Raw genomic sequence first — 53924 nt, forward strand, 5'->3', positions numbered from 1 at the left:
CGAGCTACATGCTGGCGATCCTCGACGAGTTCAAGCGTCAGAAGCTCGATCCGCGTCAATGCTCGCTCAAGGTCGGCATCTTTGGCGCCGAGCCCTGGACCAACGCGATGCGCGGCGAGATCGAGGACGCCTTCGACATGGACGCGACCGACATCTACGGTCTCTCCGAGGTGATCGGCCCCGGCGTTGCGCAGGAATGTATCGAGACCAAGGACGGCCTGCACATCTGGGAGGATCATTTCTATCCTGAAGTGATCGATCCGGAAACTGGTGCGGTGCTGCCCGACGGGGAGAAGGGCGAACTGGTCTTCACCTCGCTCACCAAGGAAGCATTTCCGGTGATCCGCTATCGAACCCGCGACCTGACGCGGCTGCTGCCGGGCACGGCTCGGCCGGGCATGCGGCGGATGGAGAAGGTCACGGGCCGTTCCGACGACATGATCATCCTGCGGGGCGTCAATCTGTTCCCGACCCAGATCGAGGAGGTTCTGCTCGCCACCGACTGGTGCGGCGGGCATTTCATTCTGGAGCTGACTCGCGAAGGCCGCATGGACGAGTTGACCATCATTGCCGAGGCGCGGCCGGAGAGTTGGGACGGCCGGGGTCTTCTCGACCATGCGAGCCGGATCTCGACCCAAATCAAAAACACGATCGGCATCAGCTCCAGGGTGAGCGTGGTTGCGCCGGCCACGCTGGAGCGCTCGCTCGGCAAGGCCAAGCGCCTCTACGACAAGAGGCCGAAGGATTGACTTGACCGCCCCCAAAGGCGACAAGGCCCGCGAGAAGTCCCGTGGGTCTTTCGATGTCCATAGCCGATGCCAAAGCCGTCGAAGCGCGCTGCGTGCGCCTCAATGCCAAGGCCGAGAACGCCGCCACGCTTGCCCTTGGCGTCGAACGTCATACGCTCACGCGCGGTCCGAATGATCTCCTGATTGAGGTCAAGGCCGCCGCCGTCAATCCGTCCGACGTCAAGGCCGCGACCGGGCTGATGCCTTATGCTGTGTTCCCGCGCACGCCCGGCCGCGACTACGCCGGCGTGGTGATCGACGGGCCGTCCGGTACGATCGGCCGCGAGGTGTTCGGCTCCTCCGGCGATCTCGGCATCCGCCGCGACGGCACCCACGCCAGCCATCTCGTCGTTGAATCTGACGCAGTGGTCGACAAGCCGAAGACCGTGTCCTGGGAGGAGGCCGCCAGCATCGGCGTGCCCTTCGTCACCGCCATGGAGGGCTTTCGCCGCGCCGGCATTCCAAAGCCCGGCGAAACGGTGCTGGTGTTCGGCGTCAACGGCAAGGTCGGTCAAGCGGCGGTGCAGATCGCGACCTGGCAGGGCGCGCGCGTCGTCGGCGTGGTGCGCAAGGCGGAAGCTTATGAGGGCCATGCCAACGCGGCGATCGAGGTGATCGACGCTTCCGCCACCGATGTCGCCACGCGCGTGCGTGAGTTGAAAGATGGCAAAGGCGCCGACATCGTCTTCAACACGGTCGGCGATCCCTATTTCCAGGCGGCACATAAGTCGCTCGCACTTCGCGGCCGCCAGATCCTGATCGCCGCCATCGACCGCATCGTGCAGTTCAACATCCTCGAATTTTACCGCGGGCAGCACACCTATGTCGGCATCGACACGCTCGGCCTGCCGTCGGCCGCGACAGGCGCTGTGCTGCGTGACCTCGGCCCGGGCTTTGCGAGCGGGCACCTGAAGCCGTTCCCGATCAAGGCGAACGCCGTCTATCCGCTCGAACGCGCAAAGGAGGCCTATGTCGCCGTTGCCGGCTCGTCGCGTGATCGCGTGATCCTGAAGCCTTGATCATGGAGTCATCCACCCAACTTGTCATCCTCGCCGGCCTCGTCATTGGCCTCGTTTACGGCGCCGTTGGACTGCTCAGCGGCTTCTGCCTGATGAGCAGCATGCGCGGCTGGCTGGCGGAAGGGGACGGGCGGCTGGTGCGGACCTATGCGCTGGCGATCGCGATTGCGACCGCCGCGAGCCAATTCTTCGCCGGCAACGGCATGGTCGATCTCAGCAAATCGATCTATCTGCAACAATCCTTTTCGGTGCCGGTGCTGTTCCTCGGCGGTCTGCTGTTCGGCTACGGCATGCTGCTGTCGAACGGTTGCGGCTCGCGGGCGCTGGTGCTGCTCGGCCGCGGCAATCTCCGCTCCTTCGTCGTGGTGGTCGTGCTGGCCATTGCCGCGCAGATGACGCTCAAGGGTCTGATCGCGCCGGCGCGCATCGCGCTGGTGCAGGCCTCGCAAACCACGGTCCACTTGAATTCGCTGCCGTCACTGTTGGCGACGTTCGGTCCGGCAGAAGCGGCTTCGCGCACGATTGCTGCTGCTGTCATCGTCGTTGTGCTTATCCTGTTTGCTTTCGCACACCCACCGTTCCGGCGTTCGCCCGGCCAGATCGCAGCCGGTGGCATCGTCGGTCTCCTCGTCGCCGGCGGCTGGTTCGTCACCGGCTATCTCGGCGCGGATGACTTCAACCCGGTGCCGGTGACCTCGCTCACCTTCATCGCGCCGATCGCGGATGCGCTGCAATACGCCATGCTCTCGACCGGCCTGACGCTCAATTTCGGCATTGCGACAGTTGCCGGCGTCCTCGCTGGCAGTCTCGCCACCGCGCTTGTTACAGGCCGATTCCATCTCGAAGGCTATTCCTCGCCACGCCACATGCTGCGATCGGCGGGCGGCGCCGCCCTAATGGGCATCGGCGGCGTGATGGCCTTCGGCTGTTCGATCGGGCAAGGGCTCACTGGTGTGTCGACGCTCGCGCTGGGCTCGTTCGTCGCTGTCGCCGGCATCCTGCTCGGCACCGCGGCGGGCCTGCGCGGAGTCCTGCGCGTTCAGCCTCTCGCGGTGGCCTGACCGCGCAGCAGGCGATCGCCGAGCGTCGCGAGAGCGATGCCGGTGACGATCAGCGCGGCCGCGAACACAAGACTCATGTCGATCGGCTCACCCAGCAGGATCGCGGCGCCGGCGATGCCGACGAGCGGCGTTGCGGTGGTACCGAGCGAAGTCGTCAGGGCCGAGATGCTCTTGTTCACCATCGACATCGCCCAGTAGGCCAGCACCGTTCCGATCAGCCCCGAATACAGGAACAGCAACACGAGCCTCCACGACCACTCCACATGCGGCAGGCCATCCGCGATTGTCGCGCTCACTGACAGCACGATTGTCGCCACGAGCACCTGCCAGATCAGGAGCTGGAGCGGGGACGCAATCCAGCGATGCGCGCGGATATAGATGATGTTCGCGGCCCAGGAGATCGCGGCCAGGATCACCATGCCGGCGCCGAGCACGACGTTTGCATTGGTCCAGTCGATCGAGGCCGGGTTCAGGATGACGACAAGGCCGATCAGCCCGAGCAGCGCGCCGGCGAGCTTTGGCGCCGTCAGGGTGTCCTTTCCTAGCAGGGGTGCAGCGAGCGCGACCCAGAGCGGCGTGGTGTAGCCGAGCACGACGCCCTTGCTTGCGGGCAGGAAGCGCAGACCCGACGCAACCAGAACCGAAAACAACGTCATGTGTAGCAGTGCAACGCTGAGCACGACCGGAATGTCACGCCGGTCCGGGATCACCAGGTTGTTGCTCAGCCCGAGGATCGCGGCGAGGCCGATCAGCGCGATCCAGCTCCGGATCGCCGCGCTCCACAGCGGCGGGACGAACTGCACCAGTTGCTTGGTCACCGACCAGTTTATGCCCCAGGCCAGCACGACGATGAGGAACAGGCCAACGGCCACGCGGGGTGACAGGGAGTTCATTTTGGAGGTCCTTGAAGCAGTCCGGTTCAGCGGATAGCATCCCAATTGGAGCCTGAAAAAGTGCCAGATTGTAGAGGAATAAGGTGCCAGTTTCGGAAGGCATGATCTCCGCCCTGCTCGACCTTAAGCGGGCTGACGAGGAGGGGCTGGTGGCTCAACTGACGAGCCAGCTCCGAAGCTTGATCGCGACCGGCCGTCTCGGCAAAGGCCGCACGCTGCCGTCGAGCCGCCGGCTTGCGAACGATCTCGGCGTCTCGCGCAACACCGTCACCTATGCCTTCGAGCAGCTTGCCGCCGAGGGATATCTCGAGGCCTCGCATGGGCGCCGTCCGATGGTCACGGTCGACGGCGAGCGCATCGAGAAAACGGACGCCGTTGCAGCTCGCGTGCGCGCCAGCAAGCCGCGGCTTTCACCTTGGGCTTCGAGCCTCACGCAGACCGACTGGCCGATGTCGTATCAGGCGCAACCAAGACCCTTGCGTCCCGGACACGGCGATTTCAGGGAGTTTCCGAACGAGGTCTGGGCGCGCTGCCTGCGCCGCAGCGCCGTGCGCGCGGCCAAGCGCGAGCTCGGGCCGGTCAACCGGACGCGCCTGCGCGAGGCGCTGGCGCATTATCTCGCGACCAGCAGGGGCGTTCGCGCCAAGGCGGATCAAATCCTGATTCTGCCGAGCGCGCAGGCTGCGCTGACCTTGATTGCGGCTGCCGTCATCACGCCCGGCGACGACGTCTGGGTGGAGGACCCCGGCTATCCCGGCGCCACGGCGGCCTTCCGCGCATCCGGCGCGCGCGTGTTCGGGATGAGGTTGGACGAACAGGGCATGCAGCGGATTCCGGGACTGGCGGCCCCGAAATTGATCTTCATGACGCCGTCGCACCAGCACCCGACCTGCCGCCTGATGTCACTCCCGCGCCGCACCGAATTTCTTGGCCTGAGCAGGCCCGGCAAGACCTGGATTGTGGAGGACGACTACGACGGCGAATTCCACTATGACAGCCGGCCGGTGCCGGCCTTGCAGGGGCTCGATGCCCATGGCCGCGTGTTCTATGTCGGCACGTTCTCGAAGGCGATGACCTCGGATATCCGGCTCGGCTATCTCGTCGTTCCCCCGGCACTGGTCAACACCCTGGAAATCGCGCAGCGGCACATCGGGCTGATCGCCGCGAGCCACATCCAGGAAGCGCTGGCCGAATTCGTTGCCGACGGGCATTTCCTGGCGCATCTGCGCCGGATGCGCCGGCTCTATCACGTCCGCCGCGATCACCTCGTCGAGGGACTGGAGCGTCATCTCGGCGAGGTTCTCTCGGTCGAAGTGCCCCCGGGCGGCATCCAGCTCGTCGCGCGCCTCAAGCGCGGTCGGGCCGATCAGGCGGCGGTAAAGCGGCTGGTCGCTGCAGGGGTTGAAACGCGGGCTTTGTCCAGCCTTGCGCTCGACCGTCCCTGCGATCACGGCCTGCTGCTTGGCTTCGCGGCCTGGCGCGAAAGCGAGATCACCGCGGCGCTGCGGACGATGGTGTCGTGCTTCTAGCGCGCTAGTCCACAGCCTTCGTCACGATGCGGACTTCCGAGGTCAGGGTCCGGTGCACCGGGCACTTGTCGGCGATTTCCATCAACTTCTTGCGCTGCTCGGGATCGAGTGTGCCGTCCATCGCGATGTCGCGCTCGATCTGGTCGAGCATGCCATCGCGTGTCTCGCACTCGGCACAGTCTTTTGCGTAGATCTTGGAATGTTTCAGCGTGACGGTGACACGATCGAGCGGCAGCGACTTGCGGTCGGCATAAAGGCGCATGGTCATGGAGGTGCAGGCGCCGAGACCGGCAAGCAGGAAATCATAGGGACCAGGACCGGCATCATCGCCGCCGGCGGCGACCGGTTCGTCCGCGATCAGGCGATGCGGACCGACGGAGATGGTCTGGTTGAATTTGCTCTTGCGGGTCTCCTGCACCACGACCTGGCGCGGTGCCTCAGGGAGGTCCATCGCCTTCGCGGGGTTGGCTGTGTCGATGTACCGGCTCGCCCAAGCCGCGATCAGGTCGGCCGCGTAGAGGGCGTCGGATGGCTTGGTCAGGAGATGATCGGCATGGTCGAGCGAGACGAAGCTCTTGGGATGCCTGGCCGAGACAAAGAGCCTCGTCGCATTGTCGATGCCGACGGTATCGTCAACCGGAGAATGCATGACCAGCAGGGCCTTGTGCAGGCCGGTGACGTCCTTCATCAGCTCGTGCTCGGCGATGTCGTCGAGGAATTCGCGCTTGATCCGGAACGGGCGTCCCGCCAGCGAGACTTCGACCTCACCCTGCGCACGGATGGTGTCGATATGCTCTTTGAACAGACCGGTGACGTGGGCGGGATCGGATGGTGCCGCGATGGTCGCAACCGCCTTGGCTTCCGGAATGTGTCCGGCTGCCGCGAGGATCGCGGCGCCGCCGAGGCTGTGACCGATCAGGATGGACGGTGCCTTTCGGACGCGACGCAGATGATCCGCCGCGCGCACGAGATCGGCGACGTTGGAGGAGAACGTTGAATTGGCGAAATCCCCTTCACTGGAGCCGAGCCCGGTGAAGTCGAAGCGCAGCACGGCGATGTCTTTGGCGGCGAGCGCGACCGAGATGCGCTTGGCGGCCAGCGTGTCCTTGCCGCAGGTGAAGCAATGCGCGAACAGTGCGAAGGCCGCGGGCTCGCCGTCGGGTAGCTCCAGTGCGGCCGAAAGTTGATGGCCGCCTTCGCCGGTGAATTGAAAGCGCTCTGTCGGCATGGGCTTTCCTCGTTCTTGCTTGAACCTAATCGCCTGAATAGCGCTGTTCGGCCCAGGGATCGCCGCGGTTATGATAGCCGCGGACTTCCCAAAAGCCCGGCGCATCCGCGGTCAGGAATTCGATGGCCTGGAGCCATTTGGCGCTCTTCCAGAAATACAGATGCGGCACGACCAGCCGCACCGGGCCGCCATGCTCGTCCGACAATGGCTGGCCGGACCAGCTATGAGCGAGGAGTGCATCCTCGGCGGCAAAGTCGTCCAGCGCGAGATTGGTGGTGTAGCCGTCAGAAGAATGCAGCACCACGAAGCGCGCGTCGTCGCGCGGCTGGCAGGCAGCGAGCAGCTCGCGGGTCGCGAGCCCTTCCCATTCATTGTCGTACCGCGACCATGTCGTCACGCAATGGATGTCGGAAGTGAACTGCGCTTGCTTCTGGGCGACGAAATCGGCGAAGGTCCAGAACACCGGGTTCTCGATTGCGCCGTAGACGTCGAGCCGCCAGCGCTCGCGCGAAACCGGCGGCACGACCCCGAGATCGAGCACCGGCCAGTCCTTTGTCAGATGCTGGCCGGGCGGCAGGCGCTGCTCTTCCGGGCGCGTGATCTTGCCGGTCAAAAAGCGGCCTTCGCGCGCCCATTTTTCTTTGGTGCGCGTCAGCTTGCTGTCGGGCGGCTCGTTGTCCTCGGCCATGAGCTACTCGTGGCGATGCATCGCGGAGGCGTGCTTGGTGTCGCGCATGGTGGAATAGATGATCAGCGACAGGCAGATGACGCTGGCGAGATAGTAGTAGAACCACTCCTCGCGCCCGATGCTCTTGAAATAGAGTGCGATCGCCGGCGCCGTGCCGCCGAAGAGCGAGACCGTGATCGCATAGGGCAGGCCGACGCCGAGGGCGCGGACATTGGTCGGGAACAGCTCGGCCTTTACCACCGCGTTGATCGAGGTGTAACCGGCGACGAACAGCCAGGCCGCGCAGATCAGTATGAACGCGATGAACGGCGACTTGGTCTCCTTCAGCGTCATCAGCAGCGGCACGGTTGCGAGCGTGCCTGCGACACCGAAGAAGATCAGCAACGGCTTGCGGCCGATCTTGTCGGAGATCGCACCATAGATTGGCTGCAGGATGGTCGCGAAAATCAGCGTGCCGAAGATCACGAAGGTGGTCTGGTCCTCGGTCAGCCCGACCGAAAGCTTCACGAACGTCTGCATGTAGGTGGTGAAGGTGTAGAACGCCGCGGTGCCGCCTGCGGTCAGGCCGACCACCAGCAGCAGTTCGCGGGGATAGCGCAGCAGGTTGGTAAGCGAGCCGGTCGGCTTCACAACCTTCCTGGCTTCCTCGAAGGCTTCGGTCTCATGCAGGCCGCGCCGCATCACTGCGGCAAAGATCGCGAGCGCCGCACCGATCGCAAACGGGATACGCCAGCCCCAGGCTCTCAGTTCCTCCGGCGTGAGGAAGACTTTTTGCAGAAGCAGCAGCACGATGATCGCCGTGAGCTGGCCGCCGATCAGTGTGACATACTGAAAGCTCGAATAGAAACCGCGACGTTTGGGATCAGCGACCTCGCTGAGATAGGTCGCGCTGGCGCCGTACTCGCCGCCGAGGCTCAGGCCCTCGATGATGCGGGCCAGCGCCAGGATCACCGGTGCGGCAAAGCCGATCGAGGCATAGGTCGGCGTCAACGCGATGATCAGCGAGCCGAAGCACATGAAGACGACCGACAGCGTCAGCGAGATGCGCCGCCCGTAATGATCGGCGATATAGCCGAACAACCAGCCGCCCAACGGGCGCATCAGGAACGTCGCCGCGAATACCACGGCGACATTCAATTGCTGCACGACTGGATCGCTGCCGGGAAAGAAGGCGGGAGCGAAATAGAGCGCGAACGCGGTATAGGCGTAGAAGTCGTACCACTCGACGAGATTGCCGATCGAACCGATGAAGATTGCCTTGATCCGGCGCTTGGCGTCAGAGATGTCAATGCGGTCGGAGGCCGGTTTGATTGCTTGCTCTGTCACGCCCGGCCTCTCCGTATCGCTGTTTGGAAAGGTCTACATCGCCTTTCCAAGCAAAAATGGCAACTGGCGGGGGCCTCTGACGGTTCCCTGTGACCAGGTCACCGTGCCTGCCGGATCGAGGGCGAAGTCCGGAATTCGCTTCAGCCATTCCTCCAGCGCGACCTGCATCTCCATGCGCGCAAGGTTCGAGCCGACGCAGCGGTGGATGCCGAGGCCGAAAGCGGCGTGGCGGTTCTCGCGGCGGTCAATCACAACCTTGTCAGCATCCGGAAAAATCTTTGGGTCGCGGTTCGCGGCCGGGAAGGACAGCAGCACCATGTTGCCTGGCTTGACCGGGCAGCCCGAGATCGTGGTCTCCTTGACCACTTCGCGCGCCATCGTCACCGGCGAATAGGCGCGCAGCAGCTCCTCCACCGCGTTCGGGATCAGCCCGGGCTCGGCAATCAGTCGCTCGCGATCGGCGGGCGTCCGGGCGAGGTGCCAGAGTGAGGAGCCGATCGCGCTCCAGGTGGTGTCGATGCCGGCTATCAGGAGCAGTCGCAGCGAGCCCAGCACGTGTGAATCCTCGAGCGGATTGCCTTCCTTGTCCCTGGCATTCATCAGGTAGGAGATCAGATCGTCGGTCGGCTTGTTCTTGCGGGCCTCGATGTGGGCGCCGAAGTAAGCGCTCATCTCGTGCACGGCCTGAAGCAGCATGGTCTCGTCCTTGATGCCGAGCTCCAGGATCATGTGGATCCATTTGATGAAGAGATCGCTGTCGGACTCAGGAATGCCGAGCATGTGCGCGATTGCCCGCACCGGAATGTGCTTGGTGTAGCGCTCCGCCGCGTCTAGCCGACGTTCGGCGATGAAGCCGTCGATCAACTCGTTGCAGATCGCGCGCATCCGCGGCTCCAGCTTCTTCATCGCGTCCGGCGTGAACGGCGGCAGAAGCAATTGCTTGGCGGGCTTGTGCACCGGCGGATCGGAGGTGATCGGCGGGGCGGAGTTCCTGCTGGTGATTTCCGGCCGCACGTCGCGGACGATGATCCGGCGCGAGGAGAAATGCTCGCTGTCGTTGGCTATCTCGCGTACGGCCTCATAGGTCGTCGGCATGTAACAGCCGAGAAAACGTTCGGTGTGCACGACCGGGCCTGCGGCGCGCAGCTCGTCCCAGATCGGGAAGGGATCTTCCGTCCATTGCGGATCGGTGTGGTCGAAATCATGGACCCAATCGGTCACGGGCGGATGGGCGGCGGGTTGGCTGACGTCGGACATATCAGTGAATCCCTAGGGGCTCGTGTTCAAGAAAGGCACGCGGGGCGGCAGGCGGTGCGCTACTCCTCGATCACGTCGATTGCGATTTCCGGACAATTGGATTTGGCAAGCCAGGCCTTGTCTTCGAGGCCGGGCGGGACCGTGCCGTCGCCGGCCTCGTGGGCGTTGCCGTATTCGTCGAGCTCGAACAGCTCCGGCGCCAGCGCCTTGCAGCGCGCGTGCCCCTGGCATTTGTCGGGATCGACGTGAATCCTCAGTCGCTCTGTCATGGCGGCTTCCTCGGTCGTGCGCGCGTGAACCCGAAGGGTGCGCGTTCCTCTTGTCAATTTTGTCACGGCATTGCCGCTTCTTCTAAGTTATAGCCTATTACATTCGCGGCAGGCTTCCCCTGTCAAGCACAAACTTATAAGCTCTGCGCAACATGCGTTCACAACTTGCCCGAAAACCCGAGAACACCTACCACCATGGCGATCTCCGGGACGCCCTGATCAAGGCTGCGCTACGCGAAGCGGAGCAGGGCGGAACGGAGGCGATCAGCATCAAGGCGCTTGCAAAGCAGCTCGGCGTCTCCCAGCCGGCGCCCTACCGGCATTTTGCCGATCGCGAGGCGCTGCTTGAGGCGGTGACGGCGCAGGCGTTCCGGCTGCTCAGCGCGATTTTGCGGGCCGCGATGGCAAAGCCGTCGAAGCAATCGAAATTATCGCGGCTGGCGCAGGCGACGCTCGATTTCGGTCTGCACCGCAGTGGCATCTACCGGTTGATGTTCGCTTCGCGCACTGTGTCCTGCGCGCCCAAGGGCAGCGAGTTGCGTGAGGCCACGCACGAGACATTTGCGCTCGTGGTGGAAGCTCTTGAAGCGCCCGCGGTCGGCTATTTGCGCGAGCGGCACGCGCTCAAGATCTGGGCGGCGCTGCACGGCGTGGTGATGCTGGCAGAGCAGGGCCTGTTCACCGGTGAGGCGGCGCATGCCACGCGCGAGGAGCTGGTGGAGGATTTTGTCAGCGAAACGAAGGCAGCGCTTGCGGCGGCGATCAAGGCCGCGCGGCGCCGGAAAAAGGCTGGCACTTAATCCTTCGCCACCAACAGCTTCATCAGCTTCTCGACGGCGCTGTCGGGCGTGGTCACGACAGGGCGGCCGCTAGCCTCCGCCACGAGAGGCGCAGTCGCCGCGATACTGAACTGCGCGAGCGCGACGACGTCGCAATCGCGTAAGTCACGTGAGGCTTCCACGATCAGCCGGTCATGTGTCGCGCGGTCGCCGCGGTCGAGCGCGGCCAGCGCGCCTTCGGCAAGTTTCGGCACGATCTTGACGGAGGCCGGAAATTCCGGCGGCATCGAGGCCAGCGTGGGCGGGAAGGTCGTGAGCAGGCCGATCCGCTGGCCCATCGTCACCGCCCGTTCGATCATGGCTTCGTTCGGCCTGAGCACCGGCATCGGCGCATGCGCGCGCGCAACCGCCTCAATGCAGGGACCGAAGGCCGAGCAGGTGAACAGGATCGCATCCGCGCTGGTCGCCGCGGCGTAGTCGCCGAGCGCAAGGAAGCGCTCGGTCATGGCATTGTTGAGCTTGCCGTCACGCGCGAGATCAGCCGACAGGCTGTCGTCGAGCAGGTTCATCAGCCTCGCCTCTGGCCACGCCTTCGCGAACGCCGCCTCGATCGGGGCGATAGAATGCTTGAGGGCGTGGATCAGGGCGATGCGAGGAGACGTCGTCATTGAACGTTACCCGATGGAAGGTTTCGTGCCCCGGACGCAGCGCATGGCGCTGCAGAGCCGGGGCCCATTGTCGCGGCGAGGTCCCGGCTCAGCGCGGCAGCGTTGCACGCTGCGGCGCGTCCGGGACACGCGAGGCCTTTACTTGAACGGCACCGCGTACATCAATCCGCCCTTGCTCCAGAGGCCGTTGAGGCCGCGCTCGAGCTTGAGCGGGCTCGCCTTGCCGACATTGCGCTCGTAGATCTCGCCGTAATTGCCGGTGGCCTTGATTGCCGTGACCAGCCATTTATTGTCGAGCCCCAGCCGCGAGCCGAGATCGCCGGAGGCGCCCAGAAGGCGCTGGATCGCCGGTGTCTGCGACTTCGCCATCTCGTCGACATTGGCTTGCGTGACGCCAAGCTCTTCGGCCTCGATCAGCCCGTAATGCAGCCATGTGATGATGTCGCTCCAGACCTCATCGCCGTTGCGGGTGAAGGGGCCGAGCGGCTCTTTGCTGATGGTCTGCGGCAGCACGACGTAGTCGGCCGGATTCGGCGCCGCGGTCGTCACGGCACCTGCGAGCGCGGAAGCGTCCTGGGTCATGGCATCGCAACGGCCGCCGAAGAACGTCTGGTACATCGTGTCGACGCGGTCGAACACCAGCGGTTTCCAGTCGATGCCATTCGCCCGGCCGTAGTCGCCGAGCGTGACCTCATGCGTGGTGCCCTGGGCGACGCAGACGGTGGCGCCCTTGAGATCCTTGATCTCCTTCACGCCGAGGTCTTTCTTCACGACAAAGCCCTGGCCGTCGTAGAAGTTGATCGGGCCCTGCCGCAGGCCCAGCGTCACGCCGCGCAGATAGGTCTGCGTGGAGTTGCGGTAGAGCACGTCGATCTCGCCGGACTGGAGCGCGGTGAAGCGGTTCTGCGCGGTCAGCGAGACGTAACGCACCTTGCTCGCATCGCCGAGCACGCCGGCGGCGAGGGCGCGGCAATAATCCACGTCGAGACCCTTGTAATTGCCTTGCGAGTCCGGCGCGGAGAAGCCGGCAAAACCGGCGCTGACACCGCATATCAGCGTGCCGCGGCTCTTCACCGTGTCGAGCGTCGCGGCCGATGCGACCACCGTCGATGCCGCGAGCACGCTCGCTGCGATAACCACTTTCCTCATCATATTACTCTCCCCTCAATGATTGACACTACGCAACACGTGGTCGACGGCGGTGCCGAGCTTGTCGACGATCAGGTCGATCTCGTCAGCCGAACTTATATAGGGCGGTGCCAGCAGCACGTGGTCGCCGCGGACCCCGTCCACGGTGCCGCCGCCGGGATAGCAGCCGAGCCCGTTGGCAAAGGCCTCCGCCTTGATCTTCTGGTTCAGCTTCAACGCCGGATCGAACGAGCTGCGGCCGGCGCGATCGGCGACGAGCTCGATCGCCCAGAACAGCCCGCGACCCCTGATGTCGCCGACATGGCGGTGGTTGCCGAAGCGCTCGGTCAGCCGCTGCTCGAGCTGCTTGCCGCGCTCCTTGACGCGTTCGAGCAGGCCGTCCTCGCGGATCACGTTTTGCACCTCGAGTGCGGCGGCGCAGGCGAGGGGATGCGCGAGATAAGTATGGCCGTGCTGAAACGCACCGGAGCCCGCACGGATCGTGTCGATGATCTTTCCGCTGGCAAGCATCGCGCCGATCGGCTGGTAGCCGCCGCCGAGGCCCTTCGCGATCGCCTGGATGTCGGGCGCGACGCCTTCCTGTTCCCATGCATGCGTGGTGCCGGTGCGGCCCATGCCGGACATGACCTCATCAAGGATGAGCAGTGCGCCATGTCGATTGCAGATCTCGCGGACCGCTTTGAAGTATCCATCCGGCGCCGTCACGGCACCGGCGGTCGCGCCGACGACGGGCTCGGCGAGGAACGCCGCGACGGTCTCAGGGCCGAGCCGCTGAAACTCGGCTTCAAGTTCGGCGGCGAGGCGCGCCACAAACTGCGCATCTGATTCACCATCGTGTTTCTCGTGATAGGCGAAGGCCGGGGTCACATGGCTGAAAGCGTCGGAGAGCAGCGGCGCATAGGGCGCACGTCGCCACGCATTGCCGCCGGCGGCCAGCGCGCCCAGCGTGTTGCCGTGATAGCTCTGGCGCCGTGCGATGAAATGCTGCCGCTGCGGCTCGCCACGCTCGATGAAATATTGCCGCGCGAGCTTGATGCTGGCTTCGATCGCCTCCGATCCGCCACTGACGAAATAAGCATAAGCGAGGCCGCCGGGCTCGTGGCCGACCAGCAGTTCGGCCAGCGCCTCGGCCGGCTCGGAGGAGAAGAAAGCGGTGTGCGCATAGGCCAGCGTCGAGGCCTGCTTCGCTATCGCTGCGATCACGCGCGGATGCTGATGGCCCAGGCAGGACACCGCCGCACCGCCGGATGCGTCGATCACGCGGCGGCCGTCCTCGGCCAGGAGATAGACGCCTTCGCCGCCGATCGCCTTGGGCGGCGTTTCGCGCAACGAACGGTGCAGCACGCGGCTGGTGCGAGCGGCCATGGGTCAACCTTTCTCTGGAACGTAAGTGGAGGCCGCGGCCAGTCGCGCCTCGGTATTTTCCAGGCGCTTCTTTGCGGCCATGCCGCCGAGCGAAAATGTCACGGCAGCGAGCGATTGTGCGATCGCAATGGCACCGGTGAGGCTCGGGAAAAAGCCGGGAGAGGAGGCCGCCTCGAACAGCAGCACGTGGTCGGCGCCTTCGGCCATCGGCGCCGATGGGCTATCCGCAATCGCGATCAGGGTCGCGCCGGCACGATAGGCGGCCTGCGCGACGCGGACGCTCGCATGTGTATAGGGCATGAAGCCGATGACGATGACGGCTTCGCCGGGCCGGAACGCGCCGAGGTCGAGATCGTCGGGGCCCGACGCACCGACGAGTTGCACCTGTTCGGGACGAAACAGCCGGAGCTCGTAGTTCAGCAGCTCAGCGACGCTGCGGCAGCTCCGGTAGCCTGTGATCCAGATCCGCTTGGCGTCATGAAGTGCGCGGGCCGCTTCCGCGATCGGCTGGGCCGGAATGCGCGGGAGGCCAGCGGCCTCGGCCTCGAGCTTGTCGGTGACGAGCGCGACATCGGCGTTCGGCCCGTGACGGCGGCTCTTGGCGCGGCCGGAGAAGGGCGCGATCTGCGAGGGCCGCCGCGCCTCCGTCAGCGCCGCGCGCAATTCGTCCCAGCCCGAATAGCCGATGGCTTTCGCAAGCCGCGTGAACGCGGCCGGATCGGCGCCGGCAACCGCTGCGAGATCGCGCATCGAACGCGTGGTGGCGTCGTAATCGTTGGCCGCGACGAAACGCCCGACCTCCTGCAACCGCATCGGGAGCGACGGCAATGCAATGCGCAGTTCGCTCAGCGGCGAGGATTTCGCGGGCTCGGCCATGAAACATTTGTTGCACGAAGTAGAGTTTGGTGCAACAGTTGACGTGCGCCGCCGGAAATCGCCGTCTTGAGAAGGATTTTTGTGCTGTGACGTCAGACGCTCCGAGACCGCCGCCGCGCCGCCGCTTGTTCGGTGCTTTCGGGCGACGCGAGCTGAAAGACCTGTTCTGGCAGGTCCTGGTGGTCGGGATCGCGGTCGCGGTCATCGTCTTCCTCTGGTCCAACACGGTCACTAATCTTTCCGCGCGCCGCATCACGACCGGATTTGCGTTCCTCGGCCGTGAGGCTGGCATGCCCATCGCCGACAGCCTGCTCGCCTACAATCCAAGAGACTCATATCTCTGGGCCTTCGTCGTCGGCATCGCCAACACCTTGCGCGTTGCCGTAATTGGCATCGTGCTCGCAACCATTTTGGGTACGCTGATCGGTATTTCGCGCTTGTCCGCGAACTGGTTGGTGTCGCGGCTTGCCGCTGTCTATGTGGAAACGCTCCGCGATATCCCGCTGCTGCTCCAGCTTTTGTTCTGGTATGTGCTGATGCAGGCACTGCCGGCCGCACGCGCGGCGTTTCGGCCGATCGATGGCGTGTTCCTCTCCAATCGGGGCTTGATCCTGCCGGCGATTCCAACCGGGAGGCCGCAGCTTTGGGTGCTCGGCACAGCAGTGCTCGGGCTTGTCGTGTTCTATGTCATCCAGCGACGGCTGATCTCACTACAGATGCGCGACGGCAAGCCACGGCCGGCCTGGCCTTTCGCGCTTGGCCTCATTGTCGTGCTGCCGGCGCTCGTGTCCGCACTGCTCGGCGTATCCTGGATCATCGAATGGCCCGAGTTGCGCGGCTTCAACTTCGTCGGTGGACTGACGCTCGCGCCCGAATATTTTGCGCTCGTGATCGCGCTCGTCACCTATACCTCGGCTTTCATCGCCGAGATCGTGCGCAGCGGCATTCAGTCGGTGCCGCGCGGCCAGTGGGATGCCGCCAATGCGCTTGGCCTCCGCCGCAGCTTCATGCTGCGGCAGATCATCCTGCCGCAGGCGTTGCGGGTGATCGTGCCGCCGATGACCAGCCAGTACCTCAACCTGACCAAGAACTCTTCGCTCGCGGTGGCGATCGGCTATCAGGACGTGGTCTCGATCGCCAACACCACGCTGAACCAGACCGGCCAGGCGATCGAGGCGATTGCTTTGATCATGGCGGTGTTCCTCACCATCAGCCTCGGCATCAGCTTTTTCATGAACTGGTACAATTCGCGCATCGCGCTGGTGGAGCGCTGATCATGACGGCGATCGCCGACATTCCGGAAGCACCGCGCGCCGCCCGTCGCCCGCAAATCGGCAACCCGGTGCTGCGCTGGCTGCGCACCAATTTGTTCTCGTCGATTCCGAACGGCATCCTCTCGGTCGTGCTGCTGGCGGTGCTCGCCAAGGGTGTCTTCAGCTTAGTGCTGTGGGGAATCGCGAACGCAGTCTGGTTGACGCCGGCGAACGATTCCAGTGCCTGCCGCGCAGTGCGCGGCGTCGGCGCGTGCTGGGCGATCATACCCGAAAAGTACCGCTTCATCCTGTTTGGCACCTATCCGTTCGACCAGCAGTGGCGGCCGGCGCTGGCGGTGCTGCTCTTCATCGCCCTGTTCTATCTCTCCACCCGCCGCGCCTTATGGCGGCGCGAACTGGCCTATCTCTGGATCGGAGCGCTGGCGCTGATCAGCGTGCTGATGTGGGGCGGCGTGTTCGGTTTGTCGTTCGTCTCGCAGGACCGTTGGGGCGGCTTGCCGGTGACGCTGATCCTGGCGACGTTCGGTCTCGCGTTCGGCTTCCCGCTCGGCATCCTGGTTGCCCTCGGCCGTCGTTCGAAGCTGCCGGCAATCCGCTCGCTCAGCGTGCTCTATGTCGAGCTGATCCGCGGCGTGCCGCTGGTCAGTCTGTTGTTCATGGCGAGCGTGATGTTTCCGCTGTTCATGCCTGCCGGATTCAACATCGACAAGCTCTTGCGCGCGCAGATCGCTATCATCCTGTTCGCAGGTGCCTATCTTGCCGAAGTCATCCGCGGCGGCCTTCAGGCCGTGCCGAGCGGACAGTATGAGGCCGCTGATGCGCTGGGGTTGTCCTATTGGCGCAAGAACCGGCTGATCGTCCTGCCGCAGGCGATCCGCCACGTCATCCCGCCGCTGGTCAACACCTTCATCGCCTTCTTCAAGGACACCAGCCTCGTCCTGATCATCGGTATCTTCGACCTGCTGACGACGGCGAAGACCGCGATCATCGATCCCGCGTGGCAGCAATTCTCCGTCGAAGTCTACATCTTCGTCGCCGCCATCTATTTTGTCTTCTGCTTCGCGATGTCGCGGTATAGCCGGAGTTTGGAGGCGACGCGCGCGGGCTAGATATCTCGTGCCCCGGACGAGGTGCAACGCGTCAGCGCTGCCGCTCGTCCGGGGCTCGAGAAGTTACTTCTTCACTTTTGGATCAATCGGCGTCGTGCCCCGCAGACCCAGAATATCCTCCAGCACCTTCGCGCCCGCGAGCACGTCAGCGTCGCTCCGGGGCGCGCCGACCACCTGCACACCAACCGGAAGTTCCGACGCCGTGAAGCCGCACGGCAGCGACAACGCCGGGCAGCAGGCGAGCGTGATGGCGTAGACGATGCCGAGCCATTCGACGTAATTGTCGAACCTCTTGCCCGCGCATTCGGCGACATAGCGGTTCTCGATCGGGAACGGCGGCACGATCGTCGTCGGTACCAGCAGCAGATCGTAGGTCTGGAAGAACTCGACTGCACGTGCGGTCATGCCGACGCGCTGCGCTTCGGCGCGCTCGAGCTGCTCGACGGTGAGCTTGAGACCTTCCTCGATGTTCCAGATCACCTCGGGCTTGAGCAGGTCGCGCTTGGTGCGGAGCAGCTGCGCCTTGCTGATCGCGAAGTCGAACGCGCGCAGCACGTGGAAGCACTCATGCGCCTCGCGCCAATCCGGATGCGCCTCCTCGACGATGGCACCGGCTTCGGCAAAGCGTTCCGCCGCCTTGCGCGTGAGCGCCTTGACTTCGGGGTCGACCGGGGTGATGCCGAGATCAGCGGAGTAGGCGATGCGCTTCGGCTTTTTGCCCGAGCGTGCGGCCGTCAGGAACGAGGTCGCGGGCGCCGGCAGCGACAGCGGGTCGGCGGCATAATCGCCGCTCATTGCATCGAGCAGCAGCGCGAGGTCTTCGACATTGCGTGCCATCGGGCCCTGCACGCCGAGATTGCGGTCGATGCCCGCTTTCGGCGTGTGCGCGACGCGGCCGATGCTCGGTCGCATGCCGACGATCCCGCAGAAGCTCGCGGGGCTGCGCAAGCTGCCGCCCATGTCCGAGCCCTGTGCGAGCCAGGCCATGCCGGTCGCGAGCGCCACCGCCGCGCCGCCGGAGGAGCCGGCGGCGGATTTCGAAATGTCCCAGGGGTTGAGGGTCGCGCCGAATACCTCGTTGAAGGTGTTGGCGCCGGCACCGAATTCCGGCGTGTTGGACTTGGCGTAGACGACCGCACCATTGGCTTCGAGGTTCTCGACCATGAGGTCGGACTTCGCTGGGATATTGTTTTTGTAGATCGGCGAGCCCTGGGTGTTCAGCACGCCTGCAACATCGGTCAGGTCCTTGATCGGCACCGGCAGGCCTGCGAGCAATCCGCGCGCGCCGGCCGGCTTCTGCATCAGCGCCTTGGCGCTATCCCGCGCGCGATCGAAGCACAGCGTCGGCAGCGCATTGACGTTGCCGTCGACTTCACCGATGCGCTTCTCCAGCGCATCCAGCAGCTCCAGCGGCGAGACCTCGCCGGATCGCAGCTTGTCGACGACGACGCAGGCGGTTTCGCGGATCAGATCCTGAGACAATTATTTTACTCCTGTGCTTATTGAACCGTCATTGCGAGCGCAGCGAAGCAATCCAGTCTGTCTGCGGAAAGATTCTGGATTGCTTCGCGTCGCTCGCAATGACAGAAAAACTCAACCCCATCCCGCGCTGATGCCGCCATCCACCGTATAGATGACGCCCGATGTATAGCCGGCGCGATCCGACGCCAGGAACGCCATGAGGTCGCCGATTTCGCGGGCATGCGCCGGCCTGCCGAGCGGCAGGCTCTTCTGGAATTCCTTGTAGCGGCTCTCGTCGCCGAACTGGTGCTTTGCCCGCGTCTTCAGCAGGGTGACGTGACGGTCGGTGCCGACCGGGCCGGGATTGATGCCGACCACGCGGATGTTGTCGGCGAGGCTCTTGCCCCCGAGCGCGCGGGTGAAGGCCATCAGCGCGGCATTGCCGGCGCTGCCGCAAATGTAGTTGGCGTCGAACTTCTCGCCGGCCGCGCCGATGTCGTTGACGATCACGCCGCCGCCCTTTGCCTTCATCTGCGCGTAAATCATGCGCGTGAGGTTGATGTAGCCGAACACTTTCAATTCCCAGGCGTGCCGCCAGGTCGCCTCGTCGATCTTGTCGATGGAGCCGCCGGGGATGTCGCCTGCATTGTTGACGAGCACGTCGATGTCGGCGGCCTCCTTCGCCAGCCGCGCCAAATCCTCAGTCTTGCGCAGATCGACAATGCTCGTCGCGGCATCGATCTGATGGGCGGAGCGCAGGCGCTCGGCCAGCGCCTTGAGCTGATCGCCATTGCGGGCGGCGAGGAGGAGATGGCAGCCTTCCTCGGCAAAGGCCTCGGCGGCGGCTGCGCCGATGCCCTTGGACGCACCCGTGATCAGGACGCGCTTACCACGCAGATGCAGATCCATGGAAGTTACTCGCTCGGTGAGAACAGGATGAAATCAGTAGGCGGTTGGCCGCGCCATGGTCAACATTGCAGTGCAGCGTTGCACTGCCGCCGCGTTTGGTCCATTGCAGTGCGGTCAAAAAGGCGGCGGCTGCCGGACCAATCAAGGACGTTCTCGATGAGCAAGAAACAATACCGGATCGCGGTCATTCCCGGTGACGGCATCGGCAAGGAAGTGATGCCGGAGGGTCTGCGCGTTCTGGAGACCGCAGCGAAGAAGCACGGGGTGTCTCTTCATTTCGATCATTTCGACTTCTCGTCCTGGGACTATTACGAGAAGCACGGCCAGATGATGCCGGACGATTGGAAGGACAAGATCGGCAAGCACGATGCCATTTACTTCGGTGCGGTCGGCTGGCCGGCCAAGATTCCGGATCACGTCTCGCTGTGGGGTTCACTGATCAAATTCCGCCGCGAGTTCGATCAGTATGTGAATTTGCGTCCGGTGCGGCTGATGCCGGGCGTGCCGTCGCCGCTGGCAAATCGCAAGCCGGGCGAGATCGATTTCTGGGTGGTGCGCGAGAATACCGAAGGCGAATATTCGTCCGTCGGCGGCCGCATGTTCCCGGACACCGACCGCGAGTTCGTGACGCAGCAGACAGTGATGACCCGCATCGGCGTCGACCGCATCCTGAAATTCGCCTTCGAGCTCGCGCAGTCGCGGCCGAAGAAGCACCTGACCTCGGCGACCAAGTCGAACGGCATCTCCATCACCATGCCCTATTGGGACGAGCGCGTAGAGGCGATGGCCAAGAAGTTTCCGGGCGTGAAGTGGGACAAGTACCACATCGACATTTTGACGGCGAACTTCGTGCTGCATCCGGATTGGTTCGACGTCGTGGTCGGCTCCAATCTGTTCGGCGACATCCTGTCCGATCTCGGCCCCGCCTGCACCGGCACCATCGGCATCGCGCCGTCAGGCAACATCAACCCCGAGGGCAATTTCCCGTCGGTGTTCGAGCCGGTGCACGGCTCGGCGCCAGATATCGCGGGGCAGGGAATTGCGAACCCGATCGGTGCGATCTGGTCGGGCGCGATGATGCTCGAGCATCTCGGTGAGAAGGAAGCCGGCAAGTCGATTGTCGATGCGATCGAGCGCACGCTGGCCGAGCGCACGCTCCGCACCAAGGACCTGGGCGGCAATGCTGACACCACGGCTTGCGGCAAGGCAGTCGCGGAGATGGTGGATTAGTTCGATCCGCTAACCGCGGGGTGGCCGTCCCGGCCTTCGCCGGGACGACATGGAGCTACCCCGCGATCTTTTCGATCGCCGCCTGATCCAGCCCAAACTTCTTCCCGGCTTCCAGAATCTCCTGCCAGGTGGTCGGATCAACCGGAACCCCCTCCGCCAGACGCTTCTGCTTCGTCTCACGCTCAGGGTCGCCGGCGATCTTCACCTTGTCGACGCCGGGGGCCGGCGGCGAGCCGGTGTGCCAGGCGACGAAGCCCTCGACCTCGCGCGCCAGGTTCTCGCCGGTGCCGAGCTTGCCCGGGTCGATGATGATCGAGAGCATGCCGTTGAGGACGTTGTGCTTGCCGTCGGACGGGCCCTTGACCACCTGCCCGCCGGAGAGCGCGCCGCCGAGGATTTCGCACACCAGCGCGAGCCCCGAACCCTTGTGCTCGCCGAACGGCAGGATGGCGCCGTGCGGCGGGATCACGGTGTAGCGCGGATTGACGGTGGGCTTGCCTTCATTGTCGATGATGGTGCCGGGTTCGAGCTCGACGCCCTTGTTGTGGGCGACACGCGTCTTGCCCTGCGCGATCCTGCTGGTGGCGAAGTCGAGCACGATCGGCTCTTTGCCTCTGCGCGGGATGCCGACGCAGAAGGGGTTGGTGCCGTGGCGCGCATCGCTGCCGCCCCAGGGCGCCACGATCGGGCGCGAGATCACGTTGACGAAGTGAATCGATACCAGTCCGTGGCCGATGCACTGCTCGGCCCAGTGGCCGATGCGGCCGATGTGGTGCGAGTTCGACAGGCCGACGAGACACACGCCGTTGCGCTTGGCGCGCTCTGCCGCCAGCTCCATCGCTTCATGGCCGATCACCTGGCCGTAGCCGGTGAGGCCGTCGAGGGTGAGAAGCGGACCAGTGTCGAGCACGATCTTGACGTGCTGGTTCACGGCGAGGCCGCCCGTGGTGACGCTCTGGACGTAGCGCGGGATCATGCCGACGCCGTGCGAGTCATGTCCCCTGAGGTTGGCCTCGACGAGGTTCGTGGATACGAGCTCGGCCTCGCGGTCCGTGGAGCCGCCGGCCTTGACAATGGCGCGGACGACGTTGGTGAGCGGCTGTGCCTTGATGGTGCGATAGTCGGCCATTGTTATTGCTCTTATCCTTTCACGATCCGGCGGCAGTGGACCCACGCCGCTTCGATCAGGTTCTCACTTGCTTCCGGCGTGCGGAAGGCCGAGTGCGCCGACAGCGTCACGTTCGGAATCTTCGTCAGCGGATGATCGCCGGGCAGGGGTTCGATGTTGAAAACATCGAGGCCGGCATGGCGGATGTGGCCCGACTTCAGCGCGTCGATCATGGCGGTCTCGTCGACGACGGCGGCGCGGGCGGTGTTGATGAGGATGACGCCCGGCTTCATCTTCGCGATCATCTCGCGGGTGATCATGCCGCGGGTCTCGTCGTTGAGCAGCAGATGCAGCGACACGACATCGGCTCGCGCCAGCAATTTGTCGAGATCGGTGAATTCGACGCCCGGATGGCTCTTGGGCGAGCGGTTCCAGGCAATCACCTTCATGCCGCTGCCCGAGGCAATGCGTGCGACCTCGGCGGCGATGCCGCCGAAGCCGATCAGGCCGAGCGTCTTGCCGGTGAGCTGCATGCCATCCTCGCGCAGCCAGTTGCCGCCGCGCATCTCGCGATCCATCATCGCGATGACGCGGGCCGAGGCCCACATCAGCGCGATCGCGGATTCTGCGACCGCCGTGTCACCATAGCCCTTGATCAGGTGCACGGAGATGCCGAGCTCGGCGAGCTCTTCCGGATTCATGTAGCTGCGCGCACCGGTGCCGAGGAACACCACGTGCTTCAGCCCTGCGCACTTCTTCGCGACCTCGGTCGGCAGCGCGGTGTGATCGACGATCGCGATTTCGGCGCCGTCGAGGATCTCAGGATATTGCTCGGGCTTGATGTCGGGATCCCTGTGGATACGCACCTTGGGATCGCCCGGTTGCTCCAGCCGCTCCATGATCACGGCGAGAGCTTCATTGGCGTCGACGAAAACTCCGCGCATGGTTTTCTCCGGTCAGGACGCGACGCCGGCGATCGCCAGCACGGTGTGCATCAATACGTTGGTGCCGGCCGCGCAGTCGGGCTGCGTGGCGTCCTCCAGCTCGTTGTGGCTAATGCCGTCCTTGCAGGGCACGAACACCATCGCCGCCGGCATGACGGTATTGAGGTTGCAGGCGTCGTGGCCGGCGCCCGAGGTGATGCGGCGAGAGGAATAGCCGAGGGTCTTCGCTGCGTTCTCCACCGCTGCAATCAGCTTCGGATCGAAATGCGTCGGCGGCTTGCGCCAGACGAGGTCGATCTTGACCTCGACCTTGCGGCGCGTGGCGATCTCGGCAATGGCAGCGTGCAAATCGCGATCGAGCGCGTCCATGATCGCGCCATCGGCGCTGCGGCAATCCATGGTGAAGGCGATCTCGCCGGGAATGACATTGCGCGAGGGGTTTGCGATCACGGCCTCGCCGATGGTGCCGACAGCCTTCGGCCCGTGCTTGCTGGCGATGGCCTCCATTGCCAGCACGATCTCGGAGAGCGTGGCGAGTGCATCGCGCCGCAACGGCATCGGCGTCGATCCGGCATGGCTCTCGAAGCCGGTAATCTTGCCGTCGTACCAGAGCACACCCTGGCCGGAATCGACCACGCCGATGGTCTTGCTCTCAGCCTCAAGGATCGGACCCTGCTCGATGTGCAACTCGACGAAGCAGCCGAGCTTCTGAAAGCCGACAGGCTTGTCGCCGCGATAGCCGATGCCGTCGAGTGCCTGCCCGACAGTGACGCCTTCGACGTCCTTGCGCGACAGAATGTCATCAGTGGTGAAGTCGCCGACATAGGCTGCGGAGGCCATCATCGCGGGGGCGAAGCGCGAGCCTTCTTCATTGGTCCAATTGACGACACAGATCGGCGCCTCCGTCTCGATGCCGGCGTCGTTCAGCGTACGGATCACTTCGAGCGCGCCGAGCGTTCCCAGAATGCCGTCATACTTGCCGCCGGTGGGCTGGGTGTCGAGATGCGAGCCGATGCCGACGGGCAGCTTCGACATGTCGCGGCCCTTGCGCAGGCCGAACTGCGAGCCGAGCGCATCGGTGTGCACCTCTAAGCCGGCGTCCTCGCAGGCCTTGCGGAACCAGTCGCGCACCTGCTTGTCTTCTGCGCTCAGCGTCAGCCGCCGCACGCCGCCCTTGGCCGTGGCGCCGAACTGCGCGGTCTCGTGGATGGAGCCCCAGAGGCGGGCGGAATCGATTTGCAAATTGGTGGCGGCTCGGCTCATGCGGTCAGTCTCTCATTTGTCCGGCGCCTGTTTCAATGACGCGCCGGCGCGGGCGCGTCAACTGCGAGGCTGCTCTGCGCAATCTGACATGCAAGCTCTGCGACGCGCTCCACCGCCACGACGTCGGGCGAGGCGAGCCAGCTCGCGGTAAATGTCAGCGGCGCGATTTCGAGATCGGTGTCGAGCAGTTGCAGCCGCCCGTCTGCAAGCTCGCTCTCGACGATGGCGTCGGGAATCACGGCGATGCCGAGGCCCTCGACCGCCATGTGGATGACGGTCGCGAGCGAGGCGGAGGCGTGCAGCCGGATCGGCGGCAGCTCCGGCCGGTCGAACACTTCGCGCACGACCTCGTAAGGCCGTGTCTTCCGTGGGAAGGTAATGATCGGAAACCGCGCCAGCTCAGCCCGCGTTACCGGTCCATGGCCGAGGCCGAGCGAGGGGCTGGCGAGAAAGCCGATCGGATAGTCGGCGAGGACGCGATTGTGCACCCCGGAGGCCGAGAGCGGACCGACGACGAAGGCAAGCTCGATCTCTTGCGCAAGCAGGCGCGCGGTGAGATTTGGCGTGATGTCGACCTCGATCTCGAGCGAGAGGTTCGGATAGACCTCGTTCATGCTCTTCACGAGGCGGGGCAGCCAGGTGTGCACGATGGTTTCGGCAACGCCGAGACGCATCACACCGCGCATCGCCGAGCGGTCGCCGACCTCGGCCAACATCTGGGCGCGCAGGCCGATCAGTTTTTCCGCATACACCATCATCTGCCGGCCGCTCGGCGTCGGCGAAGCCACGCGGTGATCGCGGTTGAGGAGCTTCACGCCCATCTCGCGCTCGAGCTGGGCGATTCGCTGGGAGATCGCCGGCTGGGTCGTGTTGAGCCTTGCTGCGGCGCCACGGAAGCTGCCGAGCTTCACAACCCAGAGGAACGTCTCGATCGACCTGAAGTCCAGCATTGGAAGGATTTTCCCGATCGATAAACCAAATTTATCGAGAATGATTAGAAACGACGATTAGACTTTATAGCACGCTTGGTGTTGGCTTGTCTTTGTCGAGTTTATAGGCAGGTCGATCACATGACTGTTTTGGTGGCAGTGCAGCAAACTGAAACGCCCGACATGCTTCCGAGCCGCAAGGCGCGGCTTGCCTACCGCGAGGGTCTGGTCGCCTCGACCGCCGGCGTGGCTCCCGGCTTCGTCCAGGGCAATCTGGCGATCCTGCCGGCGGAATATGCCAGCGCCTTTCACCGCTTCTGCCAGCTCAATCCCAAGCCGTGCCCGATCATCGGGATGTCCGAGGTCGGCAGTCCGCACATCCCGGCGCTCGGAGCCGATCTCGATATCCGCACCGACGTGCCGCGCTATCGCGTCTGGCGCGACGGCGAGGTGGTCGACGAGCCGACCGATGTGACAAAGCATTGGCGCGACGATCTCGTGACCTTCGTGCTCGGCTGCTCCTTCTCGTTCGAAGAGGCGCTGCTCGACGAGGGCATGCCGATCCGCCACATCGAACTCAATGTGCGGGTGCCGATGTATCGCACCAACATCGCCTGCGGCGAGTCCGGTCCCTTCGCCGGTCCCATGGTGGTGTCGATGCGTCCGTTCAAGCCGGCGGACGCGATCCGCGCGGTGCAGATCACCTCGCGCTATCCAGCCGTGCACGGCGCGCCCGTGCATCTCGGCCATCCGCATCTGATCGGCATCAAGGACATCGCCAAGCCCGATTACGGCGATCCGGTGCCGGTTGCCGACGACGAAATCCCGGTGTTCTGGGCCTGCGGCGTGACGCCGCAATCGGTCATCAACGCCGCGAAGGTGCCGTTCGCGATCACGCATTCGCCCGGCCTGATGCTGGTGACGGATCTCAAGAACAGGACCATGGCCGTGATTTAGTGGGCAGCGTTTGCTGCTTCTTCGGGCTTTACCGCATCCATCAATCGTTTCATTCGATCAGTCGAAATTCAGCAACAGGGGACTTTGCCATGACGATCACTCGCCGCGACGTATTGTTGGGAGCCACCGCTACAGCCGCGCTGGTGCCGCTGGCAGCGCGCGCGCAGACTTCCGAGGTCGTGATCGGCGTGATTTATCCGTTCTCGGGCGGCAGCGCGCAGCAGGGCGTCGACGCGCAGAAGGCCTATGAGACCGCGCTCGAGGTCATCAACAAGGACACCGATTTCGACCTGCCGCTGGCGAAGGGTGAGGGCCTGCCGGGTCTCGGCGGCGCAAAGGTCCGCCTCGTGTTTGCCGATCACCAGGCCGATCCGCAGAAGGGCCGCGCCGAAGCCGAGCGCCTGATCACGCAGGAGAAAGTCTCCGCCATCATCGGCACCTATCAGAGCGCGGTCGCCGTCACCGTCAGCCAGATCTGCGAGCGCTACCAGATCCCGTTCGTCTCCGCCGACAACTCCTCGCCCAGCCTGCATCGCCGCGGCCTGAAATATTACTTCCGCGCCGCGCCGCACGACGAGATGTATTCGGCCGCGATGTTCGACTTCTTCGATGCCTTGAAGGAGAAGGGCACCAAGATCGAGACGCTGTCGCTGTTCCACGAGGACACCATCTTCGGCACCGATTCCGGCAACGCCCAGGCCAAGATCGCCGGCGAGCGCGGCTACAAGATCGCCACCGACATCAAGTATCGCGCCAACTCGCCCTCGCTCTCGGCCGAGGTGCAGCAGCTCAAGAGCGCCAATGCCGACGTGCTGATGCCGTCGAGCTACACCACCGACGGTATCCTGCTGGTCAAGACCATGGCCGAGCTCGGTTACAAGCCGAACGCGATCGTGGCCCAGGACGCCGGCTTCTCGGAGAAGGCGCTCTATGACGCCGTCGGCGACAAGCTCGAAGGCGTGATCTCGCGCGGCACCTTCTCGCTCGACCTGGCGCAGAAGCGCCCGATGGTCGGCAAGATCAACGAGATGTTCAAGACGCGGTCGGGCAAGGATTTCAACGACCTCACCTCGCGCCAGTTCATGGGCCTAATCATCCTCGCCGACGCCATTAGCCGCGCCAAATCGACGGACGGCGAGAAGATCCGCGACGCGCTGGCAGCCACCGACATCCCGGGCGAGCGGACAATCATGCCCTGGAAGCGCGTCAAGTTCGACGAGATGGGCCAGAACAACGATGCCGACCCGGTGCTGCTGCAATATGTCGGCGGCAAGTTCGTCACCATCTTTCCGCCGCAAGCCGCGATCGCTGAAGCGATCTGGCCGATGAAGTAAGATTTAGGAAAGCGGGAGCTCAGACGGTAGCTCCCGCCCTCATCCCTGCGCAACGGCGAAGCCGTTGTCGCTGGAGGAGCGGGCGCAGCCCGCGTCTCGAAGGGCGAGGGCGGGCCCATCCTTCGAGACGCGCGCAGGAGCGCGCTCCTCAGGATGAGGGCGTAATTCGGGGGACGGACTTTTGACAGCCCAAACCATTATCCAGAGTCTCGCGAGCGGCCTTCTCATGGGTCTGCTCTACGGACTGATCGCCGTCGGTCTCGCGCTGATCTTCGGCCTGATGGACGTCGTGAACTTCGCCCATGGCGAGTTCCTGATGATCGCGATGTATGTGAGCTTCTTCCTGTTCACGTTCTTCGCGATCGACCCCCTGCTGTCGGCGCCGCTGGTGGCTGCCGCGCTGTTCGTGTTCGGAGCTGTGGTCTATCTATTGGTCGTGCGCTTTGCCATGCGGGCCAAGGCCAATGCCGGCATGGTGCAGATCTTCTCGACCTTTGGCCTCGCCATCGTGATGCGCGGCCTCGCGCAGTTCTTCTTCACGCCGGACTATCGCAGCGTTCCGCATTCCTGGCTCGGCGGCAAGACGATCTCAATTGCCGGCATCTTCCTGCCCGAACCGCAGCTGATGGGTGCGCTGGTCTCGATCCTGGCCTTTGCCGGGCTCTACTTCTTCATCCATCGCACCGATTTCGGCCGCGCGCTGGAAGCTACCCGTGAAGATCCCGGCGCGGTGGCCCTGGTCGGCATCGACAAGAACCGCGTGTTCGCGCTTGGCTGGGGACTTGGTGCCGCGCTGGTCGGCCTCGCCGGAGCGATCATGGCAAGCTTCTTCTATATCTATCCCGACGTCGGCGCGTCCTTTGCGCTGATCGCTTATGTCACGGTGGCGCTCGGCGGCTTCGGCAGCGTGTTCGGCGCTTTCGCCGGCGGCATCATCGTCGGCCTCGTTGAAGCGACCACCGCGCTGGTGCTGCCGCCGTCGCTGAAATCGGTCGGCATCTACGCAGTCTACCTGCTGGTCGTCTTCATCCGGCCGCGCGGCCTGTTCGGGTCGATGTGATGGACAAGAATTTTGCCGTGCGGCGCCGCCGCGACCTCATCATCGCCGCGGTGCTGGCCGGGCTCGCAGCGCTCGCTCCGCTGTTCATCAAGGACGTCTACGTCCAGAACATCCTGATCCTGACCTTGATGTATGCGGCGCTGTCGCAGAGCTGGAACATTCTTTCCGGCTACTGCGGGCAGATTTCGCTGGGACACGCGCTTTATTTCGGGATCGGCGCCTACACCACCGAGCTCCTGTTCACCAAGTTCGGCGTGCTGCCCTGGTTCGGCATGCTCGCCGGCGGCGTGATTGCCGCCCTCATTGCGATGGGGCTCGGCTATCCCTTCTTCCGCCTGCGCGGCCATTACTTCGTGATCGCGACCATCGTCATCGCCGAGATCGGGCTGCTGCTGTTCCAGAACTGGGAATGGGCGGGGGCGGCGATGGGAATCACCATTCAGGTGCGCGGCGACAGCTGGCTGAAATTCCAGTTCATGCGCAGCAAGCTGCCGTACTTCTATTTCGCGCTGGTGCTGTGCAGCCTCGCGTGGTTCATCACCTGGTGGCTGGAAGACTCCAAATGGGGCTTTTGGTGGCGCGCGGTGAAGGACAATCCGGAAGCGGCCGAGAGCCTCGGGGTCGTCGTGTTCAACTCCAAGATGGGCGCGGCCGCCGTCTCCGCTTTCCTCGTTGCCATCGGCGGCGCCTTCTATGCGCAGTTTCTCGCCTATATCGATCCTGAGAGCGTCATGGGCTTCCAGTTCTCGCTGCTGATGGCGCTGCCGGCAGTGCTTGGTGGCATCGGTACTCTCTGGGGCCCGATGCTTGGCGCGGCCATCCTGATCCCGATGACGGAGCTGACGCGCTCCTATATCGGCGGCTCCGGGCGCGGCGTCGATCTGATCGTCTATGGCGGGCTGATCGTGGCGATCTCGCTGGCTCTGCCGCAGGGGCTGGTCAGTCTGTTCTCCCGTTCTAAAGCGAAGGGAGCCTCGCGATGACCGCGCTCCTTGAAACCCGCGGCGTCTGGCAACGTTTTGGCGGCCTCATCGCCAACAGCGACGTCTCGATTTCGGTCGGCCGCGGCGAGATCGTGGGCCTGATCGGCCCCAACGGTGCCGGCAAGTCGACGCTGTTCAATCTGATCGCCGGCGTGTTGCCGCCGACTCAAGGCTCGATCTGGTTCGACGGCGAGGACGTCACCAAGATGCCCGCGGCCGAGCGCTGTCAGCGCGGCGTCGGGCGCACGTTCCAGGTGGTCAAGAGCTTTGAGACCATGACTGTCATCGACAACGTCATCGTCGGTGCTCTCGTGCGTAACACCGTGATGCGAGTAGCGCGCCGCAAGGCGTATGAGGTGCTGGAGTTCACCGGCCTTGCCGCGCGTGCCGACGTGCTGGCGAGCGACCTCGTGCCGGCCGAGAAGCGCCGTCTCGAAGTCGCCCGTGCGCTGGCGACCGAACCGAAGCTGCTGCTGCTCGACGAAGTCCTCACCGGCCTCACGCCGACCGAGGCGCAGACCGGTGTCGCCCTGGTGCGCAAGGTGCGCGATGCCGGCATCACCGTGCTGATGGTCGAGCATGTCATGGAGATCGTGATGCCGCTGGTCGATCGCGCCATCGTGCTCGACCTCGGCAAGGTGCTGGTCGAGGGCAAGCCCACCGAGGTCGTCCGCGATCCCAAGGTGATCAGCGCTTATCTGGGAGATCGTCATGCTGTCGGTGCGTGAAGTCACGACCGCCTATCAGGGCCTGGTCGCGATCTCCGCGATCTCGATCGAAGTGCAGAAGGGCGAGATCGTCTGCGTCGCGGGCGCCAACGGCGCGGGCAAGTCGACGCTGCTGAAATCCATCGCCGGCGCCGAGCGCCCGCGCTCGGGCACCGTGACGTTTGACGGCAAGCGGCTCGACGGCATGGCGCAGCACCACATCACGGCCACCGGCATCGCCTACGTGCCGGAGAACCGCCGCCTGTTTCCGCGCCTCTCCGTGCGCGACAATCTGCGCCTCGGCAGTTATCTCTATCGTGGCGAGGCCGATCGTGAGAGTCCGCTCGATCTCGTCTTCAAGCTGTTCCCGCGCCTGTCCGAACGCCTCGAGCAGCGCGCCGAGACGCTCTCCGGCGGCGAGCAGCAAATGCTCGCGATCGGCCGCGCGTTGATGACGCGCCCGCGGCTGCTGATGCTGGACGAGCCTTCACAGGGCATCATGCCGAAGCTGGTCGACGAAATCTTCCAGGCCGTGAAGCGCATCCGCGACGCCGGCATGACCGTGCTAATCGTCGAGCAGCGCATGGCGGAGTGCCTTGAGATCGCCGACCGCGCCTACATCCTGCAAACCGGCCGCGTGCTGATGCAGGGCGCAGCAAGCGAGATCAGAGGCAATCCGGATGTGCGCAAGGCATATCTGGGGCTGTAACTAGACTGCCACCACAATCTCTACCGTCATTCTGAGGTGCGCGCCCTTCGCGCGCCTCGAAGGATGCGCCGCGAGCGCCTCTAGCCCATCCTTCGAGGCTTCACCTTGCGATGCATTGCATCACAAGGCTCGCGCCTCAGGATGACGGCGGAGTATGCGGTGAGCGCCCGTGCTCATGCCCATGCTCCGGCAGCTTCACCCCGAACACTTTCACCAGATCCTCCACCTGCTCCGGCGACAGATAGCGCGGGTTCATCCCGCGCAGCAGCAGATACAGCTTCGCCGTCTCCTCCAGCTCCTCCGTCGCGAACACCGCGGCCTCCAGCGTGTCGCCTGATACCACCGGGCCGTGATTGGCGAGCAGCACGGATGAATATTTCCCCGCCAGCCCCTTGATCGCGTCAGCCACCGCGGGATCGCCGGGGCGGTAATAGGGCACGAGCGCGGTGGCGCCGCATTTCATCAGATAATAGGCCGTCATCGGCGGCAGCACGGCACGCGGATCGACCTCGGGGAGCATCGACAGCGCGACGGAATGGGTAGAATGCAGATGCACGATTGCCCTTGCGCTCCCGCGCGTGGCGTAGAGCGCAGTGTGCAGCGGAACTTCCTTGGTCGGCGCATCGCCCGAAACCAGCCGGCCCTGCTCGTCCAGCCGCGACAGTTTTGCGGGATCGAGAAAGCCGAGCGAGGCGTTGGTCGGCGTCACCAGCCAGCCGCCGCCGTCCAGCCTGACGCTGATATTGCCGGAGGAGCCGGGTGTCAGCCCGCGCTCGAACAGGGACCGTCCGAAGCGGCAAATGTCTTCGCGCAGCCGTGTCTCGTTGCTCATGGCCGTCATGTCTGTTTGTCTCACGCTTTGGCAGCGCGGCCAAGCCGTGTTATTCGGTTGCCAAGCTGCCGCAAAGGGCGGCCGTCCGGGAAACGTTCGCAAGGATGAGTTGCATGTCCGCCTCCACGTCACAGAATCAGCGCATCGCCGTCGTCGGGCTCGGCTCGATGGGGTTTGGCATGGCGACCTCGCTAAAACGCGCCGGTCATATCGTCACCGGCTGCGACGTCTCGGCCGATGCGGTGGCGCGTTTCGTGACGGACGGCGGCGCAGGCGCCAAGACGCCGGCCGAAGCTGCCAAGGACGCCGATATCGTCGTCAGTGTCGTCGTCAATGCCGCGCAGACCGAGACCATCCTGTTCGGCAAGGACGGCGTCGCCGAAGCCATGCCCATGGACAGCGTCTTCCTGTCGTCCGCGACCATGGATCCCGACGTGGCGCGGCGCCTTGCCAAGCAATTGGAAGCGACCGGCCGGCACTATCTGGATGCGCCGATCTCCGGCGGGGCGCAGCGCGCCGCGCAAGGCGAGCTGACGATTCTCGCCTCCGGCAGTCCGGCTGCGTTTGAGAAAGCGCGGCCCGCGCTCGATGCCATGGCCGCAAAGCTCTACGAGCTTGGCGATGCCGCCGGCCAAGGCGCCGCCTTCAAGATGATCAACCAGTTGCTGGCCGGCGTGCATATCGCCGCCGCCAGCGAGGCGATCGCATTCGCGGCCAAGCAGGGCCTCGACATCCGCAAGGTCTATGAGGTGATCACGGCGTCCGCCGGAAATTCCTGGATGTTCGAGAACCGCATGCCGCACGTGCTCGACGGCGACCACACGCCGAAGAGCGCGGTCGAGATCTTCGTCAAGGACCTCGGCATCATCCAGGACATGGCGCGCAGCGCCAGATTCCCGGTGCCGGTCTCCGCTGCCGCGCTCCAGATGTTCTTGATGACGGCAGCCGCCGGCATGGGCCGCGACGACGACGCGTCGGTGGCGCGGATGTATGCGCAGGTCACCGGCGTCAAGCTCCCCGGCGACAAATAGACAAGAGGACTCCCAATGCCCCGTTTTGCCGCCAATCTCTCGATGATGTTCACCGAGGTGCCGTTCCTCGACCGCTTCGATGCCGCAGCCCAAGCTGGCTTCACCGCCGTCGAGTTTCTCTTTCCCTATGAGCATCCGGCGGAGGCGGTCGGCGAGCGGCTCAAGCGCAACGGGCTGACGCAGGCGCTGTTCAACCTGCCGCCGGGCGACTGGAATGCCGGCGAGAAGGGGTTTGCGGCACTCCCCTCGCGCTTCGCCGAGCTCAAGCAAAGCCTGGAGACCGCGCTGCCTTACGCCAAGGCGACCGGCGTCAAGCGGCTGCATTTGATGGCCGGCATCGCCAACCGTGGCGAGCGCGTCGCCATCGAGGCGTTCTACAAATCGGTGGCGTGGGCCGCCGAGTTCTTTGCGCCGCACGGCATCGACATCGTGCTCGAGCCGATCAATGCGCGCAATGTGCCCGGCTACTTCCTCAATGATTTCGGTTTCGCGCGCGACCTGATCGACGAGTTGAGGATTTCGAACCTGAAGCTCCAGTTCGATATCTATCACTGCCAGATCATCCATGGCGACGTCACGATGCGGCTGCGCGAGATGATGCCGATCATCGGCCACGTCCAGATCGCCAGCATCCCCTCGCGCAACGAGCCTGACGGCGAGGAGCTGAACTATCCGTTCCTGTTCACCGAACTCGACCGGCTCGGCTACACCGGCTTCGTCGGCTGTGAATATAATCCGCGCGGCAAGACCACGGACGGTCTTGCCTGGTTCCAGCCCTATGCCGGAGTGAAGCCGTGACACTTGCATTGGGCTGCATCGCCGACGACTACACCGGCGCCTCCGACCTTGCCAACACGCTGACACGCGCGGGCTTGCGCACCGTCCAGACCATCGGCGTTCCCGCGGACGATCTCGCGCTGCCCGAGGTGGACGCCGTCGTGGTGTCCTTGAAGAGCCGCTCGATCGAAGCCGGTCTTGCCGTATCGCGCTCGCGCGCGGCGGAGACATGGCTGCGCAGCCGCGGCGCGAGCCATGTGCTGTTCAAGATCTGCTCTACTTTCGATTCCACGGATGCCGGCAATATCGGCCCGGTGATGGACGCGCTGCGCGCCGATGGCGGCGAGTCGGTGGTGCTGGTGACGCCGGCGTTTCCGGAAACCGGCCGCACCGTTTACCAGGGCAATCTGTTCGTCGGCGCCGTGCCGCTGAACGAGAGCCCGCTGAAGGACCATCCGCTCAACCCAATGCACGATTCCAACCTGGTGCGCGTTCTGGCGCGTCAGAGCGGGACGCAGATCGGCCTCGTCGACCTCGCCACGGTCACCCGCGGCGCAGATGCCGTGCGGGCGCGGCTGGCCGAGCTCGCCGGCAAGGGCGTTGGCGCGGCGATCATCGACGCCGTCTTCGACCGCGACCTCGAGGCCATCGGCCTCGTCGCTGCCGAACACCGGCTGTCGGTCGGTGCCTCCGGCATCGGCCTTGGCCTGGCGCGCGCGCTGGTCTCGACAGGCAAGGTCAAATCGGCAGCGGCCAGCAGCGGCGCCGGCGCCACGGTCGGCGGATCCGCGGCCTGCCTTGCCGGAAGCTGCTCGCAGGCGACGCTTCAGCAGATCGCGAATGCCGAGCGTGTCATGCCGGTGTTACATCTCGATCCGGACCGTATTACTACGGGCGAGGACGAGGCGCAGCGTGCGCTGGCCTGGGCGAAGCCGCGACTCGCCGACGGTCCGGTCCTGATTGCATCGAGCTCGACGCCGGATCAGGTCGCAGCGCTCCAGGCGCGCCACGGCCGCGACGCGGCCGGTCACGCCATCGAGCAGGCCATGGCCGATATCGCCGAGGGGCTGGTGCATGCCGGCGTCAAGCGCCTGGTCGTTGCCGGCGGGGAGACATCGGGCGCCGTGGTCGACCGGCTAAAGATTCCTGGATTTCTCGTCGGAGTAGAGATCGCGGCGGGCGTCCCGGTGCTGCGCGCGGTCGGTGCTGAAAAAGGCGACATGTTGCTTGCTTTGAAGTCCGGAAATTTCGGCGGCGCGGCGTTTTTCACGGACGCGCTTGGGCTCATGCGCTGAGCGCAGGGCATCTTTAGCGTCATGTTCACTTCTTTCGGGCTTCCGTACTCGTACGGAGTCGTAATTAACGTCTGCTCAGGTGCTCTGGTGTTGGATGTCGGTGCTGCTCCCTTTGGTTGATTCGTAGAACTTCCGGACGCCCCGCCGCGCCAGCACAAAGAGACCCGATTATGCTCGCCACCATTTCCATCCGCGCCAAGATCATCAGTGTCGTGGCGCTCCTGCTGGTCGCAATGACCGGCATGGGTCTGCTCGCCGTCATGAAGATGCGGTCGATGAACGCCAATACGGTCGACATCACCACGAGCTGGCTGCCGAGCGTGCGGGTGCTCGGCGATCTGCGCGCCGGCGTGATCACCTACCGCAACGTGATCCGCGAGCACATGCTGTCGGAGACTCTCGAAGAGAAGCTCGCGTCGGAGAAGACGCTGGCGACGGTGGTCGAGGCCAACACCAAGTTCCGTCAGGTCTACGAGCCCATGATTACCTCGCCTGAAGAGCGGGCGATGTACAGCGAGTGGTCCAAGCTGTGGGACGAGTACAAGAAGGGCACCCAGGAAGTCATGGCGCTCTCACGCAAGGAGGCCGGCAAGGTCCCGCACGAGGCGCATGAGCTGAACACCAAGACCGTCAACAAGATTGGACTGCAAGCCGATGAGGTCTTGCGCAAGGACATCGAGCTCAACACCAAGGGCGGCGACCAGGCCGCCCAGGATGCCGCCAACAGCTATTCCTTTGCTTTCATGCTGGTCTCGATCATTCTAGGCGCTGCGGTCGTCATCGGCACCGGCGTCGGCTTCTATCTCGTCCATGACGTATCGAGCGGCATCAACTCGATCACCGAGCCGATGCAGGCGCTTGGCAAGGGCGAGCTTTCCGCCGAAGTCCCGCATCGCGGCGAGAAGACGGAGATCGGTGCCATGGCCGACGTGCTCCAGATCTTCAAGGAAGCGCTGATCGCCAAGAAGTCCGCCGACGAAGCTGCGGCCGCCGATGCCGAAGCCAAGATCGAGCGCGGCCGCCGCGTCGACAACGTCACCCGCGAATTCGAAACCATGATCGGCGAGATCGTGCAGACCGTGTCGTCGGCCTCGACCCAGCTCGAAGCCTCGGCCTCGACGCTGACCTCGACCGCCGACCGCTCGCAGCGGCTGGCGACCACGGTTGCCGCCGCTTCGGAAGAAGCCTCGACCAACGTACAGTCGGTGGCCTCGGCGACCGAGGAGATGGCTTCATCGGTGGGCGAGATCAGCCGTCAGGTGCAGGAATCGGCGCGGATGGCGGGCGATGCCGTCGGCCAGGCCCGCGCCACCACCGAGCGCGTCAGCGAGCTCTCAAAGGCTGCCTCGCGCATTGGCGACGTCGTCGAGCTGATCAACACCATCGCCGGCCAGACCAACCTGCTGGCGCTGAACGCGACCATCGAAGCCGCACGTGCCGGCGAAGCCGGCCGCGGCTTCGCCGTGGTGGCCTCCGAGGTGAAGGCGCTCGCAGAACAGACCGCGAAGGCGACCGGCGAGATCGGCCAGCAGATCGCCGGCATCCAGGCGGCGACCAACGACTCGGTCGGCGCCATCAAGGAGATCTCCTCGACCATCGAGCGTTTGTCGGAGATCTCGTCGGCGATTGCGGCGGCGGTCGAAGAGCAGGGCGCTGCGACCCAGGAAATCGCCCGCAACGTCCAGCAGGCCGCCCAGGGCACCCAGCAGGTTTCGTCCAACATCACCGACGTGCAGCGCGGCGCGACCGAAACCGGCTCAGCGTCCTCGCAGGTGCTGTCGGCAGCGCAGATGCTGTCCAACGACTCGGGCCGGCTCAAGACCGAGGTCAGCAAGTTCCTGACCAACGTTCGCGCGGCGTAGGCCGGGCCGGCACGGAATTCCTGAAAGCGGCGTCTTCGGGCGCCGCTTTTTTACGCGCAGGAAAGCGGCTTCTGTCGCCTTTCGGGCGCGAGCTGCATATCTGGAATGCTATTTCGCAGTGCAATAGCGCGGAATTGAACCGCACGTGACGCAGCGTCGTTGGCCATTTGGGCGGTCTTCAGGTAAATCAGCCGTGGAACCCGCGGGGGCGGTGTTTCCTGTCCCTGATTTGGAATTGCCTGGCGAATGATTGCTCTGGTTCGTATTGCCCTGAGCCGGCCCTACACGTTTGTCGTGCTCGCGCTCCTGCTTCTGATCATCGGCCCGCTGGCGGCGCTGCGGACGCCGACCGACATCTTTCCGGACATCCGCATCCCCGTGATCGGCGTGGTCTGGCAATACACCGGCCTGCCGCCGGACCAGATGTCAGGCCGCATCACGACGCCGTTCCAGCGCGCGCTGACGACGACAGTCAACGACATCGAGCACATCACCGCCAACTCCTATAACGGCTTTGGCATCATCAAGATCTTCTTTCAGCCGAACGTCGATATCCGCACCGCCAACGCGCAGGTCACGGCGATCTCGCAGACGCTGATCAAGCAGATGCCGCCGGGCGCGACGCCGCCCTTGATCCTGAACTACTCCGCCTCGACCGTGCCGATCATCCAGGTGGCGCTGTCGGGTGACGGCCTCACCGAGCAGAACCTTGCCGATATCGGCATCAACCAGCTCCGCACCCCGCTGGTCACAGTGCCCGGCGCAGCGATCCCCTATCCGTTCGGCGGCAAGCAGCGCCAGGTCCAGATCGACCTCGACCCGACCGCGCTCCAGGCCCGCGGTCTCTCCGGCCAGGACGTCGCCAATGCGCTTGCAGCCCAGAACCTGATCACGCCGGTCGGAACGCAGAAGATCGGCCAGTTCGAGTACATCATCCAGCTCAACAACTCGCCGCTGAAAATCGACGAGCTCGGCAATCTGCCGATCCGGACCGTCAACGGTGCGATGGTCTATGTGCGCGACGTCGCGACCGTGCGCGACGGCAATCCGCCGCAGACCAACATCGTCCATGTCGACGGCAACCGCTCAGTGCTGATGATGGTGCTGAAGGCGGGCGCGACCTCGACGCTCGACATCATCGCGGGCATCAAGCAGAAGGTGATCGACGTCAAGGATCAGCTGCCGGACGCGCTCAAGATCGGCTTCATCGGCGATCAATCGGTGTTCGTCCGCGGCGCCATCGAAGGCGTCGCCTTCGAAGGCGTGATCGCGGCGCTGCTCACCAGCGTCATGATCCTGCTGTTCCTCGGCAGCTGGCGCTCGACCGTCATCATCGCGGTCTCGATCCCGCTCTCCGTGCTCGGCGCCATCATCATGCTGTCGGCGATCGGCGAGACGCTGAACATCATGACGCTCGGCGGCCTGGCGCTCGCGGTCGGCATCCTCGTCGACGACGCCACCGTGACGATCGAGAACATCAACTACCATCTGGAGCAGGGCAAGCCGGTCGAGCAGTCGATCCTCGATGGCGCCAACCAGATCGTGACGCCGGCCTTCGTCTCGCTGCTCTGCATCTGCATCGTGTTCGTGCCGATGTTCTTCCTCACCGGCGTGGCGCGCTTCCTGTTCGTGCCGATGGCGGAAGCGGTGATGTTTGCGATGATCTGGTCGTTCCTGCTGTCGCGCACGCTGGTGCCGACCATGGCCAATTATCTGTTGCAGCCACATGTGCATCACGAGGGCGCACCGCCGAAGTCGCGTAATCCCCTGGTATGGTTGCAGCGCGGCTTCGAGGCTCGCTTCGAACGCATTCGCGGCGGCTACCACAACTTCCTCGGGCTCGCGCTCGCGCACCGTCCGGTGTTCGTGATCAGCTTCCTCTGCGTGGTCGGCGCGTCCTTCGCGCTGGTGCCGTTCCTCGGGCGCAATTTCTTCCCTGCGGTCGATGCCGGCAACATCCTGATGCACGTCCGCACCCAGGTCGGCACCCGTGTCGAGGAGACCGCCAACCAGCTCGCCGACGTGCAGAAGGCGATCCGCAAGCTGATCCCGAGCGAGATCGAAACGCTGACCGACAACATCGGCATGCCAATCTCCGGCATCAACATGACCTACAACAATACCGGCGTGATCGGCCCGCAGGACGGCGACATCCAGATCAAGCTGAAAGAGGGTCACAAGCCGACCGAGGAGCATGTGCGCGTGCTGCGTGAGCAACTGCCGCGGCTGTTCCCCGGCGTCAGCTTCGCCTTCCTGCCCGCCGACATCGTCAGCCAGATTCTGAACTTCGGTGCGCCGGCGCCAATCGACCTCCAGATCCGCGGCGCCAATCTCAGCGCCAACTTTGCCTACGCCAGCACGCTCCTGGCCAAGGTGCGGCGGATTCCGGGCGTCGCGGATGCGCGCATCCAGCAGTCGCCGAACAATCCGACCTTCAACATCGATGTCGATCGCACCCGCGCGCAATATGTCGGCCTGACCGAGCGCGACGTCACCAATAGTCTCGTGGTCAACCTTGCCGGCTCCTCGCAGGTGGCGCCGACCTACTACCTCAATCCGGATAACGGCGTGTCCTATTCGATCGTGATGCAGACGCCGCAATACCAGATGGATTCGCTTAGCGCGCTGCAGACGTTGCCGATCACGGCCGCCGGCAATTCGCAGTCGCCGATCCTGGGCGGCATCGCCGACATCAAGCGTTCGACGTCGAGCGCGGTGGTCTCGCAATACGACATCCAGTCGATGGTGCAGATCTTCGCCACGACCTCGGGTCGTGATCTCGGTGCGGTTGCCGTCGACATCCGGCAGGCGATCGCCGACACCGCAAAGGAGGTGCCGAAAGGCTCTTCCGTGGTGCTGCTCGGCCAGGTGCAGACCATGAACAGCGCCTTCACCGGCCTCTTGTTCGGCCTGCTCGGGGCGATCGTGCTGATCTACTTCCTGATCGTCGTGAACTTCCAGTCCTGGTCCGATCCCTTCGTGATCATCACGGCGCTGCCGGCCGCGCTCGCCGGCATCGTCTGGATGCTGTTCGCGACCGAAACGACGCTGTCTGTGCCGGCGCTGACCGGCGCCATCATGTGCATGGGCGTCGCCACCGCCAACAGCGTGCTCGTGATCTCATTCGCCCGCGAGCGCTACGAGGAGCTTGGCGATCCCATCGCAGCCGCGCTCGAAGCCGGCTTCGTCCGGTTCCGCCCGGTGCTGATGACTGCACTCGCCATGATCATCGGCATGGCGCCGATGGCCTTGGGGCTGGGCGAGGGCGGCGAGCAGAATGCGCCGCTCGGCCGCGCCGTGATCGGCGGCCTGATCTTTGCGACCTTCGCCACCCTGATGTTTGTTCCCGTGGTGTTCAGTATGGTACACAAGAAGCAAGGCGCCAAAGCCGCCGCCTCCCTGGAGACCCCGCATGTCGCCCACTGAACCCCGCTCCCCGGTATCGCACCGGAAACTGGGCATTTTTGGCGTGGTGGCGCTGATTGCGGCAGGCCTCGTGGTCGGCACCGGCATCCGCGCGCGCGAGGAGCAGGGCTCCAAGCTGAAGGAGTGGACCGACGAACAGGCCGTTCCCAGCGTCGCGGTGACGCTACCCAACGCCAAGGCCCTCCATGCCAACCTCGATCTGCCGGGCCGGTTGGAAGCCTATTCCCGCGCACCGATTTTCGCGCGCGTATCGGGTTACCTGAAGAGCTGGAGCGCCGACATCGGCGCGCGCGTCAAGGCCGGTCAGGTGATCGCCGAGATCGAGGCACCCGACCTCGATCAGCAGCTCTTGCAGGCCCGCGCCGACCTCGCCAGCCAACAGGCCAGCGCCAGGCTGTCGGAGGCGACGCTCAACCGCCGCAAGACGCTGGTCGCTTCCAACTTCGTGTCGGCGCAGGAAATCGACGAGCGCACCGCCGATCTCTCCAACAAGAACGCCGCCGTGCATTCGGGGCAGGCCAACGTCGAGCGGCTCGAGGCGCTCGCAGGCTACAAGAAGATCACCGTGCCATTCGACGGCGTCGTCACCGCGCGCGATACCGACGTCGGAGCGCTGATCAACGCGGGCGGCGGCTCGGGGCCGGCGATGTTCGTGGTTTCCGACATCACCAAGCTGCGCGTCTACGTCAACGTTCCCCAAAACTACGTGCCCGCGATCAAGATGGGCGCCAAGGCCAGCATCGTGCTGCCGGAGTATCCGAACCGGACCTTCCAGGCCACCGTGGAGGCTTCTTCGCAAGCCGTCGACGTCGCCTCGGGCACGACGCGCATGCAGCTTGGTCTCGACAATTCCTCGGGCGAGCTGATGCCCGGCGGCTACGCCAGCGTCAAGCTCAGCCTGCAGCGCGACTCGGCGCCGCTCAGCATTCCCGCCAGCGCGCTGATCTTCAACAGCAGCGGCCTGCGCGTCGCGACTGTCGGTGTCGACGACAAGGTCCTGTTCAAGCCGGTGACCATCGCCCGCGACCTCGGCCGCGAGATCGAACTCGCCTCAGGAATTGCAGCGGATGACCGCGTCATCACCGCACCACCGGATGGCCTGTCCGACGGCGACCTAGTCCGCGTGACCGGCGCCGGCGCCAAGGGCAAGCCGGCGACGGCGTCGGAGAAGCAGGCGCCGAAGGGGTAGGGGATCCCGTGCCCCGGCTCTGCGGAGCGGCATTGCATGCCGCACCGCGTCCGGGACACGAGAGCTAGTCTAGGCCGCGCGCCACTCCGGCACGCCATCGACGGCCATCGTGATCTCGCCGAGTGAGCCGACCGGCGTCCTATCCGTGTTCAGGAGATGCGCCAGCGTGGCCGCATCATTCGCCGGAATCCGCGCCAGCGTGCGCCTGTCATCTTCCGTCCGCAGCATCACCACGCCGTGCTCGACATCGCCGCCACGGCCGTAGAGCACCGTAAAGCTCTCGACCTTGCCCCCGCCTGAGATATCCATGACGAACTCCGGCACCGCGCGCTTGTTGCTGTCTGCCACCGCCTGCACGCTGGTCTCCTGCGCCAATGTCTCACGCGGCGGCACCTTCGACACCACCAGCGCATGATGCTTGGTGACGAAGCCGCCCTGGCCGTAAAGCAGGCCGAGCTTTGCGCCGTCGCGCACACGCCGCACCATCGCGCAGGCTGCATGCGTCATGTAGGTGTTGAGCGGCGCGCCGAAGAAGGTGAGGCCGCCGGTCACGGTCGGCTGTACGTCGGGGCCTAAGCCCAGCGTCCGCCGTGCCATCTTGGGTACGCACGGGAAGCAGCTGTACAGTTCGATCGCGTCGAACTCTTTGCGGTCGCCGCCGGCTAGGTCCATCGCGGCTTTCAGCACCGCGTTCTGCGGATGGCTCTCGTAAAACTGGTCGCGCAGGAGATAGTCGCGCGGCTCTTCCGCAGAGGCGCCGCCGAGCGGGTAGACCAGCTTGTCTTCGGCAATGCCGGTCGCGCGAGCCCTGGCAAGGCTGGTGAGCAGCAGCGCACCGCCCATGTTGACGCTGGGGTTGGCAACCATGAGCTTGTTGTAGGGCCACGCGATGAGACGATTGTCCGCCGTCGGCGTCGTGATCTCGTCCGGCGCGTAGCGCCGCTTGAGCCAGGCGTTGGGATTTTGCGCCGCGGCCTCGGAATAGCGCGACCATAGCGTGCCGGACTCTGCCATCGCCTCGCGCGGCGTCTGGCCCCAATGCGCCGAGGAGGCGGTCTCATAGAACGGGTAGACGGTGACGGGGCGGAACACACCGAGCTTCACGGCCAACGGCTTCTGGAACGCCGCGCCGCGCTTCGGCTCCTCGACGTCATGGGCGAACGGCGTCCATGGCAGCTTGGCCCCGGCACGCTCGGCCTTGGTCGCGGTCGACTGCGCCTCCGCGCCGCAGACCGCGGCCACGGTGCATTCGCCCCGCGCGATGCGCTTTGCTGCCTCGTGGACGTAGCGGATCGGGCTTTCGCCGCCGACCGGACCGTAATAGCAATGCGCCGGCGTGATGCCGAGTTGTTTCGCCAGCAGCTGCTCCGGATCGCGATAACGCCAGCTCAGGAAGTTGACGACGTCGAGCGATTGCACCTCGCCGAGCAGCTTGGCACCGGCGTCCTGTTCGGCGCGGCGCAACGCCTGTTCGAGCAGATCAAGCGGCTCGAGGCCGTCGGTGATCTCCTTGGGGCGATCGACGATCTCGCCGATGCCGACGATGACGGGGATGCGGTTTGGGGGGATAGAGGAGTTCGTCATTTCTGTTTGCTTCACGTTTCAGATCTTGGGCACGCCGTCGCCCTTCGAGGCCTTCGCTGCGCTACGGCACCTCAGGATGACGGCTACAGATACCGCGTCATCCTGAGGTGCGAGCCGAGCGGCGCGTGCGCCGCCGGGCGAGCCTCGAAGGATGGGCCGCGGGCAATCACTCCGCCACCAGCGCATTCATGTGCTCGACGGCTTCGGCAAACTCTTCCTTGAACTCCTGCACCACGGAGCCTGCGGATTTCACGCTGTCGATCAGGCCGACGCCCTGGCCGACGAAATAGCTGACGAGATCCCGCGCCCTCGCGTTGCCACTCGCCGCGGCGCGGTCGATCGAGTTGAAGGCGTCGCGGCTGACGATGCTTTGTAGCGGCATCGGCAATGCGCCGGGGCTCTCGGGTGCGCGATCCCAGGCGTCGGTCCAGACCGAGCGGAGTTGTCGGGCCGGCTTTCCCGTACGCCCTTTCGAGCGGATCGCATCGCGCGATGATGCCGCGATCATCTTCTCGCGAAAGATCTCCGTGGTCTCGGCCTCGACGGTGGCAAGCCACACCGAGCCGGTCCAGGCGCCGGCCGCACCCATCGCCATGCAGGCCGCCATCTGCCGTCCGGTCATGATGCCGCCGGCCGCCAGCACCGGCACGTCGCGGATCGGCTTGATCGCCTTGATCACCTCCGGCACCAGCACCATGGTGGAGACCTCGCCGCAATGGCCGCCCGCTTCGGTGCCCTGGACCACGAGGATATCGACGCCGGCCGCGACCTGTCGTAGCGCATGCTCCTTGGCGCCGACCAGAGCGGCAACCGGCACGCCGTGCTTCCTGCCCATCTCGATCATAGCCTTCGGCGGCACGCCCAGGGCATTGGCGATCAGGCGAATCGGGTGGTTGAACGAGACCTCCAGCAGCTCCAACGCGGTCCTGGCATCGAACGGCTGCGGCTGGTCGTCAGCCATCTCAGTGGTCGTGAGTTCGATGTCGTATTTCTTCAGGAGATCGCGCGTGTAGTTGCGATGCTCCTGCGGCACTCGTGCTTCAAGGCTCTTCCAGGTGACGTCCTTCTCACCCGCGGTCGAAATGTTTTCCGGGATCAGCACGTCGACACCGTAAGGCTTGCCCTCAACGTGGTCGTCGATCCATTTCAGCTCGCGTTCGAGGGTATCAGGCGTGTGCACGGTCGCACCTAACACGCCAAAGCCGCCGGCGCGGCTGACGGCGGCGACGACATCGCGGCAATGGCTGAAGGCGAGCAGCGGGAACTCGATGCCCAGCATATCGCAGATCGGCGATTTCATCGTTCCCTCCCGGCGGCCTCGCGTTGCTGTTGTTGCATTCTGCAGCGAAGACCACTCGACGCTAGCCCATCGTCGTCCGCGATGCCACGCCGGATTCGGCCGCGCATCTTGCGCGCAGGCGTCGCGCGGCAGACGAGCCATTCCGCTGTACAAAATAAGCAGATCAGAGCCGGCCGATTTGCCCCTTGCGCTTTCGGATGCGCGAGCGAATGCTGGCCCACAACAACAGAAAACAACGAGGGAGCGCCAGTCGATGTCGCCAGCGCAAGCGAATCCGTCTCCGACCACGGAATCCTACAACGTGATCGTCGTCGGCGCGGGTTTCGCCGGCATGTACATGCTGCACCGTTTGCGCGGGCTCGGTTTCTCGGCGCGAGTCTACGAGCAGGGCGGCGGCGTCGGCGGCACCTGGTACTGGAATCGCTATCCCGGTGCGCGTTGCGACGTCGAGAGCATGCAATATTCCTATTCGTTCTCGGAAGAGCTCCAGCAGGAATGGGACTGGAGCGAGCGCTACGCATCGCAGCCGGAGATTTTGAAATACGCCAACCACGCCGCTGACCGGTTTGATCTGCGCCGGGACATCCAGTTCAACACCAACGTCGAGCGCGCGGTGTTCGACGAGCGTGCGAGGTGCTGGGCGGTGACGACGTCCGACGGCACAACGGTTCAGGCGCAATTCGTCGTGCTCGCGACCGGCTGTCTCTCGAATGCGCGCAAGCCCGACATCAAGGGTCTCGAGAATTTCGAAGGCCCCGTCTATCACACCGGCAACTGGCCGCACGAAGACGTTGATTTCACCGGCTTGCGCGTCGGCCTGATCGGAACGGGATCGTCAGGCATTCAGTCGGCGCCCGTCATCGCCGGACAGGCAAAACATCTGACAGTGTTTCAGCGCACTGCGAATTTTTCCATTCCCGCCCGCAATGCCGCGTTGACCGGCGAGGAGCGCAACACGTTCCGCAAGAATTATCCCGAGATCCGCCGCTTCGCCCGCGAAGTCGCGCGCAACGGAATTTTCGCCGAGCAGCCCGACCGCGGCGCGCTCGATGATAGCGACGATGTCAGGCGCGAAAAATACGCGGCGCGCTGGGAGCGCGGTGGTCTCACCTTCATGTATGCCTACAACAATCTCGGCCTCGCGCTGTCGGCGAACGACACCGCCGCGAATTTCGTCCGCGGCAAGATCGGCGAGATCGTGACGGATCCCGAGACGGCAAAGCTGCTGCAGCCGGACAGCCATCCGATCGGCACCAAGCGCATCTGCATCGACACCGATTATTTCGCGACCTTCAACCGGCCGAACGTCTCGCTGGTCGATATCAAGAGCAACCCGATCCAGGAGATCACGGCGAATGCCGTCCGTGTCGGAGGCGAGGACCACGAGGTCGACGCGCTCGTGCTCGCGACCGGCTTCGACGCCATGACCGGATCGGTCGCGAAGATCGACATCCGAGGTCCGGGCGGACAGACGCTGAACCGGAAATGGGCGGAAGGCCCCAAGACCTATCTCGGGCTGATGAGCGCCGGCTTTCCGAACCTCTTCATCATCACCGGCCCCGGCAGCCCCTCGGTGCTCTCGAACATGATCGTGTCGATCGAGCAGCATGTCGACTGGATCGCCGACGGTCTCGTCCATATGCGCAAGCAGGGCCTTGCCACGATGGAGGCGGACGGGGAGGCCGAGGACAAATGGGTCGCCCATGTCAACGAGGTCGCCCATGGCACGCTCTATCCGCAAGCCAATTCCTGGTACATGGGCGCCAACATCCCCGGCAAGCCGCGCATCTTCATGCCCTATATCGGCGGCGTCGGCGTCTACCGCCGAATCTGCGACGAGGTCGCGGCGAAGGGATATGAGGGGTTCGTGATGGAAGCCGAAGCCCGGCCGCGCAGGCTGGTGACGGGCTAGGCTGCATGCCGCCGGACTGAGGCCCGCGCCGGGCGCAGACCGGTCAGGCTTGTCATTCGCTATTTGCGCGCTAATTAATGCAGACGCATCTTCCCGCCGGAGAGCTTTGCATGACTGACGCCCCCGCCTACGTGCCGCCCAAGGTCTGGACCTGGAACAAGGAGAATGGCGGGCAATTCGCCAGCATCAACCGCCCGATCGCCGGTCCCACGCATGACAAGGAGCTGCCGGTCGGCCGCCACCCCTTCCAGCTCTATTCGCTGGCGACGCCGAACGGCGTCAAGGTCACCGTGATGCTGGAGGAGCTTCTGGCGCTCGGCCACAAGGGCGCGGAATACGACGCCTGGCTGATCAAGATCGGCAATGGTGACCAGTTCGGCAGCGGCTTTGTCGACATCAATCCGAATTCCAAAATCCCGGCGCTGATGGACCGCTCAGGCCCGGAGCCGATCCGGGTGTTCGAGTCCGGCTCGATCCTGCTTTATCTCGCGGAGAAGTTCGGCGCCTTCCTGCCGAAGGACATCAAGAGCCGTACCGAAGCGATGTCGTGGCTGTTCTGGCAGATGGGCAGCGCGCCCTATCTCGGCGGCGGCTTCGGCCATTTCTACGCCTATGCGCCGACCAAGATCGAATATGCCATCGACCGTTTTGCGATGGAGACCAAGCGCCAACTCGACGTGCTCGACCGCCGGCTCGCCGACAATGAATATCTCGCCGGCAGCGAATACACCATCGCCGACATGGCGGTGTGGCCCTGGTATGGCGCGCTCGCCAAGGGGCTGGTCTATGGCGCGGGCGAATTCCTGTCCGTGCAGGACTACAAGCACGTGCAGCGCTGGACCGACCAGATCGCCAAGCGCCCGGCCGTCAAGCGCGGCCGCATGGTCAACCGCGTCTCCGGCGATCCCGCCAGCCAGCTCCACGAGCGGCATGATGCCGGCGATTTCGAGACCAAGACCCAGGACAAGATCGGCGAGTTGGCCGCGTCGTAGGTGGTGCTTGCTTCACCTCGCCCCGCTTGCGGCCGCTCGCGGGGAGAGGTCGGAATTCAAGCTCGCTTGAATTCCGGGTGAGGGGGGGACTCTCCGCGAATCCAACCGTCACCTCCTTGCGGAGGACTCCCGCTCATCCCAACCTTCTCCCCGCAGGCGGGGAGAAGGGGAAGAAAGTTCACGCCATGCTCAGCTCGTGGCGTCCCACCACCATCCAGTGCACCTCGTCCGGACCGTCGGCGAAGCGGAGATGGCGGACGTCCTGGTACATTTCGGCGAGCGGGGTCCAGTGCGAGATGCCGGTGGCGCCGTGCATCTGGATCGACTGGTCGATGATCTTGCAGGCTCGCTCCGGCACCATGGCCTTGACCATGGAGACCCAGACGCGGGCTTCCTTGTTGCCGAGCACATCCATGGCCTTGGCGGCCTTCAAGACCATCAGCCGCATCGCCTCGATCTCGCAGCGCGCCTGCGCGATGATCTGCATGTTGCCGCCGAGATGGGCGATCTTCCTGCCGAAGGCTTCGCGGGTGAGGCCACGCTGCACCATTAAATCGAGCGCCTTCTCGGCCTTGCCGATGGTGCGCATGCAGTGATGGATGCGGCCCGGGCCGAGCCGAAGCTGCGAGATCTCGAAGCCGCGGCCTTCGCCGAGCAGAATGTTTTCCTTGGGCACGCGCACGTTGTTGAAGCGCATGTGCATGTGGCCGCGCGGGGCGTGGTCCTGGCCGAACACGTACATGGGGCCGAGCACTTCGACGCCGGGGGTGTCGCGCGGCACCAGGATCTGCGACTGCTGCTTGCTCGGCGCCGCATCGGGATTGGTCTTCACCATCACGATGAGGATCTTGCAGCGAGGATCGCCGACACCGGAGATGTAATACTTCTCGCCGTTGATCACCCACTCGTCGCCGACGAGCTTTGCGTTCGTCGAGATGTTCTTGGCGTCGGAGGAGGCGACGTTCGGCTCGGTCATGACATAGGCCGAGCGGATCTCGCCGTTCATCAACGGCTTCAGCCACTTCTCCTTCTGCTCCTTGGTGCCGACGCGCTCCAGCACCTCCATGTTGCCGGTGTCCGGCGCCGAGCAGTTCATGCTCTCCGAGGCCAGCGGGCTCTTGCCGAGCTCGGATGCGATATAGGCGTAGTCGAGATTCTTCAGGCCCTGGCCGGTGTCGTCGTCGGGCAGGAAGAAGTTCCAGAGGCCTTCCTGCTTGGCCTTGTTCTTGGCTTTCTCCAGCACCTCGAGCTGCTTCGGCGTAAAGCTCCAGCGATCCTCTTTGCCTTCGCCGGCCTTGGCGAATTCGATCGACATCGGCTCGACGGTTTCGCGGATGAACTTCCTGACGTGATCATAGAGCGGCCGGACCTGGTCCGACATCCGGAGGTCGTTGAGCTCGTCGCCGGGGTTGAGGGTGTAATTGGTGGTGCGGGGAATATAGGCGTGTTTTGTCATTGTTCCTCCCGGACTCGCTGAGATCGTGCTGGAGCAGAGAATAGTCGCAGCGTCGCCAAAGTGCGAGCGCACATTTTCCAACGCGAACCATGCCACGCGATGGAATATCGCAATAGCGTTTCAAACACTGTTTGAGCGAGATGGCATCGCGGCGGCGACAGTCGGATGACCCGTCTGCTCGCAGATCTCCAGCAGGCATCTTGCGACCTGAACATGTGGGTCGGTTAACGGGTCGCGCCGCCGCAGCTCCTCTAGCGGATTCCGTACTGATTCCGCCTGTTTCCGGTGGCTATTGGGGCTTTTGCGCGCCGCTGTAACCGGCTAACCTCCGGCTCGCGCTGAGGGAGAGAGTACATGAGTTCTTCCGTTATACGCGAAGTGCAGTTTCCAAAGCAGCCGGCGCTGCAGTTGATCTACGATACGGCGCCGATCGGGCTTGCATATCTTTCGCCGGACTGCCGCTATTTGCAGATCAACCAGCGCCTCACCGAGATCTGCGGTATCTCGGTCGAAGGCCATCTCGGGCACACGGTGCGGGATTGCGTGCCCGGGCTCGCATCCGCCGTCGAGGGCATCGTTCGCTCCATCATGGAAACCGGCGAGCCGGTCATCGGGATCGAGGTTTACGGCCAGCGTCCCGGCTATAATGACGAACGCTGCTGGATCACCTATTGGCATCCGCAACGCGGACCGAACGGTAACATTGTCGGCGTCAATGTCGCGGCAGAGGAGATCACCGAACGCAAGCGCAGCGAGCGAGAGATTCGCGGCGCGCGCGACGCGGCGGAGGCGGCGCTGCAACGCCTGAAAGAGGCTCAGGATTCACTGGTCGAGGCGGAGAAGCTCGCAGCTCTCGGACGGTTGGTGGCTGGCGTGGCACACGAGATCAACAGTCCCGTCGGTACCAGCCTGACCGTCACCTCGGCGCTGGAGCGCAAGACGACAAAGTTTGCGGCGGAAGTCGCACGGGGCGGGCTGAAGCGATCGAGCCTGAATGAGTTCGTCGCGGTTGTTCAGACCGCATCACTGCATCTGGCCGACAATCTCGCCCGCGCCGCGGAATTGATCCAGGCATTCAAGCAGGTCGCTGTCGATCAAGGCTATCTTGAACGCCGCAGCTTCGATCCGGGCGAGCTGACGCGACAGGTCGCCGTGAGCCTACAGCAGGAATTGCGGAAGAACGCTTTGGCGCTCAATGTCGAATGCCAGCCCGATCTGGCAATGAACAGTTATCCGGGTCAATTCGCACAGGTGGTGACCAACCTGATTAAGAACGCGATGGTGCACGCGTTTCCGCATGCCAAGAGCGGCAGCATCAATATCGAGATTTGCGCGTGCGGCCGGGATGATATTGAGATTGTCGTTTCTGATGATGGCTGCGGCATGAGCGCGGATCTGCGCCGGCAGGCGTTCAATCCGTTTTTCACGACGCGTCGCAGTCAAGGCTGCATCGGTCTCGGCCTGCACATCGTTCATAACATCGTCGTCAGTCGGCTGGGCGGGCGTATCAATCTCGAAAGCGAGCCAGACGAGGGGACACGAATTGGCGTGATCGTGCCGCGAGTTGCGCCCGTGCCACGCGATGCCTAGCGCACCGGACACAGGCGAACGGAAGCGACGCCGTCCTTCGGATGGCTATCCTGGCTACGGCGACGCAGTGAGTGCCCCCGCTCACACCATCCGATGCATCGCGCAGATCTTGTTGCCGTCGAGGTCGCGCAAATACGCAATATAGAGGTTCACGCCCGGGCCTTGTCGGACGCCGGGTGGATCTTCGCAAGGGATGCCGCCAGCGGCGATACCGGCGGCATGCCAGGCGTCGACCTGTTCCGGCGAATGGCAGGCGAAGCCGATGGTGCCGCCATTCGCGCACGTCGCCGCCTCGCCGTTGATCGGCTTCGTGACCGAGAACACGCCGGTCTTGGTGATGTAGAAGATGCGATGGCCGTCAACCCTGGCCGGCCGCACCTCGAGCGTGCTCAGCAAATCGTCGTAGAATGCCTTGGCCTTGTCGACGTCGTTGGTGCCGATCATCACGTGGGAAAACATTTGCCCTGTCCCCTTATTGCGCTTACGAAATCAGACATCGTAGGTTGGCAAAGCGCAGCGTGCCCACCACGACAAAAACTCAAAACGCTGTATAGCCGCCGTCGATCACGAACGTATCCGCGGTGTGATAGGACGAGGCCTTGCTCATCAGATAGACCGCGATGCCGCCGAAATCGCTGGCCTCGCCGAAGCGCCGCACCGGAATGCGCGGCATCACGTTGGCGACGAATTTTTCGTTGGCCATGATGCCGGCGGTCATGTCGCTCTTGATCCAGCCGGGCAGGATTGCATTCGCGGTGACGCCGTGGCGTGCCAGCTCGACGCCGAGCGCGCGCACCAGCGCGTTGATCGCGGCCTTGGTCGCCGCGTAATGCTCGTTACGCGCGGTGCCGAAGATCGAGGCCAGGCTCGAGGTCGCGACCAGCCGGCCAAAGGGATCGCCGGCCTCGGCGCGCTGGGTCATGTGTCTTGCGGCAGCCTGGAACGCGTGGAAGACGCCGTCGAGATTGGTCGCAAACATCGTGCGCCATTCCTCCTCGGTGCGCTCGATGAAGGAGCGCCGGCCGCCGCCGCCGATGCCGGCATTGGCGAAGCAGCCGTCGACCCGGCCGAAAATGTCGAGCGTGGCCTTCATCGCGGCATTGACCGAGGCCGGGTCAGTGACGTCGCAGACCCGCGCGTCGACCTTGCCGGGCAGATCCGCAAGGCTCGCGGCAGCGCTTCTGTTCTTGTCAGGATTACGGCCCCAGATCGAGACGTTGCAGCCCTGGCCGGCGAGCGCCTGTGCGATGCCGAGTCCGATACCGCCATTGCCGCCGGTGATCACGGCCACGCGGCCCGAGAGGTCGAAAAGGTCCATGGCGCGTTTCCTGTTTTTGGCATGAGCGCATCAGCCGCTGCGCGCAAGATTGCTGGCTATGCTCTGATCACCATGGACAAGACCGCGCCAAAAATCAAATATGCGCCCCGGCAAGCAATTCCGGTCTGCGAAATTGACACAGGCCGCAACGTACGAGGAAACCATGCAGTTCAAACACGTCACGCTCGATCTCGATGGTTCGGTCGCGATCCTCAAGCTCGACCATCAGGAGGTGATGAACGCGGTCTCCGTGGACATGCTGGGCGGTCTCGCCGATGCGCTCGACGTGATCGTGGAGAAGAAGGACGAGGTGCGTTGCGTCGTGCTGACCGGCGCGGGCCGCGCATTCTGCACCGGCGCGAATCTCCAGGGCCGCAACAACCAGTCGAAGAAGACCAAGGCCGGCCTGACGCTGGAGACCGGCTTCCACCCGTTCCTGCGCCGCATCCGCAATCTGCATTGTCCTGTTGTCACCGCGGTCAATGGTCCTGCGGCCGGCGCCGGCATGAGCTTCGCGCTGCTCGGCGACATGATCCTGTGCGCGCGCTCGTCCTATTTCCTGCAAGCCTTCCGCCGTATCGGCCTCGTGCCGGATTGCGGCTCGACCTGGCTGCTGCCGCGACTGATCGGCAAGGCCCGCTCGATCGAATTGTCGCTGATGGGTGAGCGGCTCCCGGCCGAGAAGGCGCTGGAATGGGGCCTCGTCAACCGCGTCTATGATGACGGCGTGCTGATGGAGGAGGCGATGAAGCTCGCGCATGAGCTCGCCAGCGGCCCGACGGTCGCACTGTCGCTGATCCGCAAGCTCTACTGGGACAGCCCGGAGAATTCCTTCGAAGATCAGCTCAATCTCGAATTCCAGTGCCAGCTCCGCGCCGGCGATACGCAGGACTTCCGTGAAGGCGTCGGTGCGTTCCTGGAGAAGCGCCCGGCGCAGTTCAAAGGCAAATGATCGAGGCCGAACTCTCCCGCAGCGTTCAGCGCTGGTACCCGGGCGCGACGGGTGTCGCCGGAGTAGCAAGGCTGTCCGGCGGCGCCAGTCAGGAAACCTGGCGCTTCGATATCGTACATCCGGATGGGTCGATCGGCGCGATTCTGCGCCGCGCACCGAACGGCTATGGTGCTGCACCGACGCGTGCAGCCGGCCTCGCTGCCGAAGCAACGCTGATGCAGCTCGCATTCGAGGCCGGCGTGCCGTCGCCGCGCGTCATGCATGTGCTGGTGCCGGACGACGATCTCGGCACCGGCTTCATCATGCAGCGGGTCGAGGGCGAAACCATCGCGCGCAAGATTCTTCGCGATGATGAATTCGCCGCGGCGCGACCGCGCCTCGCGCGGCAGATCGGCGGGGTGCTGGCCGGACTCCATAAGCTGCCCCTTTCGAAGCTGCCCGAACTGCGGCACATGAGCGCCACGAAGGAGATCAGCGAGTTTGAGCGCGACTATCGCAGCTTGAACTGGCCCAAGCCCGTGTTCGAGCTGGCGCTGCGCTGGCTGCGCGACCACGACCCCGGTCCGTCCCCCGAAGAAACGCTGGTACACGGCGATTTCCGCAACGGCAATCTCATCATCGGTGCCGACGGCGTGCGCGCGGTGCTCGACTGGGAGCTCGCCCATCTCGGCGATCCCATGGAGGATCTCGGCTGGGTCTGCGTCAACTCCTGGCGCTTTGGCGAGATCGACAAGCCCGTCGGCGGGTTTGGCTCGCGCGAAGAGCTGTTCGCCGGCTATGAGGCAGCGGGGCGCAAATGCGATCCTGAGCGGGTCAAGTTCTGGGAAGTGATGGGCACGCTGCGCTGGGGCATCATGTGCGGCGGCATGATGCAGCGTTTTCGCGAAGGCCCCGACCATTCGATGGAACGCGCCATGATCGGCCGCCGCGCCTCCGAGACCGAAATCGATCTGTTGCGGCTGCTGGCGCCGCGGGGGAGTTGACCATGCAGGACGAACCGACCCCGATCGAGCTGACCAAATCGGTCGCCGATTTCCTTCGCAACGACATCGCGCCGTTGATCTCCGGCCACCACGCCTTCAAGCTGCGGGTCGCCGTCAACATCCTCGATCTCGTGACACGGCAGCTGACGCAGGGGGAGGGGAGCGATGCTGCGGAGGTCGAGCGGTTGCGCGCGCTGCTCGGCGCGGACGGCACGGTGACGGAGCTCAACCGCGCGCTAGCCGACCGTATCGCGAAAGGCGAGGTGGATCTCGCAACGCCGGGGTTGGCCGAACACCTCTGGCAGACGACGATGGACAAGCTCGCGGTCGACCAGCCGAATTATGCATCCTATAAGCGCGAGCTGTCGCGAGGCGGAGGTTAGGTGCGATCCATCCTTCGTCTTTGCGAGGAGCCGTTGCGACGAAGCAATCCAGACTGCCACGGCGGTGAGATTCTGGATTGCTTCGCTGCGCGTAACTGCCCAGGTGGCCGTTTGTATTCTCTTGACTGACCACATGTGTTTGTGAGTCAAGGTATGGGTGACGCCGCCAA

At 64.4% G+C, this 53924-nt stretch carries 48 protein-coding genes (1 of these 48 only partly in view); 26 read left to right on the forward strand and 22 right to left on the reverse strand.

The genetic code is table 11. The features are described 5' to 3' along the window. The 3 genes in view from paaK to IVB27_RS03515 are tightly spaced (at most 53 nt apart) and all read left to right on the forward strand, a layout consistent with a single transcriptional unit that may run on beyond the window. Positions 1 to 749, forward strand: the 3' portion of a protein-coding gene (gene paaK, locus IVB27_RS03505) for a phenylacetate--CoA ligase PaaK (protein WP_247441431.1). It extends 583 nt beyond the left edge of the window; 749 of the gene's 1332 nt are visible here — the last part of the coding sequence; its start codon lies off the left edge, out of view; its stop codon occupies positions 747 to 749. Positions 750 to 802: 53 nt separating this feature from the next. Next, positions 803 to 1807, forward strand: coding sequence for a quinone oxidoreductase family protein (locus IVB27_RS03510; RefSeq protein WP_247441433.1), 1005 nt, complete (start codon positions 803 to 805; stop codon positions 1805 to 1807). A 2-nt stretch (positions 1808 to 1809) separates the two neighbouring features. Beyond that, positions 1810 to 2868 (forward strand): YeeE/YedE family protein, encoded by a 1059-nt coding sequence (locus tag IVB27_RS03515; protein ID WP_247441435.1) that lies wholly within the window; start codon positions 1810 to 1812, stop codon positions 2866 to 2868. Here the strand turns inward: IVB27_RS03515 and IVB27_RS03520 are convergent. Further along, complete coding sequence (locus tag IVB27_RS03520) at positions 2847 to 3761, reverse strand: DMT family transporter (RefSeq protein ID WP_247441437.1); 915 nt, start codon at positions 3759 to 3761, stop codon at positions 2847 to 2849. The genes IVB27_RS03515 and IVB27_RS03520 overlap by 22 nt on opposite strands. Before the next feature lie 101 nt (positions 3762 to 3862). Between IVB27_RS03520 and pdxR the strand changes: the two genes are divergently transcribed. Next, positions 3863 to 5290: a MocR-like pyridoxine biosynthesis transcription factor PdxR gene (pdxR, locus tag IVB27_RS03525; protein WP_247441510.1), complete on the forward strand. Its 1428-nt coding sequence runs from the start codon at positions 3863 to 3865 to the stop codon at positions 5288 to 5290. 4 nt (positions 5291 to 5294) lie between these two features. On the opposite strand, the gene IVB27_RS03530 is transcribed toward pdxR, so the two are convergent. Genes IVB27_RS03530 through IVB27_RS03550 form a run of 5 tightly spaced genes read right to left on the reverse strand, consistent with a single transcriptional unit; the run spans position 5295 to position 10058 of the window. After that, entirely contained in the window at positions 5295 to 6518 is a 1224-nt protein-coding gene (locus IVB27_RS03530; RefSeq protein ID WP_247441439.1) for a bifunctional alpha/beta hydrolase/OsmC family protein, read from the reverse strand. A 25-nt stretch (positions 6519 to 6543) separates the two neighbouring features. Next, positions 6544 to 7206 carry a sulfite oxidase-like oxidoreductase gene (locus IVB27_RS03535; RefSeq protein WP_247349736.1) on the reverse strand — a complete coding sequence of 221 codons (663 nt, stop codon included), beginning with the start codon at positions 7204 to 7206 and terminating at the stop codon, positions 6544 to 6546. 3 nt (positions 7207 to 7209) lie between these two features. After that, positions 7210 to 8532, reverse strand: a complete 1323-nt coding sequence (locus IVB27_RS03540) for an MFS transporter (RefSeq protein WP_247441441.1) — start codon at positions 8530 to 8532, stop codon at positions 7210 to 7212. 33 nt (positions 8533 to 8565) lie between these two features. After that, positions 8566 to 9789, reverse strand: a complete 1224-nt coding sequence (locus tag IVB27_RS03545) for a cytochrome P450 (RefSeq protein ID WP_247441443.1) — start codon at positions 9787 to 9789, stop codon at positions 8566 to 8568. 59 nt (positions 9790 to 9848) lie between these two features. Further along, the gene (locus IVB27_RS03550; RefSeq protein ID WP_247349739.1) at positions 9849 to 10058 is read right to left on the reverse strand and encodes a ferredoxin; all 210 of its coding nucleotides are present in this window, start codon (positions 10056 to 10058) and stop codon (positions 9849 to 9851) included. Between the two features lie 152 nt (positions 10059 to 10210). Between IVB27_RS03550 and IVB27_RS03555 the strand changes: the two genes are divergently transcribed. Continuing rightward, positions 10211 to 10858 carry a TetR/AcrR family transcriptional regulator gene (locus tag IVB27_RS03555; RefSeq protein ID WP_247441445.1) on the forward strand — a complete coding sequence of 216 codons (648 nt, stop codon included), beginning with the start codon at positions 10211 to 10213 and terminating at the stop codon, positions 10856 to 10858. On the opposite strand, the gene IVB27_RS03560 is transcribed toward IVB27_RS03555, so the two are convergent. The 4 genes from IVB27_RS03560 to IVB27_RS03575 form a co-directional block, all read right to left on the reverse strand. Further along, positions 10855 to 11505 (reverse strand): aspartate/glutamate racemase family protein, encoded by a 651-nt coding sequence (locus IVB27_RS03560; protein WP_247441447.1) that lies wholly within the window; start codon positions 11503 to 11505, stop codon positions 10855 to 10857. The genes IVB27_RS03555 and IVB27_RS03560 overlap by 4 nt on opposite strands. Positions 11506 to 11643: 138 nt before the next feature. After that, positions 11644 to 12657 carry an amino acid ABC transporter substrate-binding protein gene (locus IVB27_RS03565; protein ID WP_247349742.1) on the reverse strand — a complete coding sequence of 338 codons (1014 nt, stop codon included), beginning with the start codon at positions 12655 to 12657 and terminating at the stop codon, positions 11644 to 11646. 12 nt (positions 12658 to 12669) lie between these two features. After that, a complete protein-coding gene (locus tag IVB27_RS03570) occupies positions 12670 to 14019 on the reverse strand; it encodes an aspartate aminotransferase family protein (RefSeq protein WP_247441449.1) in 1350 nt (449 codons plus the stop codon). A 3-nt stretch (positions 14020 to 14022) separates the two neighbouring features. Continuing rightward, positions 14023 to 14895 carry a MurR/RpiR family transcriptional regulator gene (locus IVB27_RS03575; protein WP_247441451.1) on the reverse strand — a complete coding sequence of 291 codons (873 nt, stop codon included), beginning with the start codon at positions 14893 to 14895 and terminating at the stop codon, positions 14023 to 14025. An 86-nt stretch (positions 14896 to 14981) separates the two neighbouring features. Here IVB27_RS03575 and IVB27_RS03580 point away from each other — a divergent pair, with 86 nt between their 5' ends. Together IVB27_RS03580 and IVB27_RS03585 are read left to right on the forward strand one after the other, a co-directional pair. After that, positions 14982 to 16169, forward strand: coding sequence for an amino acid ABC transporter permease (locus tag IVB27_RS03580; RefSeq protein WP_247441452.1), 1188 nt, complete (start codon positions 14982 to 14984; stop codon positions 16167 to 16169). A gap of 2 nt (positions 16170 to 16171) precedes the next feature. After that, entirely contained in the window at positions 16172 to 17278 is a 1107-nt protein-coding gene (locus tag IVB27_RS03585) for an amino acid ABC transporter permease (RefSeq protein WP_247349747.1), read from the forward strand. A 63-nt stretch (positions 17279 to 17341) separates the two neighbouring features. Here the strand turns inward: IVB27_RS03585 and IVB27_RS03590 are convergent, their stop codons facing one another. Then, entirely contained in the window at positions 17342 to 18760 is a 1419-nt protein-coding gene (locus tag IVB27_RS03590; protein WP_247441454.1) for an amidase, read from the reverse strand. Positions 18761 to 18871: 111 nt separating this feature from the next. Continuing rightward, positions 18872 to 19648: an SDR family oxidoreductase gene (locus tag IVB27_RS03595; RefSeq protein ID WP_247441456.1), complete on the reverse strand. Its 777-nt coding sequence runs from the start codon at positions 19646 to 19648 to the stop codon at positions 18872 to 18874. Between the two features lie 156 nt (positions 19649 to 19804). On the opposite strand from IVB27_RS03595, the gene IVB27_RS03600 reads away from it, so the two are divergent. Beyond that, positions 19805 to 20878 (forward strand): tartrate dehydrogenase, encoded by a 1074-nt coding sequence (locus IVB27_RS03600; protein WP_247441458.1) that lies wholly within the window; start codon positions 19805 to 19807, stop codon positions 20876 to 20878. A 55-nt stretch (positions 20879 to 20933) separates the two neighbouring features. On the opposite strand, the gene IVB27_RS03605 is transcribed toward IVB27_RS03600, so the two are convergent. The 4 genes from IVB27_RS03605 to IVB27_RS03620 are packed head-to-tail and all read right to left on the reverse strand — an operon-like array spanning position 20934 to position 25143. Continuing rightward, positions 20934 to 22007, reverse strand: coding sequence for a malate/lactate/ureidoglycolate dehydrogenase (locus IVB27_RS03605; protein WP_247441460.1), 1074 nt, complete (start codon positions 22005 to 22007; stop codon positions 20934 to 20936). Positions 22008 to 22018: 11 nt separating this feature from the next. Further along, on the reverse strand, positions 22019 to 22930 hold the full coding sequence (locus IVB27_RS03610; protein ID WP_247441462.1) for an NAD(P)-dependent oxidoreductase: 912 nt from the start codon (positions 22928 to 22930) through the stop codon (positions 22019 to 22021). Between the two features lie 12 nt (positions 22931 to 22942). After that, entirely contained in the window at positions 22943 to 24193 is a 1251-nt protein-coding gene (locus IVB27_RS03615; protein ID WP_247441464.1) for a Zn-dependent hydrolase, read from the reverse strand. A gap of 32 nt (positions 24194 to 24225) precedes the next feature. Further along, a complete protein-coding gene (locus tag IVB27_RS03620) occupies positions 24226 to 25143 on the reverse strand; it encodes a LysR family transcriptional regulator (RefSeq protein WP_247441466.1) in 918 nt (305 codons plus the stop codon). Positions 25144 to 25263: 120 nt separating this feature from the next. Between IVB27_RS03620 and IVB27_RS03625 the strand changes: the two genes are divergently transcribed. From IVB27_RS03625 to IVB27_RS03650, 6 genes are all read left to right on the forward strand, one after another. Beyond that, entirely contained in the window at positions 25264 to 26079 is an 816-nt protein-coding gene (locus tag IVB27_RS03625) for a putative hydro-lyase (RefSeq protein ID WP_247441468.1), read from the forward strand. Positions 26080 to 26168: 89 nt separating this feature from the next. After that, positions 26169 to 27413, forward strand: coding sequence for an ABC transporter substrate-binding protein (locus IVB27_RS03630; protein WP_247441470.1), 1245 nt, complete (start codon positions 26169 to 26171; stop codon positions 27411 to 27413). Positions 27414 to 27594: 181 nt separating this feature from the next. Beyond that, entirely contained in the window at positions 27595 to 28473 is an 879-nt protein-coding gene (locus IVB27_RS03635) for a branched-chain amino acid ABC transporter permease (RefSeq protein ID WP_456679083.1), read from the forward strand. Further along, positions 28473 to 29456: a branched-chain amino acid ABC transporter permease gene (locus tag IVB27_RS03640; protein WP_247441472.1), complete on the forward strand. Its 984-nt coding sequence runs from the start codon at positions 28473 to 28475 to the stop codon at positions 29454 to 29456. Before IVB27_RS03635 ends, IVB27_RS03640 begins: the two co-directional genes overlap by 1 nt. Beyond that, complete coding sequence (locus IVB27_RS03645; protein WP_247441474.1) at positions 29453 to 30184, forward strand: ABC transporter ATP-binding protein; 732 nt, start codon at positions 29453 to 29455, stop codon at positions 30182 to 30184. Before IVB27_RS03640 ends, IVB27_RS03645 begins: the two co-directional genes overlap by 4 nt. Next, positions 30168 to 30872 (forward strand): ABC transporter ATP-binding protein, encoded by a 705-nt coding sequence (locus IVB27_RS03650; RefSeq protein WP_247349760.1) that lies wholly within the window; start codon positions 30168 to 30170, stop codon positions 30870 to 30872. Before IVB27_RS03645 ends, IVB27_RS03650 begins: the two co-directional genes overlap by 17 nt. Before the next feature lie 136 nt (positions 30873 to 31008). Here the strand turns inward: IVB27_RS03650 and otnC are convergent, their stop codons facing one another. Then, on the reverse strand, positions 31009 to 31713 hold the full coding sequence (gene otnC / locus IVB27_RS03655; protein WP_247441476.1) for a 3-oxo-tetronate 4-phosphate decarboxylase: 705 nt from the start codon (positions 31711 to 31713) through the stop codon (positions 31009 to 31011). Between the two features lie 95 nt (positions 31714 to 31808). On the opposite strand from otnC, the gene ltnD reads away from it, so the two are divergent. From ltnD to IVB27_RS03685, 6 genes are all read left to right on the forward strand, one after another. After that, positions 31809 to 32735, forward strand: coding sequence for an L-threonate dehydrogenase (gene ltnD / locus IVB27_RS03660; RefSeq protein ID WP_524536459.1), 927 nt, complete (start codon positions 31809 to 31811; stop codon positions 32733 to 32735). Between the two features lie 15 nt (positions 32736 to 32750). Further along, positions 32751 to 33533: a 2-oxo-tetronate isomerase gene (gene otnI, locus IVB27_RS03665; protein WP_247441480.1), complete on the forward strand. Its 783-nt coding sequence runs from the start codon at positions 32751 to 32753 to the stop codon at positions 33531 to 33533. After that, entirely contained in the window at positions 33530 to 34807 is a 1278-nt protein-coding gene (otnK, locus tag IVB27_RS03670) for a 3-oxo-tetronate kinase (protein WP_247441482.1), read from the forward strand. Before otnI ends, otnK begins: the two co-directional genes overlap by 4 nt. Before the next feature lie 170 nt (positions 34808 to 34977). Then, positions 34978 to 36669 (forward strand): methyl-accepting chemotaxis protein, encoded by a 1692-nt coding sequence (locus IVB27_RS03675; protein ID WP_247441484.1) that lies wholly within the window; start codon positions 34978 to 34980, stop codon positions 36667 to 36669. A gap of 246 nt (positions 36670 to 36915) precedes the next feature. Then, positions 36916 to 40095 (forward strand): efflux RND transporter permease subunit, encoded by a 3180-nt coding sequence (locus tag IVB27_RS03680; protein WP_247441486.1) that lies wholly within the window; start codon positions 36916 to 36918, stop codon positions 40093 to 40095. After that, a complete protein-coding gene (locus IVB27_RS03685; RefSeq protein WP_247349768.1) occupies positions 40082 to 41284 on the forward strand; it encodes an efflux RND transporter periplasmic adaptor subunit in 1203 nt (400 codons plus the stop codon). Before IVB27_RS03680 ends, IVB27_RS03685 begins: the two co-directional genes overlap by 14 nt. Positions 41285 to 41353: 69 nt before the next feature. Here the strand turns inward: IVB27_RS03685 and IVB27_RS03690 are convergent, their stop codons facing one another. Together IVB27_RS03690 and IVB27_RS03695 are read right to left on the reverse strand one after the other, a co-directional pair. Next, the gene (locus tag IVB27_RS03690; RefSeq protein WP_247441487.1) at positions 41354 to 42868 is read right to left on the reverse strand and encodes an acetyl-CoA acetyltransferase; all 1515 of its coding nucleotides are present in this window, start codon (positions 42866 to 42868) and stop codon (positions 41354 to 41356) included. Between the two features lie 166 nt (positions 42869 to 43034). Further along, positions 43035 to 44168, reverse strand: coding sequence for a nitronate monooxygenase (locus IVB27_RS03695; RefSeq protein WP_247349770.1), 1134 nt, complete (start codon positions 44166 to 44168; stop codon positions 43035 to 43037). 253 nt (positions 44169 to 44421) lie between these two features. On the opposite strand from IVB27_RS03695, the gene IVB27_RS03700 reads away from it, so the two are divergent. Next, positions 44422 to 46080: a flavin-containing monooxygenase gene (locus IVB27_RS03700; RefSeq protein WP_247349771.1), complete on the forward strand. Its 1659-nt coding sequence runs from the start codon at positions 44422 to 44424 to the stop codon at positions 46078 to 46080. 110 nt (positions 46081 to 46190) lie between these two features. Next, a complete protein-coding gene (yghU, locus tag IVB27_RS03705; protein ID WP_247349772.1) occupies positions 46191 to 47072 on the forward strand; it encodes a glutathione-dependent disulfide-bond oxidoreductase in 882 nt (293 codons plus the stop codon). A 178-nt stretch (positions 47073 to 47250) separates the two neighbouring features. Here yghU and IVB27_RS03710 read toward each other — a convergent pair whose 3' ends face one another. After that, positions 47251 to 48528 (reverse strand): acyl-CoA dehydrogenase family protein, encoded by a 1278-nt coding sequence (locus IVB27_RS03710; RefSeq protein ID WP_247441489.1) that lies wholly within the window; start codon positions 48526 to 48528, stop codon positions 47251 to 47253. Positions 48529 to 48882: 354 nt separating this feature from the next. On the opposite strand from IVB27_RS03710, the gene IVB27_RS03715 reads away from it, so the two are divergent. Continuing rightward, on the forward strand, positions 48883 to 50118 hold the full coding sequence (locus tag IVB27_RS03715; RefSeq protein ID WP_247441491.1) for an ATP-binding protein: 1236 nt from the start codon (positions 48883 to 48885) through the stop codon (positions 50116 to 50118). Between the two features lie 81 nt (positions 50119 to 50199). Here the strand turns inward: IVB27_RS03715 and IVB27_RS03720 are convergent, their stop codons facing one another. Beyond that, positions 50200 to 50577, reverse strand: coding sequence for a VOC family protein (locus IVB27_RS03720; RefSeq protein ID WP_247441493.1), 378 nt, complete (start codon positions 50575 to 50577; stop codon positions 50200 to 50202). 79 nt (positions 50578 to 50656) lie between these two features. Further along, positions 50657 to 51436, reverse strand: a complete 780-nt coding sequence (locus IVB27_RS03725) for an SDR family NAD(P)-dependent oxidoreductase (RefSeq protein WP_247349776.1) — start codon at positions 51434 to 51436, stop codon at positions 50657 to 50659. Between the two features lie 163 nt (positions 51437 to 51599). Here IVB27_RS03725 and IVB27_RS03730 point away from each other — a divergent pair, with 163 nt between their 5' ends. From IVB27_RS03730 to IVB27_RS03740, 3 genes are read left to right on the forward strand one after another with little or no spacing between them, the layout of a single operon-like run. Beyond that, entirely contained in the window at positions 51600 to 52388 is a 789-nt protein-coding gene (locus IVB27_RS03730) for an enoyl-CoA hydratase/isomerase (protein ID WP_247441495.1), read from the forward strand. After that, on the forward strand, positions 52385 to 53371 hold the full coding sequence (locus IVB27_RS03735; RefSeq protein WP_247441497.1) for a phosphotransferase family protein: 987 nt from the start codon (positions 52385 to 52387) through the stop codon (positions 53369 to 53371). The genes IVB27_RS03730 and IVB27_RS03735 overlap by 4 nt, the downstream gene beginning before the upstream one ends. Positions 53372 to 53373: 2 nt before the next feature. Next, positions 53374 to 53754, forward strand: a complete 381-nt coding sequence (locus IVB27_RS03740; RefSeq protein WP_247441499.1) for a DUF6285 domain-containing protein — start codon at positions 53374 to 53376, stop codon at positions 53752 to 53754. Positions 53755 to 53924: the final 170 nt, after the last annotated feature.

Source organism: Bradyrhizobium sp. 197, assembly GCF_023073375.1.
Classification (GTDB): domain Bacteria; phylum Pseudomonadota; class Alphaproteobacteria; order Rhizobiales; family Xanthobacteraceae; genus Bradyrhizobium.

Coding starts and splice junctions, on each gene's coding strand:
- IVB27_RS03600 (WP_247441458.1), top strand. CDS start 19,805: ATGAGCAAGAAACAATACCGGATCGCGGTCATTCCCGGTGACGGCATC.
- IVB27_RS03585 (WP_247349747.1), top strand. CDS start 16,172: ATGACGGCGATCGCCGACATTCCGGAAGCACCGCGCGCCGCCCGTCGC.
- IVB27_RS03695 (WP_247349770.1), bottom strand. CDS start 44,168: ATGAAATCGCCGATCTGCGATATGCTGGGCATCGAGTTCCCGCTGCTC.
- IVB27_RS03610 (WP_247441462.1), bottom strand. CDS start 22,930: ATGCGCGGAGTTTTCGTCGACGCCAATGAAGCTCTCGCCGTGATCATG.
- yghU (WP_247349772.1), top strand. CDS start 46,191: ATGACTGACGCCCCCGCCTACGTGCCGCCCAAGGTCTGGACCTGGAAC.
- IVB27_RS03710 (WP_247441489.1), bottom strand. CDS start 48,528: ATGACAAAACACGCCTATATTCCCCGCACCACCAATTACACCCTCAAC.
- pdxR (WP_247441510.1), top strand. CDS start 3,863: ATGATCTCCGCCCTGCTCGACCTTAAGCGGGCTGACGAGGAGGGGCTG.
- IVB27_RS03560 (WP_247441447.1), bottom strand. CDS start 11,505: ATGACGACGTCTCCTCGCATCGCCCTGATCCACGCCCTCAAGCATTCT.
- IVB27_RS03550 (WP_247349739.1), bottom strand. CDS start 10,058: ATGACAGAGCGACTGAGGATTCACGTCGATCCCGACAAATGCCAGGGG.
- IVB27_RS03535 (WP_247349736.1), bottom strand. CDS start 7,206: ATGGCCGAGGACAACGAGCCGCCCGACAGCAAGCTGACGCGCACCAAA.
- IVB27_RS03595 (WP_247441456.1), bottom strand. CDS start 19,648: ATGGATCTGCATCTGCGTGGTAAGCGCGTCCTGATCACGGGTGCGTCC.
- IVB27_RS03715 (WP_247441491.1), top strand. CDS start 48,883: ATGAGTTCTTCCGTTATACGCGAAGTGCAGTTTCCAAAGCAGCCGGCG.
- IVB27_RS03680 (WP_247441486.1), top strand. CDS start 36,916: ATGATTGCTCTGGTTCGTATTGCCCTGAGCCGGCCCTACACGTTTGTC.
- IVB27_RS03575 (WP_247441451.1), bottom strand. CDS start 14,895: ATGGCCGAGCCCGCGAAATCCTCGCCGCTGAGCGAACTGCGCATTGCA.
- IVB27_RS03515 (WP_247441435.1), top strand. CDS start 1,810: ATGGAGTCATCCACCCAACTTGTCATCCTCGCCGGCCTCGTCATTGGC.
- IVB27_RS03720 (WP_247441493.1), bottom strand. CDS start 50,577: ATGTTTTCCCACGTGATGATCGGCACCAACGACGTCGACAAGGCCAAG.
- IVB27_RS03690 (WP_247441487.1), bottom strand. CDS start 42,868: ATGACGAACTCCTCTATCCCCCCAAACCGCATCCCCGTCATCGTCGGC.
- IVB27_RS03650 (WP_247349760.1), top strand. CDS start 30,168: ATGCTGTCGGTGCGTGAAGTCACGACCGCCTATCAGGGCCTGGTCGCG.
- IVB27_RS03565 (WP_247349742.1), bottom strand. CDS start 12,657: ATGATGAGGAAAGTGGTTATCGCAGCGAGCGTGCTCGCGGCATCGACG.
- IVB27_RS03735 (WP_247441497.1), top strand. CDS start 52,385: ATGATCGAGGCCGAACTCTCCCGCAGCGTTCAGCGCTGGTACCCGGGC.
- IVB27_RS03685 (WP_247349768.1), top strand. CDS start 40,082: ATGTCGCCCACTGAACCCCGCTCCCCGGTATCGCACCGGAAACTGGGC.
- IVB27_RS03545 (WP_247441443.1), bottom strand. CDS start 9,789: ATGTCCGACGTCAGCCAACCCGCCGCCCATCCGCCCGTGACCGATTGG.
- IVB27_RS03620 (WP_247441466.1), bottom strand. CDS start 25,143: ATGCTGGACTTCAGGTCGATCGAGACGTTCCTCTGGGTTGTGAAGCTC.
- IVB27_RS03700 (WP_247349771.1), top strand. CDS start 44,422: ATGTCGCCAGCGCAAGCGAATCCGTCTCCGACCACGGAATCCTACAAC.
- IVB27_RS03570 (WP_247441449.1), bottom strand. CDS start 14,019: ATGGCCGCTCGCACCAGCCGCGTGCTGCACCGTTCGTTGCGCGAAACG.
- IVB27_RS03625 (WP_247441468.1), top strand. CDS start 25,264: ATGACTGTTTTGGTGGCAGTGCAGCAAACTGAAACGCCCGACATGCTT.
- IVB27_RS03510 (WP_247441433.1), top strand. CDS start 803: ATGTCCATAGCCGATGCCAAAGCCGTCGAAGCGCGCTGCGTGCGCCTC.
- IVB27_RS03725 (WP_247349776.1), bottom strand. CDS start 51,436: ATGGACCTTTTCGACCTCTCGGGCCGCGTGGCCGTGATCACCGGCGGC.
- IVB27_RS03530 (WP_247441439.1), bottom strand. CDS start 6,518: ATGCCGACAGAGCGCTTTCAATTCACCGGCGAAGGCGGCCATCAACTT.
- IVB27_RS03555 (WP_247441445.1), top strand. CDS start 10,211: ATGCGTTCACAACTTGCCCGAAAACCCGAGAACACCTACCACCATGGC.
- IVB27_RS03675 (WP_247441484.1), top strand. CDS start 34,978: ATGCTCGCCACCATTTCCATCCGCGCCAAGATCATCAGTGTCGTGGCG.
- IVB27_RS03605 (WP_247441460.1), bottom strand. CDS start 22,007: ATGGCCGACTATCGCACCATCAAGGCACAGCCGCTCACCAACGTCGTC.
- IVB27_RS03740 (WP_247441499.1), top strand. CDS start 53,374: ATGCAGGACGAACCGACCCCGATCGAGCTGACCAAATCGGTCGCCGAT.
- IVB27_RS03520 (WP_247441437.1), bottom strand. CDS start 3,761: ATGAACTCCCTGTCACCCCGCGTGGCCGTTGGCCTGTTCCTCATCGTC.
- IVB27_RS03645 (WP_247441474.1), top strand. CDS start 29,453: ATGACCGCGCTCCTTGAAACCCGCGGCGTCTGGCAACGTTTTGGCGGC.
- IVB27_RS03630 (WP_247441470.1), top strand. CDS start 26,169: ATGACGATCACTCGCCGCGACGTATTGTTGGGAGCCACCGCTACAGCC.
- IVB27_RS03730 (WP_247441495.1), top strand. CDS start 51,600: ATGCAGTTCAAACACGTCACGCTCGATCTCGATGGTTCGGTCGCGATC.
- IVB27_RS03640 (WP_247441472.1), top strand. CDS start 28,473: ATGGACAAGAATTTTGCCGTGCGGCGCCGCCGCGACCTCATCATCGCC.
- otnI (WP_247441480.1), top strand. CDS start 32,751: ATGCCCCGTTTTGCCGCCAATCTCTCGATGATGTTCACCGAGGTGCCG.
- ltnD (WP_524536459.1), top strand. CDS start 31,809: ATGAGTTGCATGTCCGCCTCCACGTCACAGAATCAGCGCATCGCCGTC.
- otnC (WP_247441476.1), bottom strand. CDS start 31,713: ATGACGGCCATGAGCAACGAGACACGGCTGCGCGAAGACATTTGCCGC.
- IVB27_RS03615 (WP_247441464.1), bottom strand. CDS start 24,193: ATGAGCCGAGCCGCCACCAATTTGCAAATCGATTCCGCCCGCCTCTGG.